Below are 57,671 nucleotides of genomic sequence, written 5' to 3' on the forward strand. Positions count from 1 at the left end.
TGCTTTTCCGTCTTCAAAATGTCGGAAAAGATCATGCGGTCGTTTTCCATGCGGATGCCCAGCGAGTTGTAGGTCTTGCGCCACATTTCCGCCTGCAGCACGCCATTGGCTTCGTTGCGCGAAGCGTAGCGGATCAGGAGCGGCTTGCCGTCCGGTAAGGTGCGCCAGCCATCGGCGCCCTTCTTGTAGCCGAATTTATCCAGCAATTTATTGGCCAGCACGGGATCGTATTGCAGCAGGCTCTTGTAGTGCGGATCGTAGCCGACGACGCCCGGCGGGATCGGATAGTCGAGACGCTTGGCCTGGCCATTCCAGATGATGCGGATTTCTTCATCGATATTGTGCGCCATGGCAATGGCACGGCGCAGCGCGATCTTTTCCTTGCTGAAGCCGCCGAGGGTGGGGTCTTCCATGTTCCAGTAGTAATAGCTGATCTCCGGGTCCAGCAAGCGCGACAGTTGCACGCCCTTCTCCGCCAGTTCGGGACGCAGCTTGCCGTTCAGCAATGCTTTCGGCGCCAGCGGGCCGTCGAGCCAAAACACGTCCGTGCCGCCGCTCTGGAAGGACAGCCAGCGCGACTGGTCTTCGATCATCACGGAAATTTCGATGCGGTCGATGGCGGGAATGCGTTTACCCTGCATCTGGCGCACGATGCGCTGGTCGTCCGGGTCGTCGCCAGCCATGAAATTCCACGTTTCCGGCAAGTGTTGCGGGTTGCGGTTCAGGACGATGCGGTTGCCGCGCGTCCATTCACCGAGCGTGTAGTAGCCGGTGCCGACGGGATTCGAGCCCACTTCGCCCTTCACGTCGCCGTATTTTTCCACCACTTCGCGCGCCACGGCGGCCGTCGGCACGTAGGCGAGGATCATGGGGAAGTTGAAATCCGTCTTGGTCAGCGTGATGCGCAAGGTGTACGGATCGAGAATTTCCAGGCCGGCCACCTTCTTGTTGAAGTCCAGCTTGTTCGCCTTGGCCGCTTCCTTGGCCAGGTCGTCCAGCCCCACTACCTTGCCTTCGAACAGCCAGCTATGCGGCGAAGCGAGGCGCGGGTCGAACAATCGTTTCCACGAATACACGTAATCGGCCATCGTCAGTTCGCGGCGCTTGCCGCCGAACGCCGCATCGGGCGTGAACAGGATGCCTTTTTTCAGGCGGATGGTGTAGGTCTTGCCGTCGGCGGACACTTCCGGCATGGCGGCAGCCGCGCCGGGCACCACCTTGACGGGGCGCGCCAGGTAATCATAGGTGTACAGGGTGTCGAAGACAGCCTGCGTGATGTGGTTCGAATACAGGTCGCGCGCGGTGGCCGGATCGAAGCCCGTCTCGGCGGCCGGCAAGATATAGCGCAAGGTTTTGACCGGCGCGGCCGCGGCGCTGGGGGCATCGGCGGCAACGGCCGCCAGCGGCAGGGTGGCCAGGCAGGCGAGCAGCGCCACGCGCCGCATCCATGGTGACTTCATGTAATACCCTTCATCTCGATTATCTGTCGCACCGTATTGGTGCGCTTGTACTGGCTTCCCCCTGGGATACAGGATTCCACCGCCAAAACCAGTCCATCCTCGCAAGATCTATGCCTTGCTCATCGCCAGCCCCGTCCGCATGCAGGCGCGCTGGAAAAAGGCGTAACGATAACGCATATTTTGTTCGCCGGGCAAAAAGCCGCAGTACGGGCGTGGCGGGCAGCCACGGCTGCCTGCCGTGCAGGGGAAATCTTCCGCAGCGCAACAAAGACCGGTCGCCACCATGAAAAAACGACTTGGCAGTAACCGTTACGGCCCTGAATGACGACAGTTTTTATGGCAGTACGGAAAATATACGGCGCGGTGCAACATTAAAATAATTGCAAATATTAAAACAAGTCGGCGCCCTGGGCCTGGCCGTGGGCGCGGAACACCGCCGCGACAAGCTCGACAATCCATCGTTGTCGGGCACGGAAGACGGCGCCATCCATTCCAGCTATGTAGCCGCCAGGGGCGACAGCAAGGTGTCGGCCGTGTTCCTGGAAGTGCTGGCGCCCGTGATCAAGATGGTGGAATTGTCCGGCGCCTTGCGTGACGACAAATACGACCGTTTCTCGTCGACCACGCCGAAACTGGGCGCCAGCGACAATTTCTTCCAGCGTCCGCTCAGGCTGCCACGCACAGCCTGAACATCCGGCAGGCACAAGTCACTATCGTCATGCCATCCACACCAACGCCCGTTGCACTGCAGCGAGCGTTTTTTTATTTTGCGCACGAGGGGGGATGGCAGCCTCGTCAAAAATGCGGCACAAAATGCACCTTCTTTGTTCTAAATCAGTACCTCTGATGCACTGCGTTGTTTAGGCACACAAACCTGTTTGCCACGTTGACAAGGACTTTTGCAGCTCATTACAGTGAATCTCTTGAAAAGATATAAATACTTTTCAATGTTCTCGGTGCGCCAACCAGCGCGGCCGTTCTTGCCCTTCTAGCCAACCGCTTTTCCAGGAGTCTTGAACATGATCAGAGAAACACGCTTGTCCCGTTCCATCCGTTTGATCTGCGCCAGCGGCCTTGCCGCCGGCCTGCTCAGCCAGCAGGTGCTGGCGCAAGAAGTCAGCGATACCAGCAGCATGCAACGCGTCGAAGTCACCGGTTCCTCCATTAAGCGCCTCGTCTCGGAAACGGCGACGCCCTTGTCCATCTTCAAGGCCGAGGATTTTGCCAAGCAGGGCTTGACGACGGCCCAGGAAGTGCTCAGCAAGATCCCCTCGAATGCGTCCAGCATGGGCAGCGGCAATGCCGTCGGCGGCAATACCAGCGGCTTGCCCACGGGCGGCCAGGCCAGCGCCGACTTGCGCGGCCTGGGCGGCGACAAGACCCTGGTCCTGCTCAACGGCCGGCGCATCGCCAACCATCCGTATGACGGCGCCAGCGTCGACCTGAACATCATCCCCATCGCCGCCCTGGAACGGGTCGAAGTGCTGCGCGACGGCGCCTCGGCCATCTACGGCACGGACGCCATCGGCGGCGTCATCAACTTCATCACGAAGCGCTCCGTCAACGTCACGAATATCACCGCCGAGGTCGTCGCGCCTGAACACAAGGGCGGCGGCGAGCACCGCATCAACCTGTCGACGGGTTTCGGCAAGCTCGACACGGACGGCTACAATATTTTCGGCGTGGTCGACTACCACAAGCAAAATGTGCTCACCTCGCAGGACCGCGATTTTTCCAAGACCGGCATCATTCCCGAGCGGGGCCTGTCGCTCACCAGCGGCACCACCTTCCCTGGCAACTACTTCGATGCGGCGGCCAACGGCGGCAAGGGCCTGGCCGGCAATCCGTACGCGGCCAGCGGCTGTCTGCCGCCGCTGTCGGTGGCGGCCGCCAACGGCACTTGCCGCCAGGATTACACGCGCCAGATCGACGATCTGCCCGCGCAGGAGCAAGTGGCCTTCTTCGGCAAGGGCGCCTTCAAGCTCGGCGGCGGCCACCTGGCCACGGTGGAATATCTGCATTCGGAAAACAAGGTGAAGGCACGCACGGCGCCGCCGCCGCAAACGGGCTTGATCTTGCCCATTAGCAGCAAATATTATCCGGGCAAGGCGGGCGGCGTGCCGGCGCAGCCGGGCTTGTCGGGCCAGCCGCTGAGCGTCAACTGGCGCCCCGTGGAAGCGGGCCAGCGGCAGATCGATTCGGACGGCAAGGCGGACCGCCTGGTGCTGGCTCTCGAAGGCGAACTGGCGGGCTGGGATTACAAGACGGGGCTGAGCCACGCGATCAGCAAATCGTCGGAGAAATTTACGGGTGGCTATGTGCAGGATGCCTCGTTCGCCGCCGGCGTGCTCAATGGCATCCTGAACCCGTTTGGCGTGCAGGATGCGGCCGGCAAGACTTATCTGGACAGCACCGCCCTGCGCGGCGAAGTGCAGAACGCCAAGGTCACCACCACGGGCTTCGACCTCAAGGGCAGCCGCGACCTGATGCAACTGGCCGGCGGCCCGCTGGCGATTGCGCTCGGCGGCGAAGTACGGCGCGAAAAGGCCGACTTCAACGTGAACCGCGACATCGCCGGCCAGGCCACCAGTTCAGGCCTGTCCGGCTCGCTGTCGAAGAGCGGTTCACGCACGATCCAGGCCGTCTTCGGCGAAGTTAACTTGCCGCTGATCAAGGACCTGGAAGTGCAGCTGGCCGCCCGCTTCGACCATTACAGCGACGTGGGCAGCACCACCAATCCGAAGCTGGCCCTGCGCTACCAGGCCAGCAGCGCGCTGGTGCTGCGCGGCTCGGCCAGCACGGGTTTCCGCGCGCCCACGCTGTTTGAAAAGAATGCGCCGCCGTCGAAGAACGATACCAACGATTCCTACGACGACCCGATCCTGTGCCCCGGAGGCGTGCCGCAACCGGGCGCCAATCCCTTGCGCGATTGCGACTTGCAGCAATTCAAGCTGCAAGGCGGCAATGAAAAGCTGAAACCGGAAAAATCCACCACCTTCGCCTTTGGCCTGGTGCTCGAACCCATCAAGGAAGTCACCGTCGCCGTCGATTACTGGAACATCCATTTGAAGGACAAGATTTCGTCCCTGCCCGAACAATCGATCTACGGCAACTATGAAAAATACAAGGCCTTGTTCCTGCGCAATCCCGACGGTTCGCCCTACGCCATCCTCGACCTGAACGACAACCTCGGTGAAGTGAAGACCGACGGCATCGACGTCAGCCTGAATGCGCGCCTGGGACGCGGTGCGTATGGCGATTTCAGCGTGTCGGTCGACGGCACCTGGACCCACAAGTATGACTACCAGAACGAGCGCGGCGGCGAATTCATCGCCAACGTGGGCCGCTACGCGGACAACAATCCCGTCTTCCGCTGGAAGCATACGGCGGCGCTGAACTGGCGCATGGGCAACTGGGGCGCCACCGTGTCGCAATCGTTCAAGTCCGGCTACACGGATCAGAACCAGGTGGATCCGCAGTACCGCCACGATGTGCCGTCCTACAGCCTGCTGAACGTCTCCGGCAGCTATGCGTGGAAGGGCTTGCTGCTGACGGCCGGCGTGAAAAACCTGTTCGACAAGGAACCGCCGTTCTCGAACCAGGGCACCTTGTTCCAGAAAGGCTATGACCCGCGCTACACGGACCCGATCGGGCGCGCCTGGTACTTGCGCGGCAGCTATACGTTTTAAGGGGGAATTGCGGGAAACGAGATCAGACGGGCAGCGCTGGCAGGCATTTGCCAGCGGAACCAAAGACGGCGCCATCAGCGATGATGTGCGCCGTTTTATTTTACGCATCTGAGCAAGTCTGACAAGGGTTCACGATATTTTATTGCTGAAGGATTATAAAAAAAACAGGAAAATGTTGCATTTCGTCCAAAAAGTCCGCACGAAATTGACAATCTGAATCGTGAATGTTTTGATGAGGCCCAAGAAAATTTACAGAATTTTCGTTGGTCAATTTTGAAATAAGCAAATAAATTGTCAGCAAGCAACATGTTATTTCAAAATAAATGCCATCTTTATCACAATAACAAGGAATTTCAGATGATGATAGAAAATGTAATATCGCGGTCGCTGCGCCTGATGTTTGCAGGCGGCATGGCCCTGAGCATGCACGCCGCGTATGCGCAAGAAACAACAGATGGCACCATGCAACGCGTGGAAGTCACGGGTTCGAGCATCAAGCGCATCGCTTCCGAAGCGTCGCTGCCGGTACAGTCGTTCAACCAGAAAGACATCAAGAAAACCGGCGTTACCACGGTTACCGATTTCATCCAGCAAATTCCTGCAATGCAGGGCTTCTCCGTGGCCGCCGATTCGGTGGGCGGCGGCGGCGGCGGTGTCACCACGGCCTCGATCCACGATATCGGCGCAGCCTACACGCTGGTGCTGCTGAACGGCCGCCGCTTGGCGCCATCCAATTCCGGCACCACCATCGACCTGAATTCGATCCCCCTGTCGGCCATCGAACGCGTGGAAGTGCTGACGGACGGCGCCTCGGCCCTGTATGGCGCCGACGCCATCGCCGGCGTGGTCAACTTCATCCTGAAAAAAGGCACATCGCCGCTGGAAATCAACGCCAAGTACTCGCGCCCTGAAGAAAAAGGCGGCGCCAGCAATTCGATTTCAATCAGCAAGGGCTTCGGCGATATCGACGAAGACGGCTACAGCATCTTCGTGTCGGCCAGCCACGACGAACAAAAATCGCTGAAAGCATCGCAGCGCAGCTTCGCGAAAAGCGGCATCATCAATTTCAACGATCCGAAGACCGGCAAGGCGCTGCAATTCATCAACGGTTCCTCGCGTTCGTCGGCAGCCAATGCCGCAGCCACCTACAACCGTACCGATGCAAACGGCAATGTGGTGATCAACCCGGAAACCAACAAACCATTCGTCGATACCGTCAACCTGGCCAATCCGTATGCACTGGCCCATGGCGGCAAGTGCGCGCCTGGCAATATGGACTTCTACGGCGATGGCAACTGCTATTTCGACTCGCCGTCGACCATTGAAATCAATCCCGAATCGAAGCGCGACTCGCTGTTCAGTTCGGGTACCGTCAAGCTGGGCAAGACCGGCTGGCAAGGTTTCTACGACTTCGCCTACACCGAAGCGAGCATCAAGGCCAGCATCGCGCCGTACCCGGCCGATTTCTCCATTTCCCCGAATTCGCCCCTGTTCAGCAAATACATTGCCTCGCAGTTGAGCCCGTCGCAGCTGGCCAATGCCGTGAGCGGCGTCGCCAAGTACCGCCTGTCCGAAATGGGTAACCGCGTGTACGACTACGGCAACAAGGCGACCCACCTCGTCGGTGGCGTGGAAGGCAGTGCATTCGGCTGGGATATCAACACGGCCGTGACGTACTCGAAAAACAAGCAGACGCAGGACTACGTCAGCGGCTTCCCGCTGTCCGACAAGTTCAACGCCCTGCTCGACGCCGGCACTATCGACCCGTTCGCCTACCCCGTGGGCGCCATGCCGGACACCATGCGTCAAGCCCTGCTCGGTACTGGCTTCAGCGGCACCTACAACACGCAAACCGTGGAAATGAAGGGCGTCGACGGCCGCGCTTCGCGCCCTGTGTTCTCGCTGCCAGGCGGCACCGCCATGCTGGGCGTGGGCGCCGACTACCGCAACACCTCGTTCAAGATGCAACAGGCGGATGTCGCCAAGCAGGCGCAAATCCTGTTTGACAATGCGCAAGTCGACAGCGAATACGCACGCGACAACGCTGGCGCCTATGCCGAGCTGATGCTGCCGATTTCGAAAAAACTGGAAGTAACCGGTTCGGTGCGTTATGACCAGATCGGCGCCATCGACGACAAGCTGACGGGCAAGACGGTAGGCAAGAAAGAAAACGCCACCACCTGGAAAATCAGCGGCAAGTATTCCGCGACCAAGAGCCTGATGTTCCGCGCCGCTGCCGGCACCGGCTTCCGCGCCGCCAGCATGCAGGAAATCGCCGGACCGCTGGAAGACTGGGGCGTCACGGGCGGTAACTACCAATGCCCATTGACGGCGGCAAACGGCATGGGCGGTCACCCGCTGGCCAGCTATTGCAGTGGCGTTGGACGCCAGCAATTCGAAGCCTTCCAGGGCGGCAATCCTGAACTGAAGCCGGAAACGTCGAAGCAATGGAGCATCGGTACCGTGTTCGAGCCGATCGACAGCCTGTCGATGTCGTTCGACCTGTGGAACGTGGAAATCCGCGACCAGGTCACGGCAGTCTCCGAAGGCTTGATCTTCAACAATCCAGCCAAGTATGCCAACCTGTTCACCACCAAGCACATCACCTCGACAGGCCTCGACGTGCTGGCCATCAAGCTGCTGCCGATTAACATCGGCAAGGTGGAAAACCGCGGTATCGACTACGACTTCACCCACAAGATGAAGTTGCTGGACGGCCGTCTGACGAGCCGCCTGATGGGTACCTACCTGCTGCGTTCGCGCTACACGACGCCGGGCACCGATGATCAGTGGGAAACCAGCCTGAATCGCTACGGTTCGAACGACAAGGTCAGCTTCCGCAACATCATCCGCGCCACCACCTCGTATGAGACGGCCAAGTTCACGCATACGCTGAGCGCCAGCTACCGCAATGGCTACACGGACAAGGAACAGACGGTCGACGATTGCGCCGTGATCGTCGCCGGCAGCCCTGGCGAATGCTATGGCATCCAGCTGGAAGTGCCGAGCTACACCACCTTCGACTTCCAGACGGCTTACCGTCCTATGAAGAACGTGGAAATCACGGGCGGCATCCTGAACCTGTTCGACCGCAATCCGCCGTTCACCCTGCGCAACACGGGTTCGCATCAAATTGGCTACAACCCATCGTACTCGAGCGCCCTGGGCCGCCAGTTCTACCTGAGCGGTTCCTACAAGTTCTAAGCTGATTGCATCGGCTGAAAACTGAAAAAGCCCGGAAAGCTTAGCTTTCCGGGCTTTTTTTCATGCTGCGCGCCACCTTATTCCGCGTCGCCCTGCAGGCGGCGCTGCCTGACGGCCGCCGCCAGGTTTTCCAGCACGGCCACGCTGGCGCTCCAGTCGATGCAGCCATCCGTGACGGACTGGCCATAGATCAGTTCCTTGCCCGGAATCAAATCCTGGCGGCCCGCCACCAGGTGCGACTCCACCATCACGCCGACGATGCGGCCATCGCCGCCGGCCACCTGGCTGGCGATGTCGGCGCACACGGGGATCTGGTTTTCCGGTTTTTTCGAGCTGTTCGCATGCGAGGCGTCGATCATCAGGCGCGCCGCCAGGCCTTGCGCGGCGATCGCCTTGCACGCCTCGTCCACGCTGGCCGCGTCATAGTTCGGGGTTTTTCCGCCGCGCAAGATGATGTGGCAATCCTCGTTGCCGTTGGTCGAAACGATGGCCGAGTGGCCGCCCTTCGTGACGGACAGGAAATGGTGCGGCTGCGAGGCGGCCTTGATGGCTTCCACGGCGATTTTCACATTGCCGTCCGTGCCATTCTTGAAGCCGACCGGACAGGACAATCCCGACGCCAGCTCGCGGTGCACCTGCGACTCCGTCGTGCGCGCGCCGATGGCGCCCCAGCTGATCAGGTCGGCGATGTATTGCGGGCTGATCACGTCGAGGAACTCCGTGCCGGCCGGCAAGCCCAGCTCATTGATATCGCGCAACAGTTCGCGCGCCATGCGCAAGCCGTCGTTGATGCGGAAGCTGTTGTCCATGTACGGGTCGTTGATCAGGCCCTTCCAGCCCACCGTGGTGCGCGGCTTCTCGAAGTAGACGCGCATGACGATTTCCAGTTCGGCCGCGAAACGCGCGCGCTCCTTGACCAGCAGGCGCGCATATTCCATCGCCGCCTTGGTATCGTGGATGGAGCAAGGCCCGATCACCACCATCAGGCGGTCGTCCTGGCCATGCAGGATACGGTGCAGGGCAATGCGGGCGCTGGCGGCAGTCTGTTCGGCTTGCTCCGAGCAGGCAAATTCGCGGATCAGGTGGGACGGCGGGGTCAGTTCCTTCATTTCGCGAATGCGCAAATCATCGGTGCGGGGCATCATTTTCTCCAAAATTTAAGGAAGGGTAAAACATCTGGGTAAAAAAAAACCGCCATCGGTGGCGGTTTTTTAGAATTTGCTGGGATCTCGTTTTGCTGCTACGTGAACCGACCGCTACTCCACCGCCTTTGGGTTGGAATTGCTAAAGTAAAAATAAGCGGTAAAAAAGTGGCGAGCGAACATGCGAGTCATCCGTAAGTGATGAACGACTATAAACCTAAATTGCAAGGGTTGGCAAGCATATTTGTCGGCAAAGCCGCATGCCGCTGCCGTTTTACACTGCATAACCCGCAAAAAAGCATAAAAAGTTGCGCGCTGAGAATCTCGCCGCGACTCTGCATCCCCGGCACCACCGTTGTGCCCGTCGTGGCAACCACGCCACGCCAGCCATTCTATCGACGACAAGCGGTGCACTCCTTGATCCAGGTCTAGTCCCGGCGTCGCCGCACGGACAAAACTCAAGGACGTATCGACGACCTTTGACTGCCTGACCTTTCCGGAGAACCGCATGATCCCTACACCATCCTTGCATTTCGCTGCCTTTTCACCACCCAGACTGGGCCTGGCACTGGCCAGTGCACTGCTGAGCCTACCCGTCCTGGCGCAGGACGCCGCGCCGATTGCGCGCGTGGAAATCACCGGCTCGAACATCCGCCGCGCGCAGGCGGAAACGGCGTCGGCCGTGCAAACCCTGAGCGCGGCCGACATTGAAAAATCGGGCAAGTCCAGCGTGGCCGAACTGCTGCAGACCCTGGCCGTCGACAACCAGGGCTCCGTCCCCACCACCTTCGGCAACGGCTTTGCCGCCGGCGCCTCCGGCGTGTCGCTGCGGGGCCTGGGTACGGCCTCGACCTTGGTGCTGCTGAATGGCCGCCGCGTCGCGCCATATGGCCTGGCCGACGACGGGCAGAAGGTGTTTGCCGACCTGAACATCATTCCCCTGGAAGCCGTGGAACGGGTGGAAATCCTCAAGGATGGCGCCTCGGCCATCTATGGTTCGGACGCCATCGCCGGCGTCGTCAACGTGATCCTGCGGCGCGACTACCAGGGCACGGCCATCAAGGGCAATTACGGCAAGACGAAGGAGTGGGACGGGCGCGACGCGCGCGCCGCCATCACGCACGGCTTCGGCGACATCGACACTGACCGCTACAACGTGCTGCTGAACCTCGAGTACAGCGAAAAGGCCGCCATCTGGAACCGCGACCGGGCCGGGCGGGGCGCCGTCGGCCGCAGCGACTTGCGCGACCTGGGCTTCAGCGCGCAGGAAACCCTCAGCGGCGCGGGCGCCATCACCACCAACAATGCGGCCGGCAGCGCCGTCAACGGCAATGTGCGCAATCCCGACACGCTCGACTACTACAACCGCGGCAACCTCGCTGGCGCGGGCTTTACGCGCACCTTCCCCGGCGCCGCCTGCGGCAATTTCACGACTCACCCGCAGGGCGATCCGGGCGGCGGCTGCCTGACCGATGCCGCGCAGCAATATGGCCAGATCCAGCCCAAGCAAAAGAACATCAATTTCTTCGGCCGCGGCGCCTGGCAACTGACGCCGGAGCTGCAGACGTATGCCGAGCTGAATCTGTATCACAGCGAATCGCACTCGGCCACCACGCCCTCGACGGTCAGCGGCTCGGTCGGCTATCCGGGCGGCCCCGTCAGCAATGCGGGCGTGTCGCTGGGCGCCGCCCACCCGGACAATCCGTATTTCGGCACGGCGGCGCGGCTGCGCTACCTGGCGGCCGACGTGGGGCCGCGCCTGTCGGAAGTCACATCCACCTTCATGCGCTTTGTCGCCGGCATCAAGGGCAGCGTGGCGGGCTGGGATATCGACAGCGCCTTGCTGTACTCGCAGAACAAGGTGTCGAACGACCTGGACGGCTACCTGCAGCGCGACGTCGCCTTCTCCCTGCTCAACCCGAGCGCCGCCAATGTGGAGCGGGCCAGCCTGAACCCCGCGTATGCGGCCCTGCCGGCCGGCAGCCTGTGGCGCATCGCGGAAAACGCGGGCCTCAATTCGCGCGAGCTGTACGCGGCCCTGTCGCCGCGCATCTCGAACGACGCCAAAACGCATATCGCGCAGATCGACTTCAAGGCCAGCCGCGAGGTGGCCAAGCTGGACGGCGGCGGCCTGGGCGTGGCCGTGGGCGCGGAATTCCGCCACGAATCGACGGAACTCAAGCCCACCACGGGCACGGAACGGGGCAATATCATTGGTCTCGGCTATTCCGCCTACAAGGGCAGCCGCAACGCGTCTGCCATCTATGCCGAGGTGCTGGCGCCCGTGCTGAAGAGCGTGGAACTGTCGGGCGCCCTGCGCGCCGACCATTTTACCGACGTGGGCAATTCCTATACGCCGAAAGTGGGCGTGAAATGGACGCCCGTGCGCCAACTGGCCCTGCGCGGCACCTTCGCCAAGGGCTTCCGCGCCCCCAGCGCGGCGGAAAACGGCGTCGGCGGCCTGGCCGCGTTCTCCACCGCCAGCGATCCGCTGCGCTGCGCACTGGGCGTGGAAGCGGCCTGCGATCCGGCTTCCATCGCCGTCATCACCTCGCCCAATCCGAAGCTGTCGCCCGAACGTTCGCGCAGCTATTCCGTGGGCGCCGTGTGGGACCCGTTGCCGCGCACCAGTATTTCCGTCGACCTGTGGCAAATCCGCCGCAAGAATGAAATCAACCAGGAGCAAACGGATACGGCCATCGCCGAAGGCCATGTGGCGCGCGACCCGTCGACGGCCACCGGCATCGCCGGCGATCCGGGCGCTATCACGGCCGTGCTGGCCAACTATGTGAATTCGGCGCAAACGACGGTGCGCGGCATCGATATCGACGCGCGCCAGCGCTTCAGCCTGGGCAGCGACTATGGCAACCTGACCTTCGACTTGAAGTGGACGCATCTGTACAAATGGCTGCGCACGGAACAAGACGGCACGCAGCGCGATTTTGCCGGCACGCATGGCAATTGCGACGTGTCCAACTGCATGGGCACGCCGGACGACCGCATCAACCTGGGCGCCACCTGGGAACGCCAGAACTGGCGCGTCACGGCCAACGTCAACTACCGCGCACCGCTCGATAACCTGCTGTTCAAGAATGACCCGGACGGCTGCGCCACGCACTTCGCCGACGGCACGGACGCGCCGCGCGGCTGCCGCATCGCCTCGTTCACCACGGTGGACCTGACGGCCCGCTGGCTGGCCACGCCCAAGCTGGAAGTGTTTGCGACCATACAAAACCTGTTCGACAAGATCGCCCCGCTCGATCCGCTCACGTATGGCGCCACGGGCTACAACCCGCTCGACTACGCGGGCGCGGCGGGACGCTTCATCAGTGCGGGGGTGAAGTACAAGTTCTGAATTTCGTCATATTTTCAACGTATCAGGCGTTTCAGGAACCGTAGCGAGCAAGCCCAATATTGGGTTGAGTAGCGCAGCTGTACTTCAGGTACAGCGAGCAACGCAAACTCAAGAGTGGGCTGCGCAGTAGGTTCCTGAAATGGCGATCTAAGCCGTGCCGCCGACGGTAATGCCGTCCAGGCGCAAGGTCGGCTGTCCCACGCCCACGGGGACGCTCTGCCCTTCCTTGCCGCACACGCCCACGCCGGAATCGAGGCGCATGTCGTTGCCGATCATGGAAACGCGGTTGAGCACGTCCGGGCCATTGCCGATCAGGGTCGCGCCCTTCACCGGGTAGCTGAGCTTGCCATTTTCAATCACGTACGCTTCGCTGGCCGAAAAGACGAACTTGCCATTCGTGATGTCGACCTGGCCGCCGCCGAAGTTGACGGCATACAGACCGTTTTTGACGGAGGCGAGGATTTCGCCCGGGTCCTTGTCGCCGCCCAGCATGTACGTATTCGTCATGCGCGGCATGGGCAGGTGGGCGAACGATTCGCGGCGCGCATTGCCCGTCACGGGCATCTTCATCAGGCGCGCATTCATGGTGTCCTGGATATAACCCTTCAGGATGCCATCCTCGATCAGGGTCGTGCACTGCGTGGGGTTGCCCTCGTCATCGATATTCAACGAGCCGCGCCGGCCAGCCAGGGTGCCGTCGTCGACCACGGTGACGCCCTTGGCGGCCACGCGCTCGCCGATGCACCCGGAAAACGCAGACGAACCCTTGCGGTTGAAATCGCCTTCCAGGCCATGGCCGATGGCTTCGTGCAACAGGATGCCGGGCCAGCCCGGGCCCAGCACGATGGTCATGGGGCCGGCGGGCGCGGGACGCGCTTCCAGGTTCACCAGGGCCGAATTGACGGCGTCCGCCGCGTATTGTTCCAGTACGGCATCGCTGAAATAGTCATAGCTGTAACGCCCGCCGCCGCCTGCCGAACCCGTTTCGCGGCGGCCATTCTGTTCCGCGATCACCGTCAGCGACACCCGCACCAGCGGGCGGATGTCGGCCGCCAGCACGCCGTCGCTGCGCAGCACCAGCACCACGTCATATTCGCCGGCCAGGCCCGCCATCACTTGCACGACCCTGGGATCTTTCGCCCGCGCCATCTTTTCCACGCGTTCGAGCAATTGCACCTTGGCCGTGGCGTCCAGCGAGGCGAGCGGATCGTTGGGCAGGTACAAGGACCGTCCGCCCTGCGGCTGCATCTGGCCCGCGATCTTGATCCTGCCGGCGCCGGCGCGCGCAATCGTGCGCGTGGCCGCGGCCGCTTCCAGCAGGGCACGCTCGGAAATGTCGTCGGAATACGCAAACGCCGTCTTGTCGCCGGACACGGCGCGCACGCCCACGCCCTGGTCGATGGAAAAACTGCCCGTCTTGACGATGCCCTCTTCCAGGCTCCAGCCTTCGCTCTTGGTCGACTGGAAATACAGATCGGCATAGTCGACCTTGTGCGTAAACATCGTGCCCAGGGCTTTCAACAGCTTGTCCTCGTCCAGGCCGAACGGCGTCAACAGGATATCGCGCGCCACGGCCAGGCTGGACAGATTGGGTTCAAATGGCTTCATAACTTTGCACTCGCTAATTATATTCAACTCATTCTCAGTACCTGACAGAAGCGTAGCGAGCGGCAGTGATTTGTGGCCGAGAAGCGCAGCCGTGCTTGAGCACGGTGAGCATCGCAGGCCGCAAAGCGCGACGCGCAGTAGCTTATGTCAGGTACCCTCACATAGTGCGGTGCGCCAGGGCTGGCAAGGATTCGCGCACGCCGGCCAAAAACACCAGGTCGATCTCGCCGCTCACCACGCCCTCGCCTTCGGGTAACACGGCTTTCACTTCGCCCCACGGGTCGATCAGCATGCTGTGGCCCCACGTGCGGCGGCCGTTCGGATGCAAGCCGCCCTGCGCCGAGGCCAGCACATAGCACTGGTTTTCGATGGCGCGCGCGCGCAGCAGCACCTCCCAGTGGGCGCTGCCCGTCGTATGGGTAAACGCGGCCGGCACGACAATCAGCGCGCAATCGCCCATGGCGCGGTAGAGTTCGGGAAAGCGCAAGTCATAGCAGATGGACAAGCCGACCCGGCCAAACGGCGTCTCGATCGAGCGCACCTGCGCGCCCGGCACGATGGTGCGCGATTCGTTGTACGACTCGGCGCCGCGCGTAAAACCGAACAGGTGGATCTTGTCGTAGCGGCCAGCCGGTTCGCCTTGCGGGTCATACACCAGCGTGGTGTTGAGGACCTTGCCCTCCTCGCCGGAAATCAGGGGCAAGGTGCCGCCGATCAGCCAGATGCCGTGTTGGCGCGCCATCTGCGCCATGCCATCCTGGATGGGGCCGCTGCCGGGCTGTTCCGCATGGGCCAGCTTGTCCGTTTCCTGCTTGCCCATGATGGCCCAGTACTCGGGCAGCACCACCAGTTGCGCGCCACCGGCGGCGGCCTGCGCCACCAGGCGGCGCGCCGTGGCCAGGTTGTCTTCCACGGAAGGCGAGGAAATCATTTGTACTGCTGCGACTGTATGCATCATTGCCACCTCTTCTCCATTCGAACGCCGCGCCTATTTCGCCACGGCCTCCGCCGCTGCGGCGGCAGGCACGGCGACAGGGTCCAATTTACCACCATCGAGCTTGGTCACGACGGGCGCTTTCCACGGCCCGGCGATCTGCATATGGTAAGTGAGCGCCTTCATCACGGGCGCGCGCAGGAACAATTGCGCCAGGAAACTGCCCAGGCCGATGACGGGGTTGACGGCCAGCGCGTACACGAGCGGCCCCGTGCCCAGGTTGAATTCCGGGATCACCACCACGTGCAAATTCGTCGTTTCATTGGCGATATCGGCCGTGCCATCCATCAGCACGGTTGCCGCCACGCCATGCATCTTGAGGTTATCGGTGCTCACCACGCCGCGCTTGATGCTGGCGTTGGCCGTGATGCCGTCGAAGGCCAGGCCTTCGGAAAACACGTCGTGGAAATCGAGTTTCAGCAAGCGGGGCAAGGCTTGCAGGCTGAGCACGCCCAACAGCTTGGCCGCGCCCGGATCCTGCTTGAGGAACTGGCCCGATTCCACGTTCATCTCGATCTGCCCCGACAAGGTGGGGATGTCGAGCGAATACGGCAAGCCGTTCCAGGCGATGTCGCCGCTCAGGCGGCCCTTGCCGCGGCGCACCGTGTCGGCAAAGCCGAAGCGGTCGAGCAGCTTGCCCGCATCGACGATATCGAGGCCGAAACGCAGGCTGGTCGTGCTTTGCCCATCCTTGATCACCCATTTGCCATTGCCGCTCAGGGCGCCATCGGGATTCGACAGTTGCAGCTTACCCACGCGCCACTCGCGCCCGCCCGCCGCCATGGTGTTATAGGCCTGCAACTCCAGCCGGCCGATCTTCTTGTTGAACAGTTCAAATTGCTCGGCGACGATATCGAGCGAGGGAATCGACTGGGCGCCGTTCTTTCCCTCCAGCAAATTCTTCACATCGTTGGCGGCCGACTCCGGAATGATCAGCGACGACAGGCGCGCCGTCATCTTGCCCAGGCCGGACGGCGTTTCCAGCCAGGTCACATAGCCTGACACTTGTTTTGCATCAATATTAGCTTGCCACACATCCTTCTGGTGCGTGGCGCCCACGACCACGTTTTCCAGCTTGCGCTCGCCCAGCATCAGTTCGCTGGCACGGGCGGCCATCATGTCCGGCACCACGTATTGCGCGATATCGGGGGCATCGTCGGCGGCGCCGCTGTCGGCGGATGCCGAGCCGCTGCCGGCGATCTCGCTGCCGGCGGCGATCCAGCTGTCCACGTCCAGGGTTTTCATGTTGACGTTGAACATCATGCCGCTGTCCGGTTCCGGCGCCGGCACGTTCACGCCGATGCCGCCGCGCACCAGGCGCCAGGCGTCCTTGCCCTGCTTCTGGCGCTGGTAACGCGCGGCAATGCCGGATCCCAGCGCGATGCGGATATCGTCCGTGCGCAGGCCCGCGCCGTTGGCCGCATTGCCCGTCAAGGTGAATTTCACGGGCAGGCTGTCGCCGGCCGGCTTTTTCAGGGGGGCGGGGAAATCCAGGCCCAGGCCCGTCAGCGGCGATTCGACATTGACCACCACCTGGTGATCGCGCGCCGTGATCAAGCCGCTGTAGCGCGCGCCGCCATTCAAATGTTTCGCCAGGCGCTGCAGCACGGGCGCCGGATACGTCTTGCGCAAGCCGTCGATGGTCATGTTGCCGGCAATCTTGACCTGGATGGAACTGTCCGCCTGCGTGCCGCCCGAGATGGCCAGCGGCCCGCCAAGCAAGCTGCCGTTCAAGCCGTTCAGGTTGACGCCCTTTTCATTGAATTCGATCTTGCCCTGCGTACCCAGTACGGGCGGCATGTCGTGGAACAGCACCACGTCGTTGCCCGCCAGCTGCAAGCTGCCCTGCACGGTCGATTCGAGCATGCGCTCGATCGGCAAGTGCAATTTGAGGGCCAGCCTGGCGTTGCCCGTCGCCGTCGTTTCATCCGTGAAATGCTCGATCCAGCCCAGCACGGGGCTGGCCGTCACGTACTTGAGAAATTCCTGCATGGGGCCGGCCGCGTTGCCTTCAATGTCGAGCAAGGTGTCGAACACGGTCAGGTCGGGGATCACGGCTTTGACATTCGTCAAGGCCACGCCGCCCGTGATGGCCGTGTCGCCGCGGATTTCCATACGCGCCCGTTCAAACACGAAACTGCCCTTGATCTTGTCCGCCTGCGGCCACAGGGGCGCCTTGCCTGCCAGCGGGCCGCTTTCCGCAAATTCGCCGGGCGCGTAGTTCAGGGTGCCATTCTCGAGCTTGCCCGCCACGCGGAAATCGCCCCGATTGCGCTGGACCGGGGTGTCGGCCTTGAAGGGGAAATGCTCGAGTTCGCCGCGCAGGCGCAGGCTGACATCGCGCGCCACGCCACCTTCCAGCGCCCCCGTCAGCCAGTGGCGCAGGTGCTCGGGCGTTTGCAGCGGCAGGTAGCGGCCGATGGTGTTGATCTGGAAATTGTCTATCGTGCCCGTCAGGTCGACCTGGCCCAGGTTCTTGCCGTCGAGCGGCATGCGGTGCGTGCCTTGCAAGGCGACGCGCAAGCCTTGCTGATTGAAGTCGAGCTTGTCCAGCTCGACTTGCAGCATATTCTCCGCTTCGAACGTCCAGCGCGCCTGCATGGCGAATTGTTCGAACGGCATGGCCGGTTCGCTCAGGTACGATGGAAACTGCAGCACCAGATCCTGCGCATCGATAGCGATGCTGCCGCCCTTGTCGTTGGCGTCGATGGTGCCGCTGAGTTTGTCGAAGCCGGGAATGGCCGGTGCGGCCGCCTGCGCGGGGCTGCTCGCCGTCTTCGCCACGGCCAGGCGCGCCGGCTGCGCATTCAGGCCCAGGTCGATGAGCTTGCCGCGCAAACGGTAGCTGGCCGGTGTCGCCATCTCGCCTTCCCATTGTGCCGAGAAATCCTGCAAACGCCCGCGCGGCGCCAGGGCGTCCAGGCGCTGGCGCTGCTGCTCGCCCAGCGGCAGCTTGTCGGCCAGCGCGGCCAGGGTTTGCAAATCGAGCGACTTGGCCGTGATTTCCGTGCGCGCCGGCTTGCGCTTGGTGGCGGCAATGAAACGCTCTGACAGGGTCGTGGGTGGCAGGCTGAGGCCGTCGCGGGTTTCCACCGCGAAATTCGTCAACTCCACCTGATGGCCATTCGCGCCAAAGGTGGGCTTGCCGTCCGGCACCTGCGCCGACAGCTCTTCTTTTGCCGAAATGCGCCCGCTGACCGACAGCAAGTCGAGCGGGGCGATATGCTCGCCCAGCTGCGCCTGCACATCCGTCAAGCCCACGTCGGCCGTGAAGCCGGCCAGGCGCGCGTGATCCAGGCTCAACCAGGCGCGCAAGGCACCCTTGCCCTGGCTCAGCTCGAACGGGTAATCGAGGTAGCGGCGCCAGGCGGCCAAGTCGGCGTTTTTCAGGTCCGCATACAGCTCGCCCTTCCACATCGATACATCCGAGATGCGCGTGCTGAAAGGCGGATGCGTGAAGTGAGCACGCACATCGATGGGCGCGGCCAGGCTGGCGGGCGGCGTGGCCTGCAAGCCCAGCCGGTGGCTGCGCCAGCGGTTGCGCAGCAGCAAGTTGACCTGGGTTAAAGCCAGCTCCGGCGTGCCGCGCGCTTCGTCCGTCCAGCGCACCTTGCCGTCGCGAATGATGATGTCATGCTGCGACAGCAGCCAGTCGGCGCCCTTGCCGTCGCTGCCCTGGCTGCTGTCGACGAGCACGCCGGCCACATACAGCTTGCCATCCATGCTGCGCCGCACGTCCAGGTCGGGCCGCGTGATTTCCAGGGTAGTGAAGCGCACGGAACCGAGCACGCTCCACCATGACACGGTCGCCGAAATGCTCGGCAGGCTCAGCGCCTGGCGCCCCGCCTGGTCGCGCAGGGTCACGTCGCCGAGGAAGAGATTTGGCCGCACGCCATGCCAGGAAGCATAAATGCGCGCGATGCTGACAGGGTTGCCCAGCGCGCGGCTGGCCGCCCGCTCGATATCGCCTTTGTAATAATCGATATTCGGCAAGATGGCGTAGCGCAGGAATAAAAACAGCACGGCGAAGGCGAAATACGCCAGCAGCACCAGTTTGATGGTAAAACCCAATACATGGTGGGTGGCCAGGTTGGCCATGCGATAGGCGGCACGCAGCCTCTGCCAGCGCAGGGCCAATGGCACATGTTCTGTCACGCTTGCTTCTGGCGGTTTTTGCATCAATAAGCTAATAAACTGGCCCGGCGTCAAATAATGGCAAAAATCGTCTGCATTCGTGGTGCGCGCCTGCATCCTTGCGCTTGCGTCTGAGCAAAGCCTCCCTTACCATCGTCCGGAAGAGCACGCACTACCGGCGGTATACGGCCAGCGGCACAATTTTACCGCATCCCCCGCCGTTCGCAGCCAAGTTAAACAAGAACATGCACGCAGCATCCACGAGACCCTTACCGATACCATGAGCACACAGCCTTTGATTTCCGCCTCCCGTTTCTACCAGCGCTGGCTGGACGCCGCCCCCGAGCGCGCCGCGCAGGTGGCGCAACTGGTGCGCGCGCCGCTGGACGGGCTCGACTTTGCCGCCGAGCTGGCCGCTCAGGCGAACGCCGCCACGCCGCCGCTGCCGCCCGAACGGGCCATGCGCCGCCTGCGCAACCTGCTCGTCTGCGGCCTGATCGCGCGCGATCTTGGCGGCCAGGCCGACTTGAACGAAGTCGTCACCGCCATGACGGGTTTTGCCGATTTCGCCATCCGCACGCATGTGGACGCCATCATGGCCGAGATGGTGGCCCTGCACGGCATGCCCGTCGGCGAGGAATCGGGCGAGGAACAAGCCTTGATGGTACTGGCGATGGGCAAGCAGGGCGGCGGCGAGCTGAACGTCTCGTCGGACATCGACCTGATCTTTGTCTACCCGGAAGATGGCGATACGCAAGTCACCTTGCCGGGCCAGCGCAGCCTGTCCAACCACGAGTTTTTCATTCGCATGGGCAAGAAACTGATCGCCGCCCTGGCCGAGATCACGCAAGACGGTTTTACTTTCCGTGTGGATATGGCCCTGCGTCCGAACGGCAATTCCGGCCCGCTGGCCGCCAGCCTGGGCATGGTGGAACAGTACCTGATCGTGCAAGGGCGCGAATGGGAGCGCTACGCCTGGGTCAAGGCGCGCGCCGTGACGGGCAAGCCGGAAGACATCGCCTCGCTCGACGCCATCGTGCGCCCCTTCGTCTTCCGCCGCTACCTCGATTTCGGCGTCATCGATGCCATCCGCACCATGCACGGCCAGATCCGCGCCGAGGTCAACCGCCAGGAGCGGCTGCACCCGGACCGCAGCAACAACGTCAAGCTGGGCCGTGGCGGCATCCGCGAAATCGAATTCCTCGCGCAAGTGTTTCAGTTGATACGGGGCGGGCGCGACGCCGAGCTGCGCGAACGTTCCACGCGCGCCACCCTGCGTACGGTGGCGGACAAGGGGCTATTGGAACCGGCCATCGTAGAACAATTGCTGGGTTCCTACACTTTCCTGCGCAACCTGGAACACCGGCTGCAGTATCTTGACGATGCGCAAACCCATACCCTGCCCGCGAACGAGGCCGACCGCCTCACCGTGGCGCAGATGATGGGATTGCCCGACACGCCCACCCTGCTGGCCCAGCTGGAAGCGCACCGCGTGTTTGTCGCCGGTCAATTTGACGAAATGTTCAGCGACAAGAGCAGCGGCACGCCGCCGGCCGACACGGGCATCGACCCGCAAACGTCGAACGACTGCGCCGCCTCGGATCAGCAGGAAGCCATCGAGGCGCGCTTCGCCGCCCTGGGTTTCCATGAACCGGCCGCCTGCGCGCGCCGCCTGCTGGCCACGTGGCAAGCGCCGCGGCTGCAATCCTTGCCCGAGGCGAGCCGCACGCGTTTAGTGGCCCTCGTCAATTCAGCCCTGCCCCTGATCACCGATTGCTCCGTGTCCAACGGCAACGCCAGCCAGCTGGCCACCCTGGGCCGCCTGCTCGATTTCCTGGAGGCGATCGCGCGCCGCTCGGCCTATCTGTCGCTGCTGACGGAATACCCGCATACGCTCGAGCGCGTCGTGCGCATGGTGTGCGCCAGCGGCTGGGCCGCCACCTTCCTCACGCAGCACCCGATCCTGCTCGACGAGCTGCTGGACGAGCGCATCCGCAATACGGTGCCTGACCCGGCCGCGCTGGCGCTGGACTTGCAACGCCAACTCGACGACGCGCCCGGCGACACGGAGCGGCAGATGGATATCCTGCGCGAAACACACCACGCGCAGCTGTTCCAGTGCCTGGCGCAAGACCTGGCGGGCGACCTGAGCGTGGAGAAGCTGGCCGATTACCTGTCCCAGCTGGCCGACATCATCGTCGCCGCCACCGTGCAAGCCGTCTGGCAAACCTTGCCCACGCGCCACCGCGAGGTGCCGAAATTCGCCGTCATCGCGTACGGCAAGCTGGGCGGCAAGGAGCTGGGCTATGTCTCGGACCTCGACGTCATCTTCCTCTTCGACGACGACGACCAGGAAGCGCCCGGCCTGTACGCCAAGCTGGCGCAGCGCTTCATTACCTGGATGACCTCGCACACCTCGGCCGGCATTTTGTTCGATATCGACATCGCCCTGCGTCCCGACGGCGCCTCGGGCATGCTGGTTTCCAGCGTGCAAGCCTTCGAGCGCTACCAGGGCAGCGCGGCCTGGGTGTGGGAACACCAGGCGCTCACGCGCGCGCGCTTCTGCGCCGGCGATGTCGGCATCGGCAAGCATTTCGAGCGCATCCGCGACACGATCTTGCGCAAGGAAAGGCCGGAAAACGGCCCCCTCAAGGGCGAAGTGGTGGCCATGCGCAAGAAGATGCTGGACGCCCACCCGCCCCGCCCCGGTAACTTTGATCTGAAACAAGATCCGGGCGGCATGATCGACATCGAGTTCATGGTGCAATACCTGGTGCTCCAGCATGCGGCGCAGTACCCGCAGCTGACGGCCAACTCGGGCAATATCGCCCTGCTGCGCCTGTGCGGCGAACTGGGGTTGATCGACGCCCAGCTGGCCGCCCTGGTGGCCGACGCCTACCGCGCGCTGCGCAAGCTGCAGCACCAGCTGCGCCTGCAAGGACAGGACCTGGCCCGCGTGGAACCGGAAAGAGTGCGCGTGCATGCGGACCACGTCATGCGCCTGTGGCAAGCCATCTTCGGCGCCACCGCCTGAGGCCGGCCCGGGCATGCCGCTTCATTACCTGTCCCGCCTGAGCGGATCGGCGCGCGATACGCAAGCCAATCTGCAGCTGGGCTGCGTGCTGGCGCTGGTGGCCGGCGCCGTGAATGCGGGCGGCTTTCTTGCCATCGGCGGCTATACCTCGCACATGACGGGCATCGTCTCGGGCATGGCGGATGACTTGGCGCTGGGCAATATCACGCTGGCCCTGGCGGCGCTGGGCGCGTGGCTGGCCTTTGTCAGCGGCGCGGCCGTGACGGCCATCATGGTGAACTGGGGCAAGCGGCGGCGCCTGCACAGCCAGTTTGCCGCCAGCCTGCTGCTGGAAGCGGCCCTGTTATTGCTGTTCGGCTTGACGGGCAATTACCTGGCCACCATGCCCGACGTGCTGGGCCCCGTCACCATCTTGCTGCTGTGCTTTGTCATGGGTTTGCAAAACGCCATCATCACCAAGATTTCGGGCGCCGTCATCCGCACCACGCACGTGACGGGACTGTCCACCGACATCGGCATCGAACTGGGCAAGATGGCGTATTACAACCGGCGCCACCTGCCGGACCGGATGGTCAAGGTCAACCGCGGCAAGCTGAGAACCCACAGCCTGCTGATCGCCTGCTTCTTCATCGGCGGCGTCAGCGGCGCCCTGGCCTTCAAGCACATCGGCTTTCCTGCCGCCACCATCCTGCTCGCCGGCGTGCTGACCCTGCTGTCGGGCGTGCCAGTGCTGCGCGACTTGCGCCTGCTGTGGCGCTTTTACCGGCGCCGCCTGCACATCCTCCGTTAGCAAAAATATTTTTCTTTAAAGCAATAAAATACTGGTTTTAATGCTAATATTTTTCTGCGTCCAGCGAGCCGATCAGGCTTGGCAGGACGGCGTTTTGATTTGACACCCTATCGTTGTCCAATTGTGAAAGCGAGAAAAATGATTTCCATCAAAAAAGCCCTGTTTGTCTTTGCCACTGCCGTCGGCATCGCTGCCTCGTTTGCCAGTAACGCGACCGAACATGCACGCAGACCGCCGGATACGTGCACCTATCTCTTGAACAGCTGCTATCAGGGCAATAACAATGACTGCGAACTCTGGTACGCACAGTGCGCCAACGTCGACCCTGAGTAAGCGGACTAAAGCAACAGACGAAAAAAAACGCCCCGAAGGGCGTTTTTTCTTATGCGGTCAAAAGATTACTTGGCCGACATCAATGCAACGGTGGTGTCGAGCATGCGGTTCGAGAAACCCCACTCGTTGTCGTACCACGACGACACTTTTACCAGGCGGCCCGACACTTTGGTCAGGGTCGAGTCGAAGTTCGACGACGCCGGGTTGTGGTTGAAGTCGATCGAGACCAGCGGTTCGGTCTGGTACGTCAGGATGCCTTCCAGGGCGCCTTCCGAAGCGGCCTTCATCAGCGCGTTGACTTCTTCCACGGTGGTGTCGCGCTTGGCGATGAAGGACAGGTCGACCAGCGACACGTTGATGGTCGGCACGCGGATGGCGAAACCGTCCAGCTTGCCATTCAGCTCAGGCAGCACCAGGCCCACGGCGGCAGCGGCGCCCGTCTTGGTCGGGATCATGCTCATGGTGGCCGAACGGGCGCGGCGCAGGTCTTCATGCATCACGTCGGACAGCACCTGGTCGTTGGTGTAGGCATGCACGGTGGTCATCAGGCCCGTTTCGATGCCGATGGCGTCGTTGAGCGGCTTGACCAGCGGTGCCAGGCAGTTGGTGGTGCACGAAGCGTTCGAGATGACGGTGTCCGTCGATTTCAGCACGGAGTGGTTCACGCCGAACACGACGGTAGCATCGACGTCCTTGCCGCCTGGTGCCGAAATGATGACTTTTTTCGCGCCGCCCTTCAAGTGAGCCGAAGCTTTCTCTTTGGTGGTGAAGAAGCCCGTGCATTCCAGCACGACGTCCACGCCCAGCTCGCCCCATGGGATTTCAGCCGGGTTGCGCTGTGCGAATACGCGGATCGGATCGCCATTGACGATCATGTTGTCGCCTTCGACGGTGACCGTGCCCGGGAACTTGCCGTGCGCGGTGTCATAGCGGGTCAGGTGGGCGTTCGATTTGGCATCGCCCAGGTCGTTGATGGCAACGATCTGGATATCCTGTTTCTTGCCGCCTTCGTAGAAAGCGCGCAATACATTACGGCCGATGCGGCCGTAGCCGTTGATTGCAACTTTGATCGTCATACTCTGCTCCTGATTAAAAAAAAAGGTATCAGCACAGCACCCCGGCCAGCACATGACCAGGGTCTGCTCAAAATCAATATTAGCCAGCGATAACGGCTTTAACCTTGGCTACGACATTCTCGACCGTGAAGCCGAAGTGCTTGAACAGCACGCCGGCCGGAGCCGATTCGCCAAACGTGTCGATACCGACCACGGCGCCTTCCAGGCCCACGTATTTGTACCAGAAGCTGGTCACGCCCGCTTCGATGGCCACGCGCGGCACGCCTTTCGTCAGCACGCTGGCCTTGTAGGCGGCGTCCTGGCGGTCGTACACGTCGGTCGACGGCATCGACACCACGCGCACGGCGATGCCTTCGGCAGCCAGCGCGCTGGCGGCGGCGACGGCCAGTTCCACTTCGGAACCGGTGGCGATCAGGATCGCCTTGGCATCGGCCACGTCGTTCAGCACATAGCCGCCGCGGTAGATGTTCTCGATCTGTTCGGCGCTACGCTCCTGGTATGGCAGGTTCTGGCGCGAGAAGATCAGGGTCGACGGACCATCCTTGCGACGCACGGCGGCGCCCCAGGCAGCAGCCGACTCGACGGTGTCGCACGGACGCCAGTTGTCCAGGTTCGGGATCAAACGCATCGACGAGACGTGCTCGACCGATTGGTGCGTCGGGCCATCTTCGCCCAGGCCGATCGAATCGTGGGTGAACACGAAGATCGAACGCAGTTTCATCAGGGCAGCCATGCGCAGCGCATTGCGGCTGTAGTCGGAGAACGTCAGGAACGTGGCGCCGAACGGAATGTAGCCGCCGTGCAAGGTAATGCCGTTCATGATGGCGCTCATGCCGAATTCGCGCACGCCGTAATTGATGTGGTTGCCAGGCTGGCCCGAACGCACGGCTACGCACTCTTTCCAGTTGGTCAGGTTCGAACCGGTCAGGTCGGCCGAGCCGCCCAGGAATTCCGGCAGGGACGACGCCAGTGCCTGGATGGCGTTCTGGCTGGCCTTGCGGGTGGCAATGTTTTCTTTCTTCTCGACGCAGGAAGCGATGGCGGCCGACAGCGCCGTTTCAAACGCGGCGGGCAAGTCGCCCTGCATGCGGCGGCTCAGTTCAGCGGCTTGCTGCGGGAATTCGCGGCCATAAGCGACGAAACGCTCGTTCCAGTCCGCTTCCAGCAGAGCGCCTTGCTTCTTGGCATCCCAGGCCGCGTACACGTCGGCCGGCATTTCGAACGGGGCGGCATCCCAGCCGATGTATTCGCGTACGGCAGCGATTTCCTTGTCGCCCAGCGCGGCGCCGTGGACCTTGTCGCCGCCTTGCAGGTTCGGCGAACCCTTGCCGATGATGGTCTTGCAGCAGATCAAGGTTGGCTTGCTGGCCTTCTTGGCGGCGGCGATGGCGGCAGCCACGGCGGCAACATCGTGGCCGTCGACGGCGCGGATGACGTTCCAGCCGTACGCTTCGAAGCGGGCCGGGGTGTCGTCCGTGAACCAGCCTTCGACTTTGCCGTCGATGGAAATGCCGTTGTCATCGTACAGGGCGATCAGTTTGTTCAAGCCCAGGGTACCGGCCAGCGCGCACACTTCGTGCGAAATACCTTCCATCAGGCAACCATCGCCCACGAAGGCGTAGGTGTAGTGGTTGACGATATCGTAGCCAGGCTTGTTGAATTCAGCGGCCAGCAATTGCTCCGACAAGGCCATGCCGACGGCGTTGGCGATGCCCTGGCCCAGCGGGCCGGTGGTCGTTTCCACGCCTGGCGTGACATCGACTTCCGGGTGGCCCGGGGTTTTCGAATGCATCTGGCGGAACGCCTTGATGTCATCCATCGACAGTTCGTAACCGGTCAGGTGCAGCAGCGCGTAGTGCAGCATCGAGCCGTGGCCGTTCGACAACAGGAAACGGTCGCGGTTCTGCCATTTTGGATTCGCGGGATTGTGGCGATAGTGACCGCTCCACAGGGCAACTGCAATCTCGGCCATGCCCATCGGCATGCCTGGATGGCCGGAGTTGGCCTTTTGTACAGCGTCCATTGCCAGTGCGCGGATCGCATTGGCCATTTTGGTAGTCGGGAGCGTAGTTGTCATGATGGTATGGGTCAGTCGCGAGTTTGGAATTCGTTTGCAACAGCACGGACAGGGAAGCCGGCTGCTTTCTGTGGTCAAGTATTTTACCAGACTGGGGGGCCGCAAATTAGAATTGCGGCGTACTGGCCCGCCAAATGGCTATACTTTGACGTCTTTCCACCCCACTTATACCCCCGTTGAGGATTTGCATGCCGCGTTTTTTCTGTCCCCAGCCGCTCGTTGCCGGCACCACCATCGCCCTGCCGGAGGCTGTCGCCCACCATATCCAGGTCGTGCGCCTGGCGCCGGGCGACCTGATCACCCTGTTCAATGGCGAAGGGGGCGAAGTGCAGGCGAGCCTGGTGACGGTCGCCAAGCGCAGCGTGACGGCTGAAATCCAGACGCACGTGGCGCGCGAAGCGGAGCTGCCGTATGCCGTGACCCTGGCGCAGGCCTTGCCGGAAGCGTCCAAAATGGACTGGATCATCGAAAAAGCCATCGAACTGGGCGCGGCGGGCATCGTGCCGCTGTCGGCGCAGCGCTGCGTCGTGCGCCTGTCCGCCGAGCGGGCCGAGAAAAAACTCGCGCATTGGCAAGGCATTATCGTTTCCGCTTCGGAACAATCCGGGCGCAACCGCCTGGCCCAGCTGGCGCCATTGCAGGATTTCAATCACTGGAGCCGCCAGCAAGATTTGCATAAGCGCATCATTTTGACGCCGCGCGCGGAGCAGTCGCTGGCCGACTGGGCCCGCCACCAGCCGCCGCAGGCGATCACCGTGATGGTGGGCCCGGAAGGCGGCTTTTCGGAAGCGGAAGAAAAGGCCGCGCTGGCCGCCGGCGCCATCGGCCTGGCCATGGGCCCGCGCATCCTGCGCACGGAAACGGCAGGCCTGACGGCGCTGGCCACCCTGGCGGCATTGTGGGGCGGGATGTAAGAGGCCAGAAACCATATTGAAGGCAACGCCGGGGGCGTTCCCACGCCTGCCGTGGACATAGCCAAAAAAAATGCCGCGCCCTGTCTGACAGGGCGCGGCATTTTTACTGAAATCGTGTCTTTTGCAAGCCGCCGGCAAGCCGGCGGCCATCACACAATTAGAACTTCTTGTTGAACTCAGCGGTGAACTTCATCGAACGAGGTGCGGTGTAGCTCAGTACCGATTCATACAGAGCATAGCGTCCCTGGTTGGTGTTGTAACGCTCGACCACTTTTTGCGTGGTTTGCGTGTCGAACACATTGAAGATGTCCAGTTTCACAGACAGGCCTGGCACATACGCTGGTTTGTACGCCACGTTCAAGTCCAGGTTTTTGTCCCATGGCAGATTGCCCACGGCGCCACGTGGCGAAGGAACGTTCTGATTGCCAGTTGCACCGAAGCAATAGTGCGAAGCGGACTGATAGTTAAAGTCCTTATCTTCGACCGACTGCGTGTTCGGGTTGGTACCAACGCACGAACGTGGGCGGCCCGAAGCGAGCAAGGCGGCTGCACCCACGGTCCACTCTGGGGTCAGGTCGTAGAAGCCGTAAGCCTTGATCTGATGCTTACGATCATTTGGCAGGCGGCCATCCGCATAGCGCATCAGTGCTGCGTAATCCCAGGTCTGGGTAGCGGCAACGTCTGCCTGGCCAGTCGTGGTATCGGACAGCGTCTGACCTTCGGTATTGCCGCTGCTGCGCGACAGGGTGTAGTTGACCTTACCATACCAGCCGTTACGGTATGGATGCTCAGCAAACACATCAAGTGCAGCGTAAGTACGCTTGGCCTTGTCGAAGCCCAGGTCTTCCTTCGTCAGGTGGACGCGGGTGTAGTTGGACTGCGTACCTGCGAAGTCAACCAGGAAGTCATTTGCTTCGCCCGGGTTGAACGATGCGCAGTTAAAGCCGCCGTAGTTCGAAGTGTCGATACCATTACGCTTGGCGTATTTAATGAGCACGCGGCCATCGCAGAAGTCATCGATCGTCGACTTCAGGGTACGGTAAGTAACCTTGGCACCGAAATTCAGGCTAGGGTTGTAGGCCTTTTCAAAGCCCAGGGTCAACTCATCCTGGAACGATGGTTTCATGTCCAGTGCAGCAACGGTTTTCGGATCTTTTGCTTGACCGAATTCATTGTTTGCAGACAAGACATCCGTCAACTGGGTCAAGCCCGTTGGCGCACCATGCGCATCCGTACCCGTGTAAGCGTAGTACTGGTTGGTGTTCAGCGAACCGTTTGCACCGCGCAGAGCGATCACGGTTGGCATTTGCAGGGTGTAACGGCCAGCGCTACCGAATACTTTGAACGATGCATCGCCATTCACGTCCCACACTGCTGCTACGCGTGGAGCGTATTGGTTCTTCATCTCAATATACTTGGTGCCGTCCTGGTTGGCATTGTAGAAGCCTTCGCGACGCAGACCTGCGGTCAGCAACACGTCCTTCGTCACTTGCCAGCGATCTTCAATGTACTGAGCATCCTGACCAGCGAAAGCATTCGATACGGTCGAGGACAAGACACGCGACACATAAAAACCTTGCGATGCGAGCGGGCCCTTGCCTGCCAGCACGCCAACTTGGCCGCCAGGAACGTTAAATGGCTGAGTGGCATCCGGTGTCTTGCCGTACAACCACAGTACGCCACCGGCCAGGGCGTCGCCAGCGTCTGTCGAGGACATCTTGTTATTGTCCAGACCAGCACGCAGGGTATGGTTGCCAATCTTGTATTCCAAATCCAGACGCTTGGACGTTACGCGGTCGATGGCACCATTGACTGGTTGATTGGTCGAGAACGGCTGGCCGCCCGTGTAGTTCAAGCCTTGCGCCTGATCCGCCTTTGCCGCACTCACTTGTGCCAGCGTTGGATCGTAGCCCGTAGGCTGATAGATATGCTTGGCACGCGACTGGCCATACAGGGCCGTGACGGTCAGGTTATCGGAAATGTTACCAACGTAGCGCGCAATGTTGGCTTCGCCGCCGTTCGGGTTGAATGGGCCGTATTCTTCGTGGGTAGACGAATTGACCTTGCTGCCGACGGCGCGGGTATCGTATTTGTACGAACGGAATTGCGTATCGGTCTCTGGCAAGTCACCGATCGTGGTGAACTCGATGCGATGATTATCGGAAATATTCCAGTCCAACTTACCGAAGTAGCGCTGCGTGGTGGTCTTGTAGTCGCGCCAGCCGTTACTATCGTTAGTCAGCGCGGTACGGCCGCCGAAGACGCCATTGCTTTCGGCGCGAGTTTGTTCCAGTGCAACGAAACCGAACAAGGTATCCTTGATCAGCGGACCACCAACATAGGCGGAGTACTGTTTTTGCTCGAATTCATTGTCTTCGCGGCGAATACGCAGGGTCCCGTCTGTTTGCGGGAACACGCCGGTATTGGCGTAGTACATGTCACGCGACTTGGCGCGCAACGACTTCGGTGCGATCGAGACCAGGGCACCGGCTTCCCAGGTGTTGGTACCGGATTTGGTCGTGACGTTGACCACGCCGCCAACCGAACGGCCAAATTCAACGCCGTAACCGCCCGTCAAAACTTGAGCCTGAGCGATCGCGCCAAATGGCAGTTCCATCGCGCCCAACTGCGACAGCGGGTTGGTTACCGGGAAACCGTTGATGTAGTAGGCATTTTCCGAAGCGCCGCCACCACCGAAGCTGGCTCCGGCTGGATAGGTCGGATCGCCACGGGTGGTATTCGGGGAGAGTTGAACGATTGCCTCGACGTTACGTGCGATCGGCAACTTGTCCAGCTCGCGCGCGGTGAAGGTCGCGCCATTGGTCGAGCTCGAGATATCGATGCGGTTGCGACGACCCGTCACTTGCACGGCCTGAACGCCGCCAGCAACAGGGAAAATCGCCTCGACGCCTTGACCGGCCAGCACTTCCAGCGACGTGGTGCCAACAACCGATTCGCCCTTCTTCAGCGTCACGGTATAGGTGCCGATAGGCAGACTCGTGGCACGGAATGCACCGTTTGCATCAACTGCCGTGGAACGCGTCTGGTTGGTACCATTGTTTTGCAACACGACGGTATCGCCAGCGCCGCTGCCGACCTTACCAAAAATACTACCTGCTGCGTTCGACTGCGCCATGACGGGAGCAACGACCATGGCGGACATGGCGCCGGCGCTGAAGGCCAGCGCCAGCGCACGAACTAAAACTGTTTTTCTCAACATGTGGTTTCCTAATTATTAGATTAAGCGTCTCTGGTAGAGTTGCTTGGTAAATTTTAAGCACTAAATCATGTTTAATACGTTTTTATTTCCGGTTTTAGTTTTTGATGATTTGACACTCTCCCACCACTGATATGGCAGGCTTCAGACAAAACAGGAAAAACCTACTTGCCTAAGCGATACATAAAACCATATGCGATTGTTCACTGTCAACATAGTAGGAAAATATGATGCAAAGATACAACAAAAATGAATGGCGCCGGACAATGGCAAATGCGTCCAAGATTGTGCGGCAATGCACCAATTTGATGCACTGCAAAAAAACGCATATTAATATGCGAAAAATTATTGTTTGAAAACACACGACGTTGCGCTCGCCTCCCGCCCATGGCCAGAACGTGGAATACCTGCCATGGCGCTCCTGCAGCCCTTGAAACGCCGCCTTCCGAGCATGCGAAGCATGCGGGATGGCGGCAGACCTGTTGCAGATTGACAACACCCGATGGAATTGAACTATTCAAACCTGAAGTTTTCAATTACATTGTATGAATACTTCTCACGGAGTTATTTGCGTTTGAATATAAGTTATTAGACGCACCAACGATTATCAATATCCGGAAATAGAATTTCCATATTCATTATCAGAATAAAAAAATAAATAGAAACACACCCTGCATTCGCCCCTCCGAGAAATAAAAAATCAGCACCATCAAAAAATCCATATCTGGGAAATCAGAAAATATAACGCAATAACGCAATGCCCTTATTTCTCGATGAGAATCGCATGGAATAACATCTGCAGTTATTGCATACAATAATCTGGAATTAAAAACAGGTTTTGATGGCCGGCGCCGGCTCGCAACTTCCCTCCCATGCGCGCAGGTTAAATGTGGCAACGCCAGCAGCACGCTGACCCGCCATGCCACGATGGCAGCCTTCCCGCGGCTGCGGAACATCCCCTCTCCCCGCATCGCTGCAGCACCTCTTGTCCATTCAACTTGGCAAGAAAATTCATAATTTGCCTATACATATTGATATTCAACTTCTTATCGCAGCTTCAAAAATCGTCCGATCAACAAGCATGTAATTTGATATCGCAACAACAGCGCACCGTGCACAAAATGGGCAATATCTAAAAACAGGCAACGGCCCCGGCCATCAAGCCTTCGGACAAAGTCAGCCTGTCGCGTTGCCCATGCCTGCCGTGGCGGCGAAACGACAGGCTGGCGCACCAGAATGGTGCGCTGCGGAAGCGCGCTGTCGTGCCGCGCCATCGCGTCAGGCATCGGCGCGAACGTGGCGTCAGGAGACGCGCCGCTTCCCGTGCGGCACCCGGCCGCCGATAACGACCATGCGACAGGAAAATGGCCCGACATCCGCCCAGGCCGCCATGCATTGCCTGCAAGAAGGAGTAAAATGCCGCCTTGCGCCGCGCCACGCGGCTGCCCACTCTCCGCTAGATACGGAGCCCTGCACTTTTCGGATAGACACCATGCTGCGACTCAACGAAGTAAAACTCCCCCTCGAACACGACGAAGCGGCCCTGCCCGCCGCCATCCTGGCGCGCCTGGGCATCGCTGCGGCCGATTTGCTCGGCTTTACCGTCTTCAAACGCAGCTATGACGCGCGCAAGCGCAGCGCCGTGGTGTTGATTTACTCGCTGCATGTGGACGTCAAGAATGAAGCGGCCGTGCTGGCGCGCCTGCAGCACGATGTGCACCTGATGCCCGCACCCGACACCGACTATAAATTCGTCGCTGGCGGCGAACAGCTGGCTGGCCACAGCACTGAACCGCGTCCCATCGTCATCGGCACGGGCCCGTGCGGCCTGTTCGTGGCGCTGATCCTGGCGCAGATGGGCTTGCGTCCCCTCATCCTGGAACGGGGCAAGCAGGTGCGCGAACGCACGGTCGACACCTTCGGCTTCTGGCGCAAGCGCGAGCTCAATCCCGAATCGAACGTGCAGTTCGGCGAAGGCGGCGCCGGCACCTTCTCGGACGGCAAGCTGTACAGCCAGATCAAGGATCCCAAGCACTACGGACGCAAGGTCTTGACGGAATTCGTCAAGGCGGGCGCGCCCGAGGAAATCATGTATGTGAGCAAGCCGCACATCGGCACCTTCCGCCTGGTCAAGATGGTGGAAGAAATGCGCGCGAATATCGAGCGGCTGGGCGGCGAATACCGTTTCAGCAGCAAAGTGGTCGATCTCGACATCGTGCCAGGCGCCGACGGCGGCCAGGTGCGCGGCGTAGTGCTGGACAATGGCGAAACCATCGCCAGCAACCACGTCGTGCTGGCCATCGGCCACAGCGCGCGCGACACCTTTGAAATGCTGCACAAGCGCGGCGTGTACATCGAAGCGAAACCGTTCTCGATCGGCTTCCGCGTGGAACACCCGCAATCCCTGATCGACAGCTGCCGCTTCGGCCCCAGCGCCGGCCACCCGATCCTGGGCGCGGCCGACTACAAGCTGGTGCACCACGCCAGCAATGGCCGTTCCGTCTACAGCTTCTGCATGTGCCCGGGCGGCACGGTGGTGGCGGCCGCCTCGGAACCGGGCCGCCTGGTGACGAACGGCATGAGCCAGTATTCGCGCAACGAGCGCAACGCCAACAGCGCCATCGTGGTCGGCATCACGCCGGCCGACTATCCGGGCGACCCGCTGGCCGGCATCGCCCTGCAGCGCGAACTGGAAGAGCGCGCATTTGCCTTGGGTGGCGGCAACTACGATGCTCCAGGGCAATTGGTCGGCGATTTCGTCGCTGGCCGCGCCTCGACGGAATTTGGCAGCGTGGTGCCGTCGTACAAGCCGGCCGTGCACCTGACGGACCTGGCGCCTTCGCTGCCCGAATACGCGATCACGGCGCTGCGTGAAGCGTTTCCAGCGTTCAACAAGCAAATCAAGGGTTACTACAAGGCCGACGCCGTGCTGACGGGCGTGGAAACGCGCACCTCGTCGCCGATCCGCATCAAGCGCCGCGACGACGACCTGCAAAGCCTGAACACGCGGGGCCTGTTCCCCGCCGGCGAAGGCGCCGGCTATGCGGGCGGCATCCTGTCGGCCGCCGTCGACGGCATCAAGGTGGCCGAAGCGGTGGCCCTGTCGATGGCGGCGCGCGGCTAGGCCACGCTGCCTCCGCCCTGCGGCGGGACGAAAAAAAACCGGCACCATGTGCCGGTTTTTTTTATACCTGTACCTGACGATTAAAACTTGTACGAGGCATTCAGGTAGCCGGTACGGCCGCGCGGATCATAGTAGCGGTCGTCATAGCCGAATTGCTGGCCGCGGTTCGCGCCGGACGTCGATGGCACGAACGGGGGGCTCTTGTCGGTCAGGTTCAGCACGCCTGCGGTGAAAACCCAGCTCTTGCTGGGAGTCCAGACCGTCTGCCAGTCAAGCGTCGAATAGAACCCGACCCGCATCCGGATATCTTCCTGGCCCGTCACGGCGCCGGAAGCGTCGATCACGTCGACCGTCGTTTTCTGGTCCTTGTAGCCGGACAGGAAGTTGACCGTCAGCGAATTGGCCCAGTTGCCCGTTTTCAGGGTGTTCGTCCACTGGCCGCGCGTGCGGAAAGTCACGGTGCCCAGTTCGGCATAGTTACCCAGCGCAGAATAATACTGACCACCGCGTTCCAGCTGTATATCCTCGCGCAACATCTGCGTCGCGTTCAGCTGCGAGGTAAACAGGCCGATACCCGAGCGGTAACGGGCGCTGATATCGATATCGACGCCGGTGGCGAACGATTTGCCCAAGTTCTGGTTATCGGCCAGGAAGGCCAGGTAGGTCTTGCCCGTACCGACGTCCGTATTCACGCCCCACGATTTCGGATATGCCGTGGGATTGGCGAACACCAGCTGCTCGGTCAACTGGCCGAAGGAATCGCGGATCTGTACATGCCACAGGTCGGCGCCCAGGGTAATGGCGCTGATCGGCTCGTAGCGGAAGCCCAGGGTGGCCTGTTTCGACTTCTCTGGCTGCAAGTTGCGGTTGCCGCCGGCCAACTGATCGTACTGGTGGTTGCCTGGCTGGCATTGGGCATTGAGGCGCGTGGCAATCGCTTGCAGGGCCGGCGTACAAGTATACTTGTCGCTGGTAACGCCATAGCCGCGCTGCAAGGCGTTAACTTGTGGCACTGTCGGCGCATGGAAACCATTGCCAACGGAGCCGCGGATCAGCAAGGTGGGGGCCGGCGTCCACTTGAAGCTGGCCTTGGCCGTGGTGGCGCCGCCGAAGTCCGAGAATTCATCGAAACGCAGGGCCGCGCCCAGTTCCAGTTCCTTCAGCACCGGCGCGATAATTTCGCTGAACACGCCCTTCGACGTGCGACTGGCGCTGTACGGCTTGCTGCTGGCGGCATCGCCGAAACGCTGGTCGCACTCCAGTCCCGCCGCGCCGCCGCACAAGGTGCCCTTCACTGGGTCGGCCAGGATGCCCTGTGCAAACGGGCTCGGTTTGGAAGAGAATTCCTCGCGATTGATGTTGGCGCCCACGCCCAGCATCATGGCGCCGCCCGGCAAGCGTCGTATTTCCGTCGAACCATTCAAATTGATGGTTTGCAAGCGCGACGTGCCGCCATCCCAGTAGCCGGTGAAAGCGGCCGCCTTGATGGCTTCCTGCGCCGCAGCCGATTGCTTGCCCGGACCGACGAAGGGATCGAGTAAACCGCTCGATGTCAGGTTGCCGACGGCAATCGCGCCAGGATAACCGGAAATACTGCCTTTTACGCGGCTTTCCGAGAAGTTGTAGGAGGCATTGTAATCCCAGCCGGCGGCCACGCCGCGCGTGCCCACCACCACACTGGCGAAGTCGGCCGTATCCTTCGAGGTGCGCTGTCCCATGTCGAACAGGCGATAGGCCGCCACGCTGTCACCGGTAATACCGATCGGCAACAAATACTTGTCATGCAGCGGCGTTCCCTTATCGATGGAAATCTCGCCCGGCACGGGGGCGATACGCGAGGTCTGCTTGGTGCGCGACAAGAGTACGTCGGCATACACTTCGTGACCGGCGACTTTGAAGGTACCGGACGCCATGAAATTGTCGCGTTTGCGTTCCGGATAGATCTCCAGGTCCTTAACAAAATCATAACCGCAGTAGTCATTCAAGCGCGGGGTGCCATCCGGGTCGGCATACGGTTCAAGCACGCGGAAAGTCTTGGCGGGGCAGGAGCCGTTGAGCTTTTGATAGGGACTGATCAGCTGGCCATTGTCATCAACGGCGTTGGCGGGAATCGGGCTGACCGAAAACTGCTGCTTCTGATAGCGTTTGCCGTTGGCCGAGAATTGCACCTTGCCCGTGTTGGCGAACGAGCGGTCGACCGAGGTCAACTTGTCGCGTTCATCGTGGCCAAAGGTCAGCACCACGTTGTAGCCATCGTCTTCCAGGTTGCCGAAGCCCTTGGTGGCACTGATACGTTTCTCACGCGCACCGTTCTTTGGCGCCGAATAGCCGATGCTCACATCGCCTTCCGTCGTGTCGTGCTTGGTAATGAAGTTGACCACGCCGGCAATGGCGTCGGCGCCATACAGGGCGGACGCGCCGTCGGTCAGCAGTTCAACGCGCTGAATGGCGGAAATAGGAATCGAATTCAAGTCGAAACCGGCGGCGAAGCCAGTCAGGGTCTGGCCGCCGAACTGGGCCAGGCGCTTGCCATTCAGCAAGACGAGCGTACGCGTCTCACCCACGTTATGCACGGAAATGCCGGAGAAACCGAAGGTGCTGCCCCCGACCGAAGAACTTTCCGTCGTCGCCCCCTGGGCGGAAGAGAGTTTCTTGACCAGGTCGGTGACCGAAGTGGCGCCCGAGGTGCGGATGGCTTCGGCGGTCAACACGGTGACGGGCAAGGCACCTTCGGCGGCGATGCGCTTGATCGACGAGCCGGTGACTTCCACGCGCTGTATCTGCGTATCTTGCGCCACCGCAGACTGCGAGGCAACGGACAAAGCCGCTGCCATGCCACCGGCACAGACAATGCGAACGGCACGGGAGATGACGGTTTCTTTAAGCATGACGAACCCTTTTCATTTTTGCATTATGTAAGCAACAAAGCTGCTATCCGGACTGCATCCACTCTCCTAAAGGCACTCTTCCTGCACCGCACGTTCGACAGTGTGCCAGCCCCGCTCCCGCATGAGGGAAGGCGAACCACGATGTCGGTACAACAGCCGAGGCCAGCCAACTGAAAGTTAGCTAGACAACTACATAGAATCACGGGGATATTCTTGGTGTCAACAGAACTCACGTCGCGTATGGCATACATACAACATTGTGAAAAAAATAGAAGTCAGGCAGGCATGCCACCCAAAGATAGCGTACAGAGCAGCCGTGGTCAGCTGGCCAGCGGCAGCCTGATCTGTATATGACAGCCGGGCGTGCTGTCGATGGCGCACACCTGGCCGCCCAGTTGCTGCACGATGGTGTAGACGATGTGCATGCCCAGACCGGAGCCGCCCTGGCCCCGCTTGGTGGTGAAGAACGGTTCGAACATGTGTTCGCGCACGGCCGGCGCCAGGCCGATGCCGTCGTCGGAAAAATCGAGCAGCAGCCAGCGCGCAGCCGCGTCGGTGTCATCCTCCTCGATGCGCGCGCGTATCGTGATGCGCCCCGGCCCGCCCTGCGGATAGCCATGGCGGGCGCTGTTCATCAGCAGGTTCGAGAGGATTTGCGACAGCTTGCCGGCCGCCAGGCGCACCTGGCAATCAGGCGCGATATCGAGTTCCACGCCCAGCGCCGCCTTGCGCAATTCCGGACTGTGGGCCGACACCAGGCCGTGCACATAGTCGTGCAGCGCCAGGTCGGCCACGTATTCGCTGACCTGGTCCACGGCCAGTTGCTTGAAATTGCCGATCAGGTCGGCGGCGCGCGCCAGGTTGCGCTCGATCAAGGCGGCCGCTCCCTTGAGCGACTCGGCAATGTCGATCAGTTCGGCACGGCTGACCTTGGCGCCGCCCAGCAGCTGCACCAGCTGGTCGGCATAGCTGCCCATGCTCGACGCGGCCGTCAGCGCCACGCCGATGGGCGTGTTGACTTCATGCGAGACACCGGCCACCAGCGAGCCGAGGGCCGCCATCTGCTCTTGCTCGATCAGGTTGGCCTGCGCCGCCAGCAGCGATTCGGTGCGCACGCGCACGATTTCTTCCAGCTGCTGGGTGCGCTCCTGGTGCTGCAGCTCGGCCGCGCCGCGGGCCGAGAAGATCGACAGCAGCAGCAAGGCCAGCAAACGCTTGTTTTCATCGATGGGCCGCGTGTCGATGGCCGACAGGATGCCCAGGGTCTTGCCATCGGTATCGATCAGCGGCATGCCGACATAGCTTTCCGCCTGCATGTCGACGAGGAGGGTATCGAATGGAAAGCGACGCTGGATATCGCTGCCATGAAAACACATGCTCTGGCACGTCACGTCCTGGCATGGCGTGTGCTGCAGGCTGTATTCGATATTCGGCTGGTAACCGTCGCCGCCCCACAGGGCGAGGGTGCGGATGCCTTCGCTGCCATCTTCCAGGCGCACCAGGCGTCCGGCGATCACATAGTGCACGTCGAGCGCTTCGGCCAGGTCCTTGACGAGGATGCGCAGGAAGTCGTCGCCCCGGGCGTGCGCCGTCGAGGCGGTAATCGAGCGCAGGGCCGCTTCCGCCAGGGTGCGCCGCTGCTCGGCATCGAACAGGGGTTCTTGCGAATTCACATCAAACAACGGAATACTCATGAATGCTCCTGCACGGCACCGGAAGCGCAGACACACCTGCCGGCGCGGCGACTCTCAGCCATGGCCCGCCCCAGCGGACCTGCCGCGATTGTACCCCTGGCTATTGCTTAATAATACAGATACACAGGAATTTTTTACAGCCAGCCGGAACGCTTGAACAAGTAATACATATAACCGCAGACACAGCTCATCACTGCCACGGCGGCCGGATAGCCATAATGCCAGTCCAGCTCCGGCATGAACTTGAAGTTCATGCCCCAGATGCCGGCAAACGCCGTAAACACGGCGAAGATGGCCGCCCAGGCCGCCAGCTGCTTGTTCACTTCGCTCTCGTCGATGGCCACCATCGACAGATTCACCTGGATCGCCGTGCTGATGGTGTCGCGGATGGTGTCGAGCGTGCCATTGATGCGCGCCAGGTGGTCGTGCACGTCGCGGAAATACTCCTGGGTATCGTGGCACAGGGGCGGCACGCGCCCGCCGTGCAGCTTGCCCACCGCTTCCATCAGGGGCGCCACCACGTGGCGCAAGACCATGACCTTGCGTTTCAATTGATACAGCCGTTCGATATTGTCGCGCTCGGTGCCACGGTCGAAGATGCGGTCTTCGATCAGTTCCAGCTCCGATTCCAGCGCGTCGAGCACGGGAAAGTAGCGATCGACGACGGCGTCCATCAGCGCGTACAGCACGAAGGCCGAGCCCTGGCGCAGCAGATGCGGTTCGCGCTCGGCGCGCGCGCGCACGCCCAGGAAACCTTGCGAACTGTTGCTGCGCGACGAAAGCACGTAATTGGCGCCCACGAAAATGTCGACTTCGCCCAGCACCAGTTCGTTCTCGACCATTTCCACGGTTTTCACCACGGCAAACAGGGAATCGCCATATTCCTCGATCTTCGGGCGCTGGTGGCCCCGCTGCGCGTCTTCCACCGCCAGTTCGTGCAGGCAAAACTCGTGCTGCATCTGTTTCAGCTCGTCCGGCGTGGCGTCGAGCAGGGCGACCCAGACGAAACAATCGGGGCGCTCGACGTAATCGCTGATATCGTCGATCGGCAAGTCGGCCAGTTTTTTGCCATCCTGGTAGGCCACGCAGTTTATGAGCATGCTATTCCACAGTTCAAGTTAACACCGGACGAAACAGTCCGGCAGGCGCCAGCTTACCTTATCGCCTGCAGTGCGTGTTGTGGCGTGCGAAGGACGCCGCGTGGAAAAGCGGACGGGGGAGCCCCCGTCCTGACCTGCGTCAATCGTCCTTGGCGCCGTCGATGCCCAGTTCCGAGATCTTGCGGGTGATGGTGTTGCGGCCGATGCCCAGGCGCACGGCGGCGTCGTTCTTGCGCCCGTGCGTATGCTTGAGCGCCGTCTTGATCAGGGCCGACTCGAACTGGCGTCCCAGCACGGCCATGACTTCCTGCTGCCCCGCGCCCAGCATGCCGGCCGCCTGCAATTCCAGTAAACCAATCCAGCCCGGCGGCGCGCCGTTGGCGGGCGCGGCCGCCTCGAAGACCTGGCCGCCATGCACATGGGCAACGACCGCCGGCGCAGGCTCGCCTGCCGCCGTGGCGGCACCATCGCCCTGCCCCTGCGTCAATTCCAGCGGCAAGTCCTTGATTTCCACCGTCTGGCCCGGCGCCATCACGGTGATCCAGTTGCACAGGTTTTCCAGCTGGCGCACATTGCCGGGCAAATCGAGGCTGCTGAGGAACTGCATCGTCGGCTCGCTCATGCGTTTGGCTTCCACGCCCAGCTGGCGTGCACTTTGCACCAGGAAGTGGCGCACCAGGATGGGGATATCTTCGCGCCGCTCCCGCAAACTGGGCAGGCGCAAACGGATCACGTTCAGCCGGTGATACAAGTCTTCGCGGAACAGGCCGTCGCGCACACGCTGCTCCAGGTTCTGGTGCGTGGCCGTAATGACGCGCACGTTCGCCTTCATGGGCTGGTGGCCGCCGACGCGGTAGAAATGCCCGTCGGACAGCACACGCAGCAAGCGCGTCTGCAGGTCGAACGGCATGTCGCCGATCTCGTCGAGGAACAGGGTGCCGTTCTCCGCTTGCTCGAAGCGGCCCCGGCGCGTCGTCTGGGCGCCCGTAAACGCGCCCCGTTCATGCCCGAACAACTCGGACTCCAGCAAATCCTTCGGGATCGCCGCCGTGTTGAGGGCGATGAACGGCTGCGCCGCGCGCGGGCTGTGCTTGTGCAGCGCGCGCGCCACGAGTTCCTTGCCGGAACCGGATTCGCCCGTGATAAGCACCGTCACGTTCGATTGCGACAGGCGGCCGATGGCGCGGAAGACTTCCTGCATGGCCGGCGCCTGGCCGAGGATTTCCGGCGTTTCCGACGGCCCCGACTCGACGCTCGTCTCGCGCAGGCTTTCTTCCAGCGCGCGGCGGATCAGCTCGACAGCCTTGTCGATGTCGAAGGGCTTGGCCAGGTATTCGAAGGCGCCGCCCTGGAAGGCTGCGACGGCCGAATCGAGGTCGGAAAAGGCCGTGATGATGATGACAGGCAAGCCGGGAAAGCGCGACTTGACCGTCTGCAACAATTCCAGGCCGGAGGCGCCCGGCATGCGGATATCGGACACGAGCACTTGCGGCGTGTCAAATTCCAGTGCGGCGATGGCGTCGCGCGCATTGGCAAAACTCTTGGTGGCGAGATTTTCCCGCGCCAGGGCTTTTTCCAGCACCCAGCGGATTGATTCGTCGTCGTCAACTATCCAGATTGGCTTCATTAGTGTGTGCGTCCCGCAATGGATTTCATGGGTGGGATACCTCCTCGCTTATGGCAAGGGTAGAACGATCCTGAAATCGGTGTATCCAGGCCGGCTTTCGCACTCGATCACGCCCAGGTGCTGTTGCACGAAGGTTTGCGCCAAGGTCAGTCCCAGCCCGCTGCCGCCTTCCCTGCCCGACACCAGCGGGTAGAAAATCCGGTCGCGGATCTGGGGTGCGATGCCCGGTCCATTGTCAATGATATGCAAGTCTAATGCCAGGCCGTAACGGACCTTGGCCAGGGTCACCTGGCGCGCCACGCGCGTCTTGAAAATCAGCTCCGCATCGCCCGCCTCGATGCGCTCGGCCAGGGCCTGCGCCGCGTTGTGCGCGATATTGAGCACGGTTTGTATCAATTGCTCCTTGTCGCCGCGAAACTCGGGGATCGAGGCGTCGTAATCGCGCGCAATGGTCAGGCCGCTGGGGAATTCGGCCAGGATCAGGCTGCGGACCCTTTCGCACACTTCGTGGATATTCACGTCGCCCACGATGTGCGGACGGCGGTGCGGCGCCAGCAGGCGGTCGACCAGGGTTTGCAGGCGGTCCGCTTCCTTGATGATGACTTGCGTGTATTCGCGCAGTTCGCTCAGGTGCAGGGCCGGCAATTCCAGCTCCAGCAACTGGGCCGCGCCGCGGATACCGCCCAGCGGGTTCTTGATTTCATGCGCCAGGTTGCGGATCAGCTCCTTGTTGACCTGGCTCTGGTCGAGGATGCGCTCCTCGCGGTCGAGCTTTAACTGCTGCACGTTTTCGCGCAGCTCGATCAGCACGCCGTCGCGCGGCGCGTCGAGCGCGCTGACGATGCTGTGCACGCGCAGCGGCTCGCGCCCCAGGCGCTCCAGGCTCAGGTCCTGGCGCAAGTCGGAAAACTTGTGTTCGAGCGCCTGCGCGCAAATGCCGGCCAGCTCCTCGGGATTGAGGAACAACGCCGTCAGCTTTTGCCGCGACAGAGCCTTCAAGGAGCTTTCCAGCAAGTTTTCCGCCGCCGCGTTGGCGTAGCTGATGCGGCCGTCGCCATCGAGCAGGATCACGGCCGAGGCCAGCAAATCAAGGCCGGCCAGGTGGGCGGGACGGCTGGAATGGTTGTCTAGTGTCATGTGCTTTACCGGATATTCGCGATCTCGCGTTTCAGGGCCTCGACGTTTTGCTGTGTCCGGCTAATGTTGTCCTTCAACTGCGCCACTCTTTCCTGGTATTTCGCGTAGTTGCGCTCATTGCCCTGGCGCTCGGGCTGGCCGCCGTTAAATTCCAGACGCTGCGCCGCCAGTTTCTGCTCTTCGCTGCGCAATTCGTCCTGCAGGATCTGGCGCCGGTCCAGGTCGCGCGCGCGCTGCTCGGCGCCATCGACCTTGGGAAACGCGCCGGCGGCAGGCGCCGCCGTGGCCGCCGCCTGCAGGGCGGGCCTGACAGGCGCACCGGCCAGCGGCGCCGTCCTGCGTGGCGGCTCCGTCATGGCGCCCGGCAAATCGAGCAACTGGCAATGTTTGCCAGCACTCCTGTCCGTGTACGTCTTGTGTCCTTGCGCATCGGCGCACACATACAGCTGCCCGTGCGCCTGTGCCGCCGCGCCCAGCAATCCTGCCATCAGCGCCATTCTGTAATGCTTGGTCAATCTTCACTCCTGTCGGCTCGTGCCGCATCGTTCCTGGGCCGACTATACAACACCGCACTGTCACCGCCTTGGCGCCTTGCATAAAAAAAACGCGGGCAAGACCATCGCCTCACCCGCGTTTTTTATTCACTACCGGCACATTGCCGGCGTGGCGCCATTACAGCGAGTAGTACATGTCGAACTCGGCAGGATGCGTGGTCATGCGCATGCGCTGTACGTCCTGCATTTTCAGTTCCAGGTAAGCGTCGATCATGGAATCGCTGAACACGCCGCCGCGGGTCAGGAACTCGCGGTCCTTGTCCAGGGCTTCCAGTGCTTCTTCCAGCGAAGCGCACACGGTCGGGATCAGTGCATCTTCTTCCGGCGGCAGATGGTACAGATCTTTCGAGGCGGCTTCGCCCGGATGGATCTTGTTGGCAACGCCGTCCAGGCCGGCCATCAGCAGTGCGGCGAAGCACAGGTACGGGTTCGCCAGCGGATCCGGGAAGCGCGCTTCGACGCGGCGGCCTTTTGGATTGGCCACGTGCGGGATACGGATCGAGGCGGAACGGTTTTTCGCCGAGTACGCCAGTTTCACTGGCGCTTCGTAGCCTGGTACCAGACGCTTGTACGAGTTGGTGCCCGGGTTGGTGATCGCGTTCAGTGCCTTGGCGTGCTTGATGATGCCGCCGATGTAGTACAGGGCGAAATCGGACAGGCCGGCATAGCCGTCGCCGGCGAACAGGTTTTTGCCATCTTTCCATACGGATTGATGCACGTGCATGCCCGAACCGTTGTCGCCAACGATAGGTTTCGGCATGAAGGTGGCGGTCTTGCCATAGCTGTGCGCCACGTTCCACACCACATATTTCAGGTTTTGCGTCCAGTCGGCGCGCTCGACCAGGGTCGAGAACTTGGTGCCGATTTCATTTTGACCGGCGCCGGCCACTTCGTGATGATGTACCTCAACCGGGATGCCCAGCGATTCCAGGATCAGGCACATTTCCGAACGCATGTCCTGGAAGCTGTCCACTGGTGGTACTGGGAAATAGCCGCCCTTGACGGTAGGACGGTGGCCGCTGTTGCCGCCTTCGATGTCCTTGCCGGTCGACCACGAACCTTCGTCCGAACCGATCTTGACGAAGCAGCCCGACATGTCGATCTTCCAGCGCACGCTGTCGAAGATGAAGAATTCCGGCTCAGGGCCGAAGTAGGCGGTGTCGCCCATGCCCGACGATTTCAGGTAGGCTTCGGCGCGTTTCGCGATCGAGCGCGGGTCGCGGTCGTAGCCCTTGCCGTCCGACGGTTCGATCACGTCACACTGCATGAACAGGGTCGTTTCTTCCATGAACGGGTCGATATTGGCCGTGTTTGGATCCGGCAGCAAGATCATGTCGGACGCTTCAATGCCTTTCCAGCCAGCGATCGAAGAACCGTCAAAGGCGTGGCCCGACTCGAATTTGTCCATGTCGAAGTGCGACACGGGAACCGTCACGTGCTGCTCTTTACCACGGGTATCGGCAAAGCGGAAATCAACGAATTTGACTTCGTTTTCTTCTACCATCTTCAAGACTTCTGCGGCTGTCATTGCCATGCGTATCTCCTAAATGAATGTGGGGTGAGCCGACCTTAGTGCGTCTGGGCTGATGAAGCGAAGCAAACATTGCGTGCCACCAAAACTCATAAGGATCATAGCAGATTCCATGCCAGCTCCCGGAGCCCCCTGGTGCCGGCAACAAAATTGCTGCCATCCCAGTGAAAGTTTTCCTGCCCGCGATTTTGACACGCGTTTGCGTCAAATCAAGAATGCACTAAGCAAGTGCAAAAAACGAATAACGCACCATTATCGTGCATTTTGTGCGAATTACCGAAAAATGCCTCCTTGTGGTGCATGCGCCGTGCACCACGGATTCCCGTTTGCGGGGCGCGGACGGCGCACTATAATCGTACACACACCTGCCCACTTTCATCGAGGACGCCATGACCACCGCCGCCGACATCCTGACCACCGCCCGCAGCCGGGCCAATGAAGGTACGCCGTATGCCGGCGCCGTCACGCCGCAGGAAGCGTATGACTTGCTGCAAGGCGATGCCGCCGTCAAGCTCATCGATGTGCGCACGACTGCCGAGCGCGACTGGGTGGGCCGCGTCGACATCGCCGATACCCAGCATGGTGCGGTGCAGTGGGCCACCTACCCGGGCGGCGTGCCGAATCCCGACTTCCTCGCGCAGCTGGCGGCCCAGGCCGGCAAGGACGAGGTACTGCTGTTCCTGTGCCGCTCCGGCGTGCGTTCGCGCCATGCGGCCAAGCTGGCGACCGAACACGGCTATATCAACTGCTTCGACATCCTCGAAGGTTTTGAAGGCGACAAGGACGCCGACGGCCACCGCAAGCAGATCGGCGGCTGGTGCAAGGCGGGCTTGCCGTGGCTGGGCGCCTGACGCTGGCCGCTTGACGCTGGCTGCCGAATTATCTGAACAGTGTTTGATCTGGCGGGCCACCATGCGGCCCGCCATCGGCTACAACCATCCATGCGCGCCCGCTTTTCTCAAGAGCGGCGCAGATTTACCTTGCGAGTATGTACCTTATATAGTACAACGTAGAGGTGCGTCATGGATGCTTCCGGCTTGCGGCAGATTACCCTGCGGTTCTATGCGAACGGCAATGGCGGCGAACCCGTGCGCGACTGGCTCAAATCCTTGCCCGTCGAAGAACGTCATGTGATCGGGCAAGACTTGATGCATGCGCAATGGCGCTGGCCCGTGGGCATGCCCTTGTGCCGCCACCTGGGGCAGGGCTTGTCGGAGGTGCGCAGCAGCTTGCCCGGCAACCGCATCGCGCGCGTGCTGATCTGCCATCACGGCGATTGCCTGGTGGCGCTGCACGGCTTTATCAAGAAAACCCGCGCCACGCCGGACGACGACCTGGCGCTGGCCCGCAAACGCCACAAGGAATTGACATGAACGCCACCGCTCCCCACCTCGGCAGCAGTCTCGACGACTTCCTCAAGGAAGAAGGCATCTTTGAGCAAACGCAAACCCGCGCCATCAAGGAAGTGATCGCCTGGCAACTGACGCAGGCGATGCAGGAACAATCGCTGTCGAAGACGCGCATGGCGGCGCTGCTGCAGACGAGCCGTTCGCAACTCGACCGCCTGCTCGATCCCGGCAGCGACGTGACGCTCTCCACCCTGGAGCGGGCCGCCGCGCTGCTCGGGCGCAAGCTGTCGATCACCCTCGTTTAAGCGGTTAAGCGCTCAGGCCGGCTCGCCCGCCTCCGCGGCCGGGTGCTCGCCCATCAGGGTCAATATGCGCTTGCGCACGAAATTGATGTGGCTGCGCAAGCCATACAGGCCATCGGCAAACGACAGGGGTATCGATATCTGGTTGACCATTTCCTCGATCTGGTCGAGCCGTTTCAATTGTTCCGCATACACGTGCGCGCGCCGGTCTTCCGGCACGTCTTCCAGCGCCTGCTCCACCGTGCGCAGCTGGCCATACCAGCGGTACACGCGCGAACGGATGCGCCACACGTACAGCGGCGGCACGACGCGCGACAGGGGCAGGATCAGGGCGCCCAGCGCTACCACCAGCACCCACATGCGGTCAAAGAAATTAGCCAGCCAGAAACTCATGTAACGCTGCAACACGGGCGCGCCATCCTTGTAGAATTTCAACGCTTCCGGCGCCACGGGAATTTCCGTGTAGCGCGCGGACGGGAACTGCCCCTGCTGCTGGAACCAGCCCGTGCCGCCATGGATGCCGGCCGCCGCCTGCACGAACAGGTCGACCAGGGCCGGATGCAAGTCTTCGCGCGCGACCAGGGTGGCCGTCGGCGCGATCAGGTGATAATCCTGCGCGGGAATGTTTTGCCCCAGGTCGACGATGCCACGCGGCAAAACGACATGCGTGAGGAAAGGCAGGCGCCGCGTGTACGCTTCCGCTTGCGAAAAATCAAACAGCTTGATGCCCGGCGTTTGCAGCAGCATCTGGATCAGCGGCGCTTCCGGCGCCGAGCTGAACACGAGACCGTCGATGCGCCCTTCCAGCAGTTCCACCGTGGCGGGCGTGTTCTGCAAGTCGCTCACCGTCAACTCCTTGGCTTCCACGCCATTCACGGACAGCAACTGCCGGAACAGGCCGGGCACGCCCGTGCCTTCCGGCCCCAGGTTGATCTTCATGCCCTTCAATTGCGTCAGCTCCGTCACGGCCTTGTCGTCGCGCATGAACAGCCAGACGGGTTCCGTAAACAGGCTGCCCAGGGAAATGAGGCCGTGGCGCTCGGCATCGTCGTGTTCCGTCGAGCCACTTTGCACGAAGGCGATATCGGTCTTGCCCGCGTTCAAGCGCTGCAGGTTTTCCTGCGAGCCCAGCGACGGCTGCAAGGTCACCTTGATGCCGTGCCTGGCCAGGGTGGCCGCGTACTTCTTGCCGAACTCTTCGTACGCGCTATTGTCCTGCCCTGTCGACAGGGTTACCTTGCGCGGCGGCGCCGGGTCGACCAGCCAGTAAGCGAGCGCGCAAAACGCGCCGACCAGCAGCAAGGTGGGACCGGCGGTGGCGAGGAAATCGCGCACGGAAAAGCGGCTGAACGCGAGGATTTTGGACATGTGGTGGCGCATAGGTTTCATGGGTGGCTACGATGCCAAGAAAAGCCCAACTATGCAAGGCACTTTCACATGCGCGGCGTGGCCAATTCGGCTACAGTGCTGGATCGACCACCTGCCCTCGGGAGCCCTGCATGCTGAAAATTCTTGGAAAAGCCGCCTCGATCAATGTCCGCAAAGTCTTGTGGACGTGCGAGGAACTCGACCTGCCGTACGAACGCGAAGACTGGGGCAGCGGCTTTCGCGCCACGGACGACCCGGCCTTCCTGGCCCTGAACCCGAACGCCATGGTGCCCGTGCTGCTCGATGGCGACCTGGTGCTGTGGGAATCGAACACGATATGCCGCTACCTGTGCGCGCAGGCGGGCCGCGACGACTTGCTGCCGAGTAATCCCCGCGCCCGCGCGGAAGTGGAAAAATGGATGGACTGGCAAATGGGCGACCTCAACAACAGCTGGCGCTACGCCTTCATGTCGCTGGTGCGCCACAGCCCGGCACACCAGGATGCGGCCCAGCTGGCGGCCGGTATTGCCGGATGGAACAAGATGATGGGCGTGCTGGAACAGCAGTTGCAGCGCACGGGCGCGTATGTGTGCGGCGAGCAATTTACCTTGGCGGATATCGTGCTGGGCCTGTCCGTCAAGCGCTGGCTGATGGCGCCCATGCAGCGCCCCGAGTATCCGGCCATCGCCGCGTATCACGCGCGCCTGGAAGGTAAAACGGCCGTGTTTGCCGGTTAATCCAGTTCGATTGCCTCGACCGTGCCGCCGATGACGTAGCAATCGCCATCGCGGCGCACTTCCTCCAGGGTTGCCGGGTCGTCGTGCGCATACGTGCCGTCGATATCGACACACCACACGTCGCCAAAGCGCAGCAGCTTCACGCCGCAGCAGATGCGGTTGATGAAGTTGCCCGGCGTCTTCATCATCAATTCCCGCACCTCTCTCACCGTGATGGCGACTTTGCGCCAGACATTGCCTTCCAGCCCATGATTCCTCGCGTACAACACGATGCGCACGCTCTGCACGCCCTGGGGTCCATATGCTTGCTCGAATGATACAAGCGCGCCATCGTCAAAACGGTGATATTGCGCAAAGATCTGCTGTGTTCTTTCCATGGATTCTTTCTCCTCCATAAAAAAACCGGCCCATTCAGGCCGGCTTTTTAATGCAGCAACGATTTAATTCGTGCACTGCTTGGCCACGCCTTCGGCTGGCGCAGGCGGCTCGATCAGCGGCATCAGGCTCGGCGCAAGGGACACCAGCAGTTGCACGGGCAAGGCGCTGGTGAAATCGTAGTTCTTCGATTCCGGCCCCCGCACATACGCCGTCATGCTGCCATAGAAGCGCTCGCCGATATTGAAGACGAACGTGGCCGAACGGTTCACATAGCGCGACTCGATCAGGCGGCCGCCCGCGCCATACACGTCGAAGCGCTGGTCGCCCGTGCCCGTCTTGCCGCCCATCGGGATCGGCACGCCGTCGGCGCCGACGAATGCCGTCTTCGCCCGTTTCGCCGTGCCGTCCGACACCACTTCGCGAATGGCCTTGGCGACAGCTTTCGCCACGTCCGGCGACAGCACTTGCTCCGCCTCCACCTTCGTGCCCCGCTTGACCATGGTGTCGTACGGCGTATTGGCGGCGAAATGCATGGAATCGATGCGCACGCTGGGTTTACGCACGCCATCGTTGATGATGATGCCCATCAGCTCGGCCAGCGCGGCGGGACGGTCGGCCGACGCGCCCAGGGTGGTCGCATACGACGGCACGAGCGAGTCGAACGGGTAACCCATCTTCTTCCACTGGCGGTGGATTTCCAGGAATCCTTCCACTTCCAGCAAGTTGGCGATGCGGCGGTCCTGCGCGTGCTTGCGGTGCGTATTGAACAGCCATTTATACACTTCCTGGCGCTCCTTTTCGCTGGCCGCCACCATCTGCGACAGGGTGGAACCTTCGTGCTGGCGCAGATACGCCACCATCCACAGTTCCAGCGGATGCACATTGGCCAGGTAGCCGCGGTCGGCCAGCGACCAGTTTTCCATCGCATATTGCTGGTACATCTTGGCCACGCGCTCGGGCGGTACTTCGTTTTGCGACGGTAAATTGGCGTTGAGGAAGTCGCCAAATTCGGCGACGGTGCCCTTCGGATTGATGGTGCGGAAGATATTCGCCAGGCGCACGGGTGTCGGGCGGATGCTGGCCAACAGGATCTTTTCCTGCTCGTCGACGCTCTTGCCGCGGTACTTCTGGTAGAAGCGGTGCAGGAATTCGCGCCCTTCCTTGTCGGCAAAACGGCTCAGGTACTGGGCCCGGCGCGGATCGTCCGCGTCCGCCAGCAGCGAGGCCGAGGAATCGGGACGCGAAAACATGTAGTAGCGGGCCACGTCGCGCATCAGGCGCACGAACACCAGGTTGGTCGACTGGCGCAGCGCCTGCTGCACCGTCATGATGCGGCTGTCGTCGAGCTTGGAGAAGTTGCCGAAATGGTGCAAGCCGCCGCCCGTGAAGAAGCCTTCGCCCGGGTTGCCCGAATATTTGCGTTCCATGGCGGCCGCCAGCATGGCGGGTAAATTGCGCGCCTCGCCCAGCGGCAAAGGTTTCAAATAAGCAATTGCCCACTGCGACAGCATGTCCTTCGGATCGACGGCAATCTTGCCCAGTTCGGCGGCGCCCATGCCGCTGTAGCGCTGGTGCAACTGGTCAATGATGTCCAGGTAGGTGACCAGGGTGCGCAGCTTGGCCGTGGAACCGAGGTCCAGCTTGGCGCCTTCGTTGATGTCCAGCGGCTGGTCGTAGTTATCCGTCTGCACGCGCAGCAAGTTGGCTTGCTCGCCCTTTTGCAGCAAAGTAAAACTGTAGACCACATTGGCGGGGTCGCCATTGCCCAGCATGCCCTTGCCCGTCAAGCCGGCCGCTTTCGCCACTTCCGGGTCGCGCAGCTCGCGCAAGACCTTGGTGACGGCGTTTTGCGCCTGCGCATCGAGCGTGCTGACCACTTTCAGGTCGAGACGGTCGAGGTTATACAAACGCGGATCGCCCAGCATGCTGGCCAGGTGGTTGCGCACGGCATTCGATGCCTTGCGCGTGACGAACGAGGTCGACGCTTCCGATTGCACGCCCGAGGCCGTCGATGGGCGCAGCTTCTCGGCGATGGCCGCATTGCGCAGCTGCGGCGAGATCACGCCCGCTTGCGCCAGCAGGCGCAGATGGCTGTTGGTCAACTCTTCCAGGTCGGCGCCGCCTGCCACCAGGTAGTGCGAGGGACGGCGCTGCGCGATCAGCAAGCTCAGCGCCTGCTTGTAGGCGAGCGCACTGCCCGGCTGGTCCATATTGCCTTTGAGCAAAGTTTTCACTTCGGAAAATGGACGGCCATACCAGACCCACATGCCGTCGCCGATCCCGTTGACCTCGCCAAAGCCGCTCTTTGCCGACAGCGGCACGGTATTGAGGTAATTGACAACGATCTTGCGCCGCGCTTCCATGGTGTTTTCGCCATCCTGGTACGAGCGCAGGCTGGCCGACAGCATCTGCAGCAGCTTGTCCTGCATGGAACTGGTGCGGCCGTCTTCCGAATGGCGGTATTTTTCAATTTGCGTGGCCAGCGTGCTACCGCCGCCGCCGCGGTGGCCGCCGAACAGGTTCAGCGCCTTGTCCAGAATCGCCTTGCTCAGGCGGTCCCATTCCACGGCCGGATTGCGCTCGGGCGTGCCCGGATCGAGCAATTCGCGGTTTTCGATGAACAGCAGGCTTTGCACGAGCGCGGGCGGCGCTTCGGCAAAGCCGTCGAACATGCGCTCGGGATAGCTGGCCGCGAACAGGGGTGCGGCGCGGCAATCGAGAATGCTCAATCCCGCGCGGTTCTTCTCGTGATAGGTGGCAAAGATGCCCCGGTCGACCAGTTGCACCATCTTCGGCGACATGCGCGCCTGCGCCGTCACTTCATAGTCGCGCGCATTCAACTTGCTAATAAAATCCGGCAAGCTGGCATAGCCGAGGCGCTCGTCATACGGGCCGTGCTGCGGATAGCGGATGGCGCCCGCCGGTGCGGGGCCGGGCTCGACCTTGAACGACAGCTGGCGGTCCAGGCGCGTGAAAAATTCCGCCTGCAGGGCCGACGTGCGCACTTCGCGCATGACGAACCAGGCCACGCCGGCAATCAGCGCCAGCAGGATGATGGCAAAGATGGGCCAGATGCGCGAACGGCGCTTCTTCGGCGGGCTCGCCGGCGGCGGCGCCTCGGCAGCTGGATCAGAGGGGGGCCGCTCTTGCGCGGCCAGATTGACGCCTGTGTCTTTCATGGGATGCTGGGGTAAGGTTGGGTTTGGACGGCGCGGGAAATGCGGCAGCGATACCGCTCCGCGCGGGATAAGACGAGGGCCAGCCAGGGCCGGTCACAACAAAGCTTGCTTAACATGATGTCCATACCGGTAAATCAAAAAAACACGCTACTGCACAGGCAGGCGACCCCGCGTTTGACACGCAAGGCCCCTGTTCACCATTCCACCACATCGGCATGAAAACGACTGACGAGCGCGCACAAAAATCTTGCTTCATTGAAGATTTTCGCAAAAAAACAACGTCTTGGAATGTACGCTTGCGTACATAGATGCACGGCGGGCTGGACGCCGGCAAAAAAGCCGCTGGCGCCGGGCTGGCTGCATGTCAGATGGTGGTGTATTCCGCCTGCAAGGTATCGAGTGCGGCGCACATCTGCGCGAAGGCGGCCGCCGCTTGCGCCGGCTCGCCCTTGACGCCCAGTTCGATATGCCGGCGCGTCTGCGCATCGCCCACGCTGGGCAAGCTGAAAACCTTGATCAACGGAAACTCTGCTTCCAGCCGCACCATCAGCGGCGTCAGCAGGGATTCGGCCGTTTCGTACACGAGCAAGGCGTGTTCCGCATGCGGCACCTGGTTGAACAGGTGCGCATAATGCGTGTCCAGCACCCATTCGATCATGGGCCAGGACATGATGGGAAAGCCCGGCACGAAGTAATGCTCGCGCACGGCAAAGCCGGCAATCTTGTTGTACGGATTCGGAATCAGCTCGGCGCCTTCGACAAATTCCGCCATTTTCAAGCGGTGCAGGTTTTCCGGCGAGTGCAAATCGGCCGGCACGCCCGCCTCTATGCCCATTTCCGTGATGCGCTGCTGGATATTGATCTTGCCCTGCGGATGCAGCACCAGCGGCAAACCCAGCGCATCGGCCGCCGCCTGGCGCGTATGGTCGTCCGGCGTGGCGCCGATGCCGCCGAAGCTGAAGACGATGTCGCCGCTGGCAAAGCTGCGCTTGAGCAAGGCGACCAGGCGGGCAGGCTCGTCGCCCACGTATTCCGCCCAGCTCAGCTGCAATCCCCGCGCCTTGAGCATTTGCACCACTTTCGGGAAATGCTGGTCCGTGCGCTTGCCCGACAGGATTTCGTCGCCGATGATGATCAATCCGATAGCCATGAAGCTTCCTCGTAGAATTCGATAAAAATACTCAAGCGTCCGCTGGCGCCACGTCGGTCATGCCGCATACGCCCCGCAACCGCGACAGTGCTTCCAGGCAGTAATACTGGAACCACAGCCCCGTAAAGATGAAGATCAGCACATACAGCCAGATGGCGAACGCCGCCAGGAAGGGGAAGAACACCACCGACATCGCGCCGCCCATCCACAGCAAGCCCGGCACGGCGCCGGCCGCGCCGGACACCATGCCGATGGCCAGCAGGGGCCAGCGCTGCGTGCGCATGATGGCGTGGCGCTCGTCCACGCTGGCGTAGTCGGCCATGGCGTCGTACGCCATCACGCGGTACGTCAGCCAGCCCCACAGCACGGCTTGCCCCACCAGGGCCGCCGGCGGAAACGCATACAGGGGCAGCATGAGCACCCAGACGACGATAAACAGCAGGAAAGTGGCCAGCGAAGTGCCGACGCTGCCAAGCAGGCTGCCGCCATGTTTCTTTTCCAGCTGAGGAAAGTGCCGCCCGCCGATATGGCGGCCGATGGCCGGCATGGCGAACAGGCCCATGAAGATCAGCGCCGTCAGGATCATCAGCGGCAGCAGCATGAACATGGCGATCAGCGGCACGATCACGGCTTTCAGCACGCCCAGGCCGAAAGTGGTCAGCACCTGGCCGCTGGTGCGGAAGAAATCGTACTGCGTGAACAGCGCATGCAGGCTGTCGATCAGCGGCTGCAAGCCCACGTACAGCAAGCCGCCCCACAGCACCAGCGACAGGATGAACGGCGCCACGCTCAGCAGCAGTATCCTGCCATGCAATTGCGACAGGAAAGCACGGCCATACGAATTCAACACATTACGCATCAACGGCGTCCTTTTCGTTTAATTCTTGCAAATTCCACCATGCGACGCAGGCCCAGCCATTGCTGTTGCCAGAAACCGCGGCCATAGTTGCGCCCCGGCCGGCCGACACCGTTGCTGTCGATGCGGGCCAGCTGGTCGCGCACGCCCGTGCGCGCATAGCCCGCCGAGAAATTCGCGGTGCCCAGCAGCATATCCCAAATCGGCAAGACCACGCCGAAGTTGCAACCACCCATGCTGCCCTTGCCTTTCGACTCGTGCCCCACGCCGATCGCGTGATGCGTGCGGTGGAAACGGGGTGAGATCAAGAGCCGCTCGCCGATGCGGCCGAAGTGTATCCTCACATTTGCGTGCTGCAAGCTTTGCAAAATGCGCGAAATCGACACCAGCAGCACGTACTGGCCCGGCGGCACGCCGATGCCGAGCGCCACCAGCGCCATCACCACGTCGCGCAGGAAGTCATCGAGCAAGTGATTGCGGTCATCGCTCCACAAGTTCATGTTTTGCTGGCTGTGATGCAGGCTGTGCAAGCCCCACCACCAGCCGAAATGGTGCGAGGCCCGGTGGTAGCAATAGTCGACGAAGTCCAGTATCACAAAATAAATGATAAAACTGAGCAAGGGGCTGATGCCGGGCAACAGCGATTCCAGGTTCAATGGATGAATATTGTCGAAGCGCAAGGCGCCCGCCAATGCATCCATCAGCGGATCGAGCGTGAAGAACACCACGACGGAAAACAGGCCAATGCGGTGCAGCACCGTATAGATAAAATCGTTCCAGCGGGCGCGCGGGTCCGTCATCTTTTGCGCGGGAATCAAGGCTTCGAGCGGACGCAGCACGAGAAACAGCAGCACCAGTTCGCACAGGCCGATCAGCAGCCACTCCGTGCCCTCGAACGCTTCTTCCGTGAATTCGCCAAAGCCCAGGTGATATACGAGCGGGTTCACCACCGTCTGGAACAGCCAGCCTTGCGCCGCGCCAAAGGCGTCGACCACAGCATCGATGACGGGCGTGACGAAGCTGACGATGTCGGCGGCGATCATGGCTGGCCCTTCTTCCGCGCGTAGGCAGGATGCTCGCGCAGGGTGGCAAAGCAGAAACCCTTGTCTTGCAGGCCGGAAATCAAGGCGTCCAGGTTGGCCGGTGCCCACGGCTCCTTGCGCGACCAGATGCCCATGTGCGCAATGAAAATATCGCCGCTGCGCAAGTTCGCCAGGGCTTTCTTCAGCAGCGTGGCGTTTGGATACTTATCGCTGGGCAGCTCATCGCCGGAATACCCCGCCGGCGCCCAGCCCGCGTGCTGGTAGCCGCAGGCGCTGCCGGCCGCCAGGGTGCGCGGCGACGTGTAGCCGCCCGGCGCGCGCCAGAACGGGTCGAGCTTGCGCCCGGTCAGCTCCTGGAAGCGCGTATCGACGCGGCGCAATTCTTCGCAGAATTGCTGATCCGTGAACGACGCCAGCTTGCCGCCATCCTTGCCGAACTGGGGCTTGACCTGGATCAAGCCGTTGGCCAGATCCTTCTTCCAGTACACGTGGTCAAACGTATGCGTGCCGAACGCATGGCCTTCAGCCACGCGGGCTTTCCAGTACGGCGCCCACGAGGCATCGAGCGAATAGTCGCCGCGCGTGGTCTTTTCATTGGCCAGGAAGAAGGTTGCCTTCACATGGCGTTTGTTCAGCACGTCGGCGATCAGCTGCGCTTGCGACTGGCTACCCGTGTCAAACGTCATGTAGATGGTGCCCTTGCAGGCGGCCGGGGCTGGCGATGCAACTGGAGATGCGGCTGGGGCAGCAGATATGGCGGCAGGTACGGCAGCAGGTGCGGCGGCATGCGCGGGCGACAGCATGGCGTTGGCGCACAGCAGCATGGCGGGCGCGTGGCCCGCGAAAATGAAGCGTTTCATCATCACCGGCTCATCACATGCGCGGCGAGTGGGTGGCGAAATACACGCCATGGGGCGAGCGGCCCACCGGGATGGTCTTGATCACCTTGCGCGTGGTCAGGTCGATCACGGCCACTTTCTTGATCCAGCGCAACGTTACCCACATGGTCTTGCCGTCCGGCGTGATTTCCATGCAATCGGGGCCGCCCGGCACATTGATCGTGCCCACGTTTTCCAGCGTTTGCTGGTCGATGATGTTGATCGTGTTCGACACGCGGTTCGAGACGAACGTCATGCGGTTGTCGCCCAGCGCGCGGAAATTGTGCGTGCCGGCGCCTGCCTTGATGCGCTTGACGGTCTTTTGCGTGCGCCAGTCGATCACTTCCACGTAATCGCTGCCCATGATGCCCACCAGCAAATGCTTGCCATCGGGCGTCATCGTGATGCCGGCCGGCGCCGGGCCGACAGGCATGGTCCATTTCACCGTTTGCGTGGCCAGGTCGATGGCGCTGACCTGGTTGCTGCCCTGCTGCGTAATGAAAGCCATGGTGCTGTCGGCCGTGAACGCCATATGGCTGGGCAATTTTGGCAGCGGGATGCGCTTGGCCAGGGTCAGGTTCTTGCCGTCGTAGCGGTACAGGTCGATGCGGTCCAGGCGCAAGGAGTTCGAGATGAACCATTTCTGGTCCGGCGAAAAGCCGATCTGGTACGGGTCGAGGATGTTGCTGATGCGGCGCTGGATCTGGCCCGACACGGGGTCGAGGAAAATCAGCTCGTTGCCAACGGAACTGGCGACGATCAGCGACTTGCCGTCCGGCGTTTCCATCAGATGGTGCGGTTCCTTGCCGACGGCAAAGGTGGACAGGGGAGCATAGGTTTTCTGGTCCAGCAGTTGCACCGTAGCATCACGGGAATTGAGCACCACCACCACTTCGGCTTGCGCCGTCGATATTGCGGAAACCAGGCACAGCGAGGAAAAAACAAGGCGGCGTAGACTGCGGAACATGGCAAAAATCACTGTTAAATACAAAACATGCATTTTACGTGGAACACTGTATTTATTGTGTGAAATCCCCCCTTAAATGCTGCCGGCAGCCACACATCGCCGTAATTTCCGTTTTTTCCCCGTCCCAGGCCTGGAATGGCGCTTTGCAACTCATTGCTCTACAATCTGAAGCTTTCATCGCCTACACAAGGATAATCATGACCACCACCACTACCGCTTCCGGCCTGCAATACATCGACACCACCGTTGGCGAAGGCGCTGAAGCGCAAGCCGGCAACAATGTTGTCGTGCATTACACGGGCTGGCTGCAAAACGACGACGGCAGCGCCGGCGCGAAATTTGACTCGAGCAAGGACCGCAACGATCCATTCGAATTCCCGCTGGGCGCCGGCCGCGTCATTCAAGGCTGGGACGAAGGCGTGCAAGGCATGAAAGTGGGCGGCAAGCGCCAGCTGATCATCCCGGCAGCACTGGGCTATGGCGCACGCGGCGCCGGCGGCGTGATTCCTCCGAACGCCACCCTGATTTTCGACGTCGAACTGCTGGGCGTATAAGCACCGACTCCGCAGCGCTCAAGCGACTGTACCGACGCCGCCCCTGTTCACGCAGCGGCGGCGTTTTTGTTTTGAGTGTGTCCTCTAATGCACGGCGCGCTTTTTTCACTATGATGTCAGGCACTGCAGCACGCACGGTGGCCACTCCGCCGGGCCTGCCGCACTTTTCCAGCGATTCCATCAGCACACAGGAGCCATCATGAGTTTACAAGAGCAATTCGAACAAGC

39 protein-coding genes (2 of these 39 cut by a window edge) are annotated in these 57,671 nt (G+C 61.5%); 15 read left to right on the forward strand and 24 right to left on the reverse strand.

Annotation, left to right across the window (positions count from 1 at the left end; all coding sequences use genetic code 11):
- Nucleotides 1-1,460, reverse strand: partial view of an ABC transporter substrate-binding protein gene (locus O3299_RS22110; RefSeq protein WP_305063218.1) — the 5' portion only. 379 nt of this gene lie to the left of the window's left edge; 1,460 of the gene's 1,839 nt are visible here — the first part of the coding sequence; its start codon is at nucleotides 1,458-1,460; its stop codon lies beyond the left edge, outside the window.
- Between the two features lie 380 nt (nucleotides 1,461-1,840).
- Here O3299_RS22110 and O3299_RS22115 point away from each other — a divergent pair, with 380 nt between their 5' ends.
- The 3 genes from O3299_RS22115 to O3299_RS22125 all read left to right on the forward strand — a co-directional run bounded on the left by O3299_RS22115 (nucleotide 1,841) and on the right by O3299_RS22125 (nucleotide 8,353).
- Nucleotides 1,841-2,149 (forward strand): TonB-dependent receptor, encoded by a 309-nt coding sequence (locus O3299_RS22115; protein WP_305054327.1) that lies wholly within the window; start codon nucleotides 1,841-1,843, stop codon nucleotides 2,147-2,149.
- A 330-nt stretch (nucleotides 2,150-2,479) separates the two neighbouring features.
- On the forward strand, nucleotides 2,480-5,149 hold the full coding sequence (locus O3299_RS22120) for a TonB-dependent receptor (RefSeq protein ID WP_099665298.1): 2,670 nt from the start codon (nucleotides 2,480-2,482) through the stop codon (nucleotides 5,147-5,149).
- Between the two features lie 357 nt (nucleotides 5,150-5,506).
- Complete coding sequence (locus O3299_RS22125) at nucleotides 5,507-8,353, forward strand: TonB-dependent receptor (RefSeq protein ID WP_305063219.1); 2,847 nt, start codon at nucleotides 5,507-5,509, stop codon at nucleotides 8,351-8,353.
- Between the two features lie 77 nt (nucleotides 8,354-8,430).
- Here the strand turns inward: O3299_RS22125 and aroG are convergent, their stop codons facing one another.
- The gene (gene aroG / locus O3299_RS22130; RefSeq protein ID WP_305063220.1) at nucleotides 8,431-9,495 is read right to left on the reverse strand and encodes a 3-deoxy-7-phosphoheptulonate synthase AroG; all 1,065 of its coding nucleotides are present in this window, start codon (nucleotides 9,493-9,495) and stop codon (nucleotides 8,431-8,433) included.
- Nucleotides 9,496-10,003: 508 nt separating this feature from the next.
- Here aroG and O3299_RS22135 point away from each other — a divergent pair.
- A complete protein-coding gene (locus O3299_RS22135; RefSeq protein ID WP_305063221.1) occupies nucleotides 10,004-12,850 on the forward strand; it encodes a TonB-dependent receptor in 2,847 nt (948 codons plus the stop codon).
- Nucleotides 12,851-12,997: 147 nt separating this feature from the next.
- Here O3299_RS22135 and tldD read toward each other — a convergent pair whose 3' ends face one another.
- The 3 genes from tldD to O3299_RS22150 all read right to left on the reverse strand — a co-directional run bounded on the left by tldD (nucleotide 12,998) and on the right by O3299_RS22150 (nucleotide 19,607).
- Entirely contained in the window at nucleotides 12,998-14,458 is a 1,461-nt protein-coding gene (gene tldD / locus O3299_RS22140; RefSeq protein WP_305063222.1) for a metalloprotease TldD, read from the reverse strand.
- A gap of 157 nt (nucleotides 14,459-14,615) precedes the next feature.
- Nucleotides 14,616-15,416: a carbon-nitrogen hydrolase family protein gene (locus O3299_RS22145; RefSeq protein ID WP_285817117.1), complete on the reverse strand. Its 801-nt coding sequence runs from the start codon at nucleotides 15,414-15,416 to the stop codon at nucleotides 14,616-14,618.
- 30 nt (nucleotides 15,417-15,446) lie between these two features.
- Complete coding sequence (locus O3299_RS22150) at nucleotides 15,447-19,607, reverse strand: YhdP family protein (RefSeq protein ID WP_370385305.1); 4,161 nt, start codon at nucleotides 19,605-19,607, stop codon at nucleotides 15,447-15,449.
- Nucleotides 19,608-19,866: 259 nt separating this feature from the next.
- On the opposite strand from O3299_RS22150, the gene glnE reads away from it, so the two are divergent.
- From glnE to O3299_RS22165, 3 genes are all read left to right on the forward strand, one after another.
- Nucleotides 19,867-22,620, forward strand: a complete 2,754-nt coding sequence (gene glnE, locus O3299_RS22155; RefSeq protein ID WP_370385306.1) for a bifunctional [glutamate--ammonia ligase]-adenylyl-L-tyrosine phosphorylase/[glutamate--ammonia-ligase] adenylyltransferase — start codon at nucleotides 19,867-19,869, stop codon at nucleotides 22,618-22,620.
- A gap of 13 nt (nucleotides 22,621-22,633) precedes the next feature.
- Nucleotides 22,634-23,410 (forward strand): YoaK family protein, encoded by a 777-nt coding sequence (locus O3299_RS22160; protein WP_251349804.1) that lies wholly within the window; start codon nucleotides 22,634-22,636, stop codon nucleotides 23,408-23,410.
- Nucleotides 23,411-23,548: 138 nt separating this feature from the next.
- On the forward strand, nucleotides 23,549-23,743 hold the full coding sequence (locus tag O3299_RS22165; protein WP_251349803.1) for a hypothetical protein: 195 nt from the start codon (nucleotides 23,549-23,551) through the stop codon (nucleotides 23,741-23,743).
- Between the two features lie 65 nt (nucleotides 23,744-23,808).
- Here the strand turns inward: O3299_RS22165 and gap are convergent, their stop codons facing one another.
- Nucleotides 23,809-24,819, reverse strand: coding sequence for a type I glyceraldehyde-3-phosphate dehydrogenase (gene gap, locus O3299_RS22170; RefSeq protein WP_010395244.1), 1,011 nt, complete (start codon nucleotides 24,817-24,819; stop codon nucleotides 23,809-23,811).
- Nucleotides 24,820-24,898: 79 nt separating this feature from the next.
- Nucleotides 24,899-26,896, reverse strand: a complete 1,998-nt coding sequence (gene tkt, locus O3299_RS22175; protein WP_289918071.1) for a transketolase — start codon at nucleotides 26,894-26,896, stop codon at nucleotides 24,899-24,901.
- A 188-nt stretch (nucleotides 26,897-27,084) separates the two neighbouring features.
- Here tkt and O3299_RS22180 point away from each other — a divergent pair, with 188 nt between their 5' ends.
- Nucleotides 27,085-27,810 (forward strand): 16S rRNA (uracil(1498)-N(3))-methyltransferase, encoded by a 726-nt coding sequence (locus tag O3299_RS22180; protein ID WP_305063225.1) that lies wholly within the window; start codon nucleotides 27,085-27,087, stop codon nucleotides 27,808-27,810.
- A 157-nt stretch (nucleotides 27,811-27,967) separates the two neighbouring features.
- Here O3299_RS22180 and O3299_RS22185 read toward each other — a convergent pair whose 3' ends face one another.
- Together O3299_RS22185 and O3299_RS22190 are read right to left on the reverse strand one after the other, a co-directional pair.
- On the reverse strand, nucleotides 27,968-31,030 hold the full coding sequence (locus O3299_RS22185; RefSeq protein WP_289899854.1) for a TonB-dependent receptor plug domain-containing protein: 3,063 nt from the start codon (nucleotides 31,028-31,030) through the stop codon (nucleotides 27,968-27,970).
- A gap of 638 nt (nucleotides 31,031-31,668) precedes the next feature.
- Nucleotides 31,669-31,983 carry a hypothetical protein gene (locus O3299_RS22190; protein ID WP_305063226.1) on the reverse strand — a complete coding sequence of 105 codons (315 nt, stop codon included), beginning with the start codon at nucleotides 31,981-31,983 and terminating at the stop codon, nucleotides 31,669-31,671.
- Between the two features lie 536 nt (nucleotides 31,984-32,519).
- On the opposite strand from O3299_RS22190, the gene O3299_RS22195 reads away from it, so the two are divergent.
- Complete coding sequence (locus O3299_RS22195; RefSeq protein WP_289899852.1) at nucleotides 32,520-34,151, forward strand: NAD(P)/FAD-dependent oxidoreductase; 1,632 nt, start codon at nucleotides 32,520-32,522, stop codon at nucleotides 34,149-34,151.
- Between the two features lie 80 nt (nucleotides 34,152-34,231).
- Here O3299_RS22195 and O3299_RS22200 read toward each other — a convergent pair whose 3' ends face one another.
- The 7 genes from O3299_RS22200 to glnA all read right to left on the reverse strand — a co-directional run bounded on the left by O3299_RS22200 (nucleotide 34,232) and on the right by glnA (nucleotide 44,685).
- Nucleotides 34,232-36,985, reverse strand: coding sequence for a TonB-dependent siderophore receptor (locus tag O3299_RS22200; protein ID WP_305063227.1), 2,754 nt, complete (start codon nucleotides 36,983-36,985; stop codon nucleotides 34,232-34,234).
- 374 nt (nucleotides 36,986-37,359) lie between these two features.
- Entirely contained in the window at nucleotides 37,360-38,733 is a 1,374-nt protein-coding gene (locus tag O3299_RS22205) for a GAF domain-containing sensor histidine kinase (protein ID WP_099665309.1), read from the reverse strand.
- 134 nt (nucleotides 38,734-38,867) lie between these two features.
- Nucleotides 38,868-39,833, reverse strand: coding sequence for a magnesium/cobalt transporter CorA (corA, locus tag O3299_RS22210; protein ID WP_034760218.1), 966 nt, complete (start codon nucleotides 39,831-39,833; stop codon nucleotides 38,868-38,870).
- Between the two features lie 139 nt (nucleotides 39,834-39,972).
- Nucleotides 39,973-41,460 carry a nitrogen regulation protein NR(I) gene (gene ntrC, locus O3299_RS22215; RefSeq protein WP_099665310.1) on the reverse strand — a complete coding sequence of 496 codons (1,488 nt, stop codon included), beginning with the start codon at nucleotides 41,458-41,460 and terminating at the stop codon, nucleotides 39,973-39,975.
- Nucleotides 41,461-41,508: 48 nt separating this feature from the next.
- On the reverse strand, nucleotides 41,509-42,597 hold the full coding sequence (glnL, locus tag O3299_RS22220; protein WP_251349796.1) for a nitrogen regulation protein NR(II): 1,089 nt from the start codon (nucleotides 42,595-42,597) through the stop codon (nucleotides 41,509-41,511).
- 5 nt (nucleotides 42,598-42,602) lie between these two features.
- Nucleotides 42,603-43,085: a DUF4124 domain-containing protein gene (locus O3299_RS22225; RefSeq protein ID WP_099668212.1), complete on the reverse strand. Its 483-nt coding sequence runs from the start codon at nucleotides 43,083-43,085 to the stop codon at nucleotides 42,603-42,605.
- A gap of 184 nt (nucleotides 43,086-43,269) precedes the next feature.
- The gene (glnA, locus tag O3299_RS22230; protein ID WP_070219258.1) at nucleotides 43,270-44,685 is read right to left on the reverse strand and encodes a type I glutamate--ammonia ligase; all 1,416 of its coding nucleotides are present in this window, start codon (nucleotides 44,683-44,685) and stop codon (nucleotides 43,270-43,272) included.
- A 386-nt stretch (nucleotides 44,686-45,071) separates the two neighbouring features.
- On the opposite strand from glnA, the gene O3299_RS22235 reads away from it, so the two are divergent.
- From O3299_RS22235 to O3299_RS22245, 3 genes are all read left to right on the forward strand, one after another.
- Nucleotides 45,072-45,533: a rhodanese-like domain-containing protein gene (locus O3299_RS22235; protein ID WP_099665312.1), complete on the forward strand. Its 462-nt coding sequence runs from the start codon at nucleotides 45,072-45,074 to the stop codon at nucleotides 45,531-45,533.
- 171 nt (nucleotides 45,534-45,704) lie between these two features.
- Nucleotides 45,705-46,055 (forward strand): type II toxin-antitoxin system RelE/ParE family toxin, encoded by a 351-nt coding sequence (locus O3299_RS22240; protein ID WP_305054317.1) that lies wholly within the window; start codon nucleotides 45,705-45,707, stop codon nucleotides 46,053-46,055.
- Complete coding sequence (locus O3299_RS22245; RefSeq protein ID WP_289906350.1) at nucleotides 46,052-46,336, forward strand: Fis family transcriptional regulator; 285 nt, start codon at nucleotides 46,052-46,054, stop codon at nucleotides 46,334-46,336. The genes O3299_RS22240 and O3299_RS22245 overlap by 4 nt, the downstream gene beginning before the upstream one ends.
- 12 nt (nucleotides 46,337-46,348) lie before the next feature.
- Here the strand turns inward: O3299_RS22245 and O3299_RS22250 are convergent, their stop codons facing one another.
- A complete protein-coding gene (locus O3299_RS22250; RefSeq protein ID WP_305054316.1) occupies nucleotides 46,349-47,701 on the reverse strand; it encodes a TAXI family TRAP transporter solute-binding subunit in 1,353 nt (450 codons plus the stop codon).
- A 131-nt stretch (nucleotides 47,702-47,832) separates the two neighbouring features.
- Between O3299_RS22250 and O3299_RS22255 the strand changes: the two genes are divergently transcribed.
- On the forward strand, nucleotides 47,833-48,438 hold the full coding sequence (locus O3299_RS22255) for a glutathione S-transferase family protein (RefSeq protein WP_305060908.1): 606 nt from the start codon (nucleotides 47,833-47,835) through the stop codon (nucleotides 48,436-48,438).
- Here the strand turns inward: O3299_RS22255 and O3299_RS22260 are convergent.
- The 7 genes from O3299_RS22260 to O3299_RS22290 form a co-directional block, all read right to left on the reverse strand.
- Complete coding sequence (locus O3299_RS22260) at nucleotides 48,435-48,815, reverse strand: hypothetical protein (RefSeq protein ID WP_305063228.1); 381 nt, start codon at nucleotides 48,813-48,815, stop codon at nucleotides 48,435-48,437. The genes O3299_RS22255 and O3299_RS22260 overlap by 4 nt on opposite strands.
- A gap of 63 nt (nucleotides 48,816-48,878) precedes the next feature.
- A complete protein-coding gene (locus O3299_RS22265) occupies nucleotides 48,879-51,995 on the reverse strand; it encodes a transglycosylase domain-containing protein (protein ID WP_305063229.1) in 3,117 nt (1,038 codons plus the stop codon).
- A gap of 364 nt (nucleotides 51,996-52,359) precedes the next feature.
- Nucleotides 52,360-53,145 carry a molybdopterin-binding protein gene (locus O3299_RS22270; RefSeq protein ID WP_289899845.1) on the reverse strand — a complete coding sequence of 262 codons (786 nt, stop codon included), beginning with the start codon at nucleotides 53,143-53,145 and terminating at the stop codon, nucleotides 52,360-52,362.
- A gap of 31 nt (nucleotides 53,146-53,176) precedes the next feature.
- Nucleotides 53,177-54,004 (reverse strand): EI24 domain-containing protein, encoded by an 828-nt coding sequence (locus O3299_RS22275; protein WP_305063230.1) that lies wholly within the window; start codon nucleotides 54,002-54,004, stop codon nucleotides 53,177-53,179.
- Nucleotides 54,004-55,044 (reverse strand): sterol desaturase family protein, encoded by a 1,041-nt coding sequence (locus O3299_RS22280; protein ID WP_099665320.1) that lies wholly within the window; start codon nucleotides 55,042-55,044, stop codon nucleotides 54,004-54,006. The genes O3299_RS22275 and O3299_RS22280 overlap by 1 nt, the downstream gene beginning before the upstream one ends.
- Nucleotides 55,041-55,907, reverse strand: coding sequence for a polysaccharide deacetylase family protein (locus O3299_RS22285; RefSeq protein ID WP_370385307.1), 867 nt, complete (start codon nucleotides 55,905-55,907; stop codon nucleotides 55,041-55,043). Before O3299_RS22285 ends, O3299_RS22280 begins: the two co-directional genes overlap by 4 nt.
- Nucleotides 55,908-55,917: 10 nt before the next feature.
- Nucleotides 55,918-56,889, reverse strand: coding sequence for a beta-propeller fold lactonase family protein (locus O3299_RS22290; RefSeq protein ID WP_034760259.1), 972 nt, complete (start codon nucleotides 56,887-56,889; stop codon nucleotides 55,918-55,920).
- Nucleotides 56,890-57,086: 197 nt separating this feature from the next.
- Between O3299_RS22290 and O3299_RS22295 the strand changes: the two genes are divergently transcribed.
- Both O3299_RS22295 and O3299_RS22300 read left to right on the forward strand, forming a co-directional pair.
- Nucleotides 57,087-57,443 (forward strand): FKBP-type peptidyl-prolyl cis-trans isomerase, encoded by a 357-nt coding sequence (locus O3299_RS22295; RefSeq protein WP_034782471.1) that lies wholly within the window; start codon nucleotides 57,087-57,089, stop codon nucleotides 57,441-57,443.
- A gap of 199 nt (nucleotides 57,444-57,642) precedes the next feature.
- On the forward strand, nucleotides 57,643-57,671 hold the 5' end (the start) of the coding sequence (locus O3299_RS22300; RefSeq protein WP_034782468.1) for an acyl-CoA-binding protein. It continues 226 nt past the right edge of the window; the window shows 29 of its 255 coding nt (coding positions 1-29); its start codon is at nucleotides 57,643-57,645; its stop codon lies beyond the right edge, outside the window.

It is taken from the genome of Janthinobacterium sp. SUN176 (assembly GCF_030587335.1).
GTDB lineage: Bacteria > Pseudomonadota > Gammaproteobacteria > Burkholderiales > Burkholderiaceae_D > Janthinobacterium > Janthinobacterium kumbetense.

What these genes read in the sequence shown, in the direction of transcription:
- aroG (WP_305063220.1), bottom strand. Translation starts at nt 9,495, where the DNA reads ATGCCCCGCACCGATGATTTGCGCATTCGCGAAATGAAGGAACTGACC.
- O3299_RS22205 (WP_099665309.1), bottom strand. Translation starts at nt 38,733, where the DNA reads ATGAGTATTCCGTTGTTTGATGTGAATTCGCAAGAACCCCTGTTCGAT.
- O3299_RS22185 (WP_289899854.1), bottom strand. Translation starts at nt 31,030, where the DNA reads ATGTTGAGAAAAACAGTTTTAGTTCGTGCGCTGGCGCTGGCCTTCAGC.
- corA (WP_034760218.1), bottom strand. Translation starts at nt 39,833, where the DNA reads ATGCTCATAAACTGCGTGGCCTACCAGGATGGCAAAAAACTGGCCGAC.
- glnE (WP_370385306.1), top strand. Translation starts at nt 19,867, where the DNA reads ATGAGCACACAGCCTTTGATTTCCGCCTCCCGTTTCTACCAGCGCTGG.
- O3299_RS22135 (WP_305063221.1), top strand. Translation starts at nt 10,004, where the DNA reads ATGATCCCTACACCATCCTTGCATTTCGCTGCCTTTTCACCACCCAGA.
- O3299_RS22235 (WP_099665312.1), top strand. Translation starts at nt 45,072, where the DNA reads ATGACCACCGCCGCCGACATCCTGACCACCGCCCGCAGCCGGGCCAAT.
- tkt (WP_289918071.1), bottom strand. Translation starts at nt 26,896, where the DNA reads ATGACAACTACGCTCCCGACTACCAAAATGGCCAATGCGATCCGCGCA.
- O3299_RS22145 (WP_285817117.1), bottom strand. Translation starts at nt 15,416, where the DNA reads ATGATGCATACAGTCGCAGCAGTACAAATGATTTCCTCGCCTTCCGTG.
- O3299_RS22265 (WP_305063229.1), bottom strand. Translation starts at nt 51,995, where the DNA reads ATGAAAGACACAGGCGTCAATCTGGCCGCGCAAGAGCGGCCCCCCTCT.
- ntrC (WP_099665310.1), bottom strand. Translation starts at nt 41,460, where the DNA reads ATGAAGCCAATCTGGATAGTTGACGACGACGAATCAATCCGCTGGGTG.
- O3299_RS22165 (WP_251349803.1), top strand. Translation starts at nt 23,549, where the DNA reads ATGATTTCCATCAAAAAAGCCCTGTTTGTCTTTGCCACTGCCGTCGGC.
- O3299_RS22255 (WP_305060908.1), top strand. Translation starts at nt 47,833, where the DNA reads ATGCTGAAAATTCTTGGAAAAGCCGCCTCGATCAATGTCCGCAAAGTC.
- O3299_RS22285 (WP_370385307.1), bottom strand. Translation starts at nt 55,907, where the DNA reads ATGATGAAACGCTTCATTTTCGCGGGCCACGCGCCCGCCATGCTGCTG.
- O3299_RS22180 (WP_305063225.1), top strand. Translation starts at nt 27,085, where the DNA reads ATGCCGCGTTTTTTCTGTCCCCAGCCGCTCGTTGCCGGCACCACCATC.
- O3299_RS22260 (WP_305063228.1), bottom strand. Translation starts at nt 48,815, where the DNA reads ATGGAAAGAACACAGCAGATCTTTGCGCAATATCACCGTTTTGACGAT.
- O3299_RS22120 (WP_099665298.1), top strand. Translation starts at nt 2,480, where the DNA reads ATGATCAGAGAAACACGCTTGTCCCGTTCCATCCGTTTGATCTGCGCC.
- O3299_RS22295 (WP_034782471.1), top strand. Translation starts at nt 57,087, where the DNA reads ATGACCACCACCACTACCGCTTCCGGCCTGCAATACATCGACACCACC.
- O3299_RS22270 (WP_289899845.1), bottom strand. Translation starts at nt 53,145, where the DNA reads ATGGCTATCGGATTGATCATCATCGGCGACGAAATCCTGTCGGGCAAG.
- O3299_RS22280 (WP_099665320.1), bottom strand. Translation starts at nt 55,044, where the DNA reads ATGATCGCCGCCGACATCGTCAGCTTCGTCACGCCCGTCATCGATGCT.
- O3299_RS22225 (WP_099668212.1), bottom strand. Translation starts at nt 43,085, where the DNA reads ATGGCAGGATTGCTGGGCGCGGCGGCACAGGCGCACGGGCAGCTGTAT.
- O3299_RS22275 (WP_305063230.1), bottom strand. Translation starts at nt 54,004, where the DNA reads ATGCGTAATGTGTTGAATTCGTATGGCCGTGCTTTCCTGTCGCAATTG.
- tldD (WP_305063222.1), bottom strand. Translation starts at nt 14,458, where the DNA reads ATGAAGCCATTTGAACCCAATCTGTCCAGCCTGGCCGTGGCGCGCGAT.
- O3299_RS22160 (WP_251349804.1), top strand. Translation starts at nt 22,634, where the DNA reads ATGCCGCTTCATTACCTGTCCCGCCTGAGCGGATCGGCGCGCGATACG.
- O3299_RS22240 (WP_305054317.1), top strand. Translation starts at nt 45,705, where the DNA reads ATGGATGCTTCCGGCTTGCGGCAGATTACCCTGCGGTTCTATGCGAAC.
- O3299_RS22190 (WP_305063226.1), bottom strand. Translation starts at nt 31,983, where the DNA reads ATGTTCCGCAGCCGCGGGAAGGCTGCCATCGTGGCATGGCGGGTCAGC.
- glnA (WP_070219258.1), bottom strand. Translation starts at nt 44,685, where the DNA reads ATGGCAATGACAGCCGCAGAAGTCTTGAAGATGGTAGAAGAAAACGAA.
- O3299_RS22125 (WP_305063219.1), top strand. Translation starts at nt 5,507, where the DNA reads ATGATGATAGAAAATGTAATATCGCGGTCGCTGCGCCTGATGTTTGCA.
- O3299_RS22250 (WP_305054316.1), bottom strand. Translation starts at nt 47,701, where the DNA reads ATGTCCAAAATCCTCGCGTTCAGCCGCTTTTCCGTGCGCGATTTCCTC.
- glnL (WP_251349796.1), bottom strand. Translation starts at nt 42,597, where the DNA reads ATGACACTAGACAACCATTCCAGCCGTCCCGCCCACCTGGCCGGCCTT.
- O3299_RS22200 (WP_305063227.1), bottom strand. Translation starts at nt 36,985, where the DNA reads ATGGCAGCGGCTTTGTCCGTTGCCTCGCAGTCTGCGGTGGCGCAAGAT.
- gap (WP_010395244.1), bottom strand. Translation starts at nt 24,819, where the DNA reads ATGACGATCAAAGTTGCAATCAACGGCTACGGCCGCATCGGCCGTAAT.
- O3299_RS22195 (WP_289899852.1), top strand. Translation starts at nt 32,520, where the DNA reads ATGCTGCGACTCAACGAAGTAAAACTCCCCCTCGAACACGACGAAGCG.
- O3299_RS22290 (WP_034760259.1), bottom strand. Translation starts at nt 56,889, where the DNA reads ATGTTCCGCAGTCTACGCCGCCTTGTTTTTTCCTCGCTGTGCCTGGTT.
- O3299_RS22245 (WP_289906350.1), top strand. Translation starts at nt 46,052, where the DNA reads ATGAACGCCACCGCTCCCCACCTCGGCAGCAGTCTCGACGACTTCCTC.